This is a genomic window from Rugamonas brunnea, assembly GCF_014042345.1.
GTDB classification, from domain to species: Bacteria; Pseudomonadota; Gammaproteobacteria; order Burkholderiales; family Burkholderiaceae_D; genus Rugamonas; species Rugamonas brunnea.
This window is the reverse complement of sequence record NZ_JACEZT010000013.1, coordinates 55,435-113,105: the sequence shown is the minus strand read 5'-3', so window position 1 is coordinate 113,105 and position 57,671 is coordinate 55,435. Positions and strand designations below refer to the sequence as shown.

At 65.4% G+C, this 57,671-nt stretch carries 50 protein-coding genes (2 of these 50 only partly in view); 28 read left to right on the top strand and 22 right to left on the bottom strand.

From position 1 onward, the window contains the following. From can to H3H37_RS18755, 9 genes are all read left to right on the top strand, one after another. Positions 1-342, top strand: partial view of a carbonate dehydratase gene (gene can / locus H3H37_RS18795; protein ID WP_182165354.1) — the 3' portion only. Its footprint begins 336 nt before the window's first position; only the last 342 of its 678 coding nucleotides appear in the window; its start codon lies beyond the left edge, outside the window; the stop codon is at positions 340-342. A 135-nt stretch (positions 343-477) separates the two neighbouring features. Beyond that, a complete protein-coding gene (locus H3H37_RS18790; RefSeq protein ID WP_182165351.1) occupies positions 478-1,101 on the top strand; it encodes an ANTAR domain-containing response regulator in 624 nt (207 codons plus the stop codon). A 260-nt stretch (positions 1,102-1,361) separates the two neighbouring features. Next, entirely contained in the window at positions 1,362-2,537 is a 1,176-nt protein-coding gene (locus H3H37_RS18785; RefSeq protein ID WP_375540017.1) for a CmpA/NrtA family ABC transporter substrate-binding protein, read from the top strand. A gap of 10 nt (positions 2,538-2,547) precedes the next feature. Next, the gene (cobA, locus tag H3H37_RS18780) at positions 2,548-3,330 is read left to right on the top strand and encodes a uroporphyrinogen-III C-methyltransferase (RefSeq protein WP_182165345.1); all 783 of its coding nucleotides are present in this window, start codon (positions 2,548-2,550) and stop codon (positions 3,328-3,330) included. Positions 3,331-3,678: 348 nt separating this feature from the next. After that, positions 3,679-4,983: an MFS transporter gene (locus H3H37_RS18775; RefSeq protein ID WP_182165343.1), complete on the top strand. Its 1,305-nt coding sequence runs from the start codon at positions 3,679-3,681 to the stop codon at positions 4,981-4,983. A 27-nt stretch (positions 4,984-5,010) separates the two neighbouring features. Beyond that, complete coding sequence (nirB, locus tag H3H37_RS18770; protein WP_182165340.1) at positions 5,011-7,539, top strand: nitrite reductase large subunit NirB; 2,529 nt, start codon at positions 5,011-5,013, stop codon at positions 7,537-7,539. A 24-nt stretch (positions 7,540-7,563) separates the two neighbouring features. Then, on the top strand, positions 7,564-7,911 hold the full coding sequence (nirD, locus tag H3H37_RS18765; protein ID WP_182165337.1) for a nitrite reductase small subunit NirD: 348 nt from the start codon (positions 7,564-7,566) through the stop codon (positions 7,909-7,911). Continuing rightward, positions 7,908-9,119 carry an NAD(P)/FAD-dependent oxidoreductase gene (locus H3H37_RS18760; RefSeq protein WP_182165335.1) on the top strand — a complete coding sequence of 404 codons (1,212 nt, stop codon included), beginning with the start codon at positions 7,908-7,910 and terminating at the stop codon, positions 9,117-9,119. Before nirD ends, H3H37_RS18760 begins: the two co-directional genes overlap by 4 nt. Before the next feature lie 28 nt (positions 9,120-9,147). After that, positions 9,148-11,874: a nitrate reductase gene (locus H3H37_RS18755; protein WP_182165332.1), complete on the top strand. Its 2,727-nt coding sequence runs from the start codon at positions 9,148-9,150 to the stop codon at positions 11,872-11,874. 12 nt (positions 11,875-11,886) lie between these two features. Here the strand turns inward: H3H37_RS18755 and H3H37_RS18750 are convergent, their stop codons facing one another. The 3 genes from H3H37_RS18750 to H3H37_RS18740 are packed head-to-tail and all read right to left on the bottom strand — an operon-like array spanning position 11,887 to position 12,880. Further along, complete coding sequence (locus H3H37_RS18750; protein ID WP_182165330.1) at positions 11,887-12,189, bottom strand: type II toxin-antitoxin system RelE/ParE family toxin; 303 nt, start codon at positions 12,187-12,189, stop codon at positions 11,887-11,889. Between the two features lie 2 nt (positions 12,190-12,191). Continuing rightward, complete coding sequence (locus H3H37_RS18745) at positions 12,192-12,479, bottom strand: CopG family ribbon-helix-helix protein (RefSeq protein ID WP_182165327.1); 288 nt, start codon at positions 12,477-12,479, stop codon at positions 12,192-12,194. A gap of 44 nt (positions 12,480-12,523) precedes the next feature. Further along, positions 12,524-12,880, bottom strand: a complete 357-nt coding sequence (locus H3H37_RS18740; protein WP_182165325.1) for a hypothetical protein — start codon at positions 12,878-12,880, stop codon at positions 12,524-12,526. Between the two features lie 853 nt (positions 12,881-13,733). On the opposite strand from H3H37_RS18740, the gene H3H37_RS18735 reads away from it, so the two are divergent. The 4 genes from H3H37_RS18735 to H3H37_RS18720 all read left to right on the top strand — a co-directional run bounded on the left by H3H37_RS18735 (position 13,734) and on the right by H3H37_RS18720 (position 18,142). Further along, positions 13,734-15,104: a glutamine synthetase family protein gene (locus H3H37_RS18735; protein ID WP_182165323.1), complete on the top strand. Its 1,371-nt coding sequence runs from the start codon at positions 13,734-13,736 to the stop codon at positions 15,102-15,104. Positions 15,105-15,210: 106 nt separating this feature from the next. Beyond that, positions 15,211-16,359, top strand: coding sequence for an ABC transporter ATP-binding protein (locus tag H3H37_RS18730; protein ID WP_182165320.1), 1,149 nt, complete (start codon positions 15,211-15,213; stop codon positions 16,357-16,359). A 14-nt stretch (positions 16,360-16,373) separates the two neighbouring features. Continuing rightward, positions 16,374-17,300 (top strand): ABC transporter permease subunit, encoded by a 927-nt coding sequence (locus H3H37_RS18725; protein ID WP_182165317.1) that lies wholly within the window; start codon positions 16,374-16,376, stop codon positions 17,298-17,300. After that, positions 17,297-18,142, top strand: coding sequence for an ABC transporter permease (locus H3H37_RS18720; protein WP_182165314.1), 846 nt, complete (start codon positions 17,297-17,299; stop codon positions 18,140-18,142). Before H3H37_RS18725 ends, H3H37_RS18720 begins: the two co-directional genes overlap by 4 nt. 53 nt (positions 18,143-18,195) lie before the next feature. On the opposite strand, the gene gabD is transcribed toward H3H37_RS18720, so the two are convergent. The 3 genes from gabD to pdxR all read right to left on the bottom strand — a co-directional run bounded on the left by gabD (position 18,196) and on the right by pdxR (position 22,593). After that, on the bottom strand, positions 18,196-19,650 hold the full coding sequence (gene gabD / locus H3H37_RS18715) for an NADP-dependent succinate-semialdehyde dehydrogenase (RefSeq protein ID WP_182165312.1): 1,455 nt from the start codon (positions 19,648-19,650) through the stop codon (positions 18,196-18,198). Between the two features lie 23 nt (positions 19,651-19,673). Further along, positions 19,674-20,948, bottom strand: a complete 1,275-nt coding sequence (locus H3H37_RS18710; RefSeq protein WP_182165309.1) for a 4-aminobutyrate--2-oxoglutarate transaminase — start codon at positions 20,946-20,948, stop codon at positions 19,674-19,676. A gap of 139 nt (positions 20,949-21,087) precedes the next feature. Then, the gene (gene pdxR, locus H3H37_RS18705) at positions 21,088-22,593 is read right to left on the bottom strand and encodes a MocR-like pyridoxine biosynthesis transcription factor PdxR (protein ID WP_182165307.1); all 1,506 of its coding nucleotides are present in this window, start codon (positions 22,591-22,593) and stop codon (positions 21,088-21,090) included. 246 nt (positions 22,594-22,839) lie between these two features. On the opposite strand from pdxR, the gene H3H37_RS18700 reads away from it, so the two are divergent. The 12 genes from H3H37_RS18700 (at position 22,840) to H3H37_RS18645 (ending at position 38,000) form a co-directional block, all read left to right on the top strand. Further along, positions 22,840-23,604 (top strand): gamma-glutamyl-gamma-aminobutyrate hydrolase family protein, encoded by a 765-nt coding sequence (locus H3H37_RS18700; protein WP_182165305.1) that lies wholly within the window; start codon positions 22,840-22,842, stop codon positions 23,602-23,604. A 114-nt stretch (positions 23,605-23,718) separates the two neighbouring features. After that, positions 23,719-25,089, top strand: a complete 1,371-nt coding sequence (locus H3H37_RS18695) for a glutamine synthetase family protein (protein WP_182165303.1) — start codon at positions 23,719-23,721, stop codon at positions 25,087-25,089. 90 nt (positions 25,090-25,179) lie between these two features. Next, positions 25,180-26,634 carry an aspartate aminotransferase family protein gene (locus tag H3H37_RS18690; RefSeq protein ID WP_182165302.1) on the top strand — a complete coding sequence of 485 codons (1,455 nt, stop codon included), beginning with the start codon at positions 25,180-25,182 and terminating at the stop codon, positions 26,632-26,634. Positions 26,635-26,800: 166 nt separating this feature from the next. Further along, on the top strand, positions 26,801-27,889 hold the full coding sequence (locus tag H3H37_RS18685; RefSeq protein ID WP_182165451.1) for a polyamine ABC transporter substrate-binding protein: 1,089 nt from the start codon (positions 26,801-26,803) through the stop codon (positions 27,887-27,889). A gap of 84 nt (positions 27,890-27,973) precedes the next feature. Then, a complete protein-coding gene (locus H3H37_RS18680) occupies positions 27,974-29,122 on the top strand; it encodes an ABC transporter ATP-binding protein (protein WP_182165300.1) in 1,149 nt (382 codons plus the stop codon). A 9-nt stretch (positions 29,123-29,131) separates the two neighbouring features. Further along, a complete protein-coding gene (locus H3H37_RS18675) occupies positions 29,132-30,052 on the top strand; it encodes an ABC transporter permease subunit (protein WP_182165297.1) in 921 nt (306 codons plus the stop codon). After that, a complete protein-coding gene (locus tag H3H37_RS18670; RefSeq protein ID WP_182165295.1) occupies positions 30,049-30,900 on the top strand; it encodes an ABC transporter permease in 852 nt (283 codons plus the stop codon). Before H3H37_RS18675 ends, H3H37_RS18670 begins: the two co-directional genes overlap by 4 nt. A gap of 44 nt (positions 30,901-30,944) precedes the next feature. Further along, positions 30,945-32,417 carry a DUF3138 family protein gene (locus H3H37_RS18665; protein WP_182165293.1) on the top strand — a complete coding sequence of 491 codons (1,473 nt, stop codon included), beginning with the start codon at positions 30,945-30,947 and terminating at the stop codon, positions 32,415-32,417. A gap of 16 nt (positions 32,418-32,433) precedes the next feature. Beyond that, the gene (locus H3H37_RS18660; RefSeq protein ID WP_182165290.1) at positions 32,434-33,921 is read left to right on the top strand and encodes an aldehyde dehydrogenase; all 1,488 of its coding nucleotides are present in this window, start codon (positions 32,434-32,436) and stop codon (positions 33,919-33,921) included. Between the two features lie 4 nt (positions 33,922-33,925). Then, a complete protein-coding gene (locus H3H37_RS18655; RefSeq protein WP_182165287.1) occupies positions 33,926-35,260 on the top strand; it encodes an NAD(P)/FAD-dependent oxidoreductase in 1,335 nt (444 codons plus the stop codon). 24 nt (positions 35,261-35,284) lie between these two features. Beyond that, positions 35,285-36,622, top strand: a complete 1,338-nt coding sequence (locus H3H37_RS18650; protein ID WP_182165284.1) for a glutamine synthetase family protein — start codon at positions 35,285-35,287, stop codon at positions 36,620-36,622. 10 nt (positions 36,623-36,632) lie between these two features. Then, on the top strand, positions 36,633-38,000 hold the full coding sequence (locus H3H37_RS18645) for an aspartate aminotransferase family protein (RefSeq protein WP_182165281.1): 1,368 nt from the start codon (positions 36,633-36,635) through the stop codon (positions 37,998-38,000). Between the two features lie 27 nt (positions 38,001-38,027). On the opposite strand, the gene H3H37_RS18640 is transcribed toward H3H37_RS18645, so the two are convergent. From H3H37_RS18640 to H3H37_RS18610, 7 genes are all read right to left on the bottom strand, one after another. Further along, positions 38,028-38,186, bottom strand: a complete 159-nt coding sequence (locus H3H37_RS18640; protein WP_182165278.1) for a hypothetical protein — start codon at positions 38,184-38,186, stop codon at positions 38,028-38,030. 279 nt (positions 38,187-38,465) lie between these two features. Beyond that, the gene (panB, locus tag H3H37_RS18635; protein WP_375540016.1) at positions 38,466-39,338 is read right to left on the bottom strand and encodes a 3-methyl-2-oxobutanoate hydroxymethyltransferase; all 873 of its coding nucleotides are present in this window, start codon (positions 39,336-39,338) and stop codon (positions 38,466-38,468) included. A gap of 127 nt (positions 39,339-39,465) precedes the next feature. Continuing rightward, positions 39,466-39,945 carry a 2-amino-4-hydroxy-6-hydroxymethyldihydropteridine diphosphokinase gene (gene folK / locus H3H37_RS18630; RefSeq protein WP_182165274.1) on the bottom strand — a complete coding sequence of 160 codons (480 nt, stop codon included), beginning with the start codon at positions 39,943-39,945 and terminating at the stop codon, positions 39,466-39,468. A gap of 51 nt (positions 39,946-39,996) precedes the next feature. Then, on the bottom strand, positions 39,997-41,415 hold the full coding sequence (gene pcnB, locus H3H37_RS18625; protein WP_182165272.1) for a polynucleotide adenylyltransferase PcnB: 1,419 nt from the start codon (positions 41,413-41,415) through the stop codon (positions 39,997-39,999). Then, a complete protein-coding gene (locus H3H37_RS18620) occupies positions 41,408-42,079 on the bottom strand; it encodes a histidinol-phosphatase (protein ID WP_182165449.1) in 672 nt (223 codons plus the stop codon). Before H3H37_RS18620 ends, pcnB begins: the two co-directional genes overlap by 8 nt. Then, positions 42,079-42,747, bottom strand: a complete 669-nt coding sequence (hda, locus tag H3H37_RS18615; RefSeq protein WP_182165271.1) for a DnaA regulatory inactivator Hda — start codon at positions 42,745-42,747, stop codon at positions 42,079-42,081. Before hda ends, H3H37_RS18620 begins: the two co-directional genes overlap by 1 nt. A gap of 48 nt (positions 42,748-42,795) precedes the next feature. Next, on the bottom strand, positions 42,796-43,878 hold the full coding sequence (locus tag H3H37_RS18610; protein ID WP_182165269.1) for an AI-2E family transporter: 1,083 nt from the start codon (positions 43,876-43,878) through the stop codon (positions 42,796-42,798). Positions 43,879-44,049: 171 nt separating this feature from the next. Between H3H37_RS18610 and purM the strand changes: the two genes are divergently transcribed. Beyond that, the gene (gene purM / locus H3H37_RS18605) at positions 44,050-45,093 is read left to right on the top strand and encodes a phosphoribosylformylglycinamidine cyclo-ligase (protein WP_182165267.1); all 1,044 of its coding nucleotides are present in this window, start codon (positions 44,050-44,052) and stop codon (positions 45,091-45,093) included. 89 nt (positions 45,094-45,182) lie between these two features. Here the strand turns inward: purM and H3H37_RS18600 are convergent, their stop codons facing one another. The 9 genes from H3H37_RS18600 to H3H37_RS18560 form a co-directional block, all read right to left on the bottom strand. Continuing rightward, positions 45,183-45,458, bottom strand: a complete 276-nt coding sequence (locus H3H37_RS18600) for a type II toxin-antitoxin system RelE/ParE family toxin (RefSeq protein WP_182165265.1) — start codon at positions 45,456-45,458, stop codon at positions 45,183-45,185. A gap of 4 nt (positions 45,459-45,462) precedes the next feature. Beyond that, positions 45,463-45,741, bottom strand: coding sequence for a hypothetical protein (locus H3H37_RS18595; protein WP_182165262.1), 279 nt, complete (start codon positions 45,739-45,741; stop codon positions 45,463-45,465). A 137-nt stretch (positions 45,742-45,878) separates the two neighbouring features. Then, positions 45,879-47,093: a 6-phosphofructokinase gene (locus tag H3H37_RS18590; protein ID WP_182165259.1), complete on the bottom strand. Its 1,215-nt coding sequence runs from the start codon at positions 47,091-47,093 to the stop codon at positions 45,879-45,881. 81 nt (positions 47,094-47,174) lie between these two features. Beyond that, positions 47,175-49,208, bottom strand: coding sequence for a S9 family peptidase (locus tag H3H37_RS18585; protein ID WP_182165256.1), 2,034 nt, complete (start codon positions 49,206-49,208; stop codon positions 47,175-47,177). Between the two features lie 50 nt (positions 49,209-49,258). Beyond that, entirely contained in the window at positions 49,259-51,241 is a 1,983-nt protein-coding gene (locus H3H37_RS18580) for a S9 family peptidase (protein WP_182165254.1), read from the bottom strand. A gap of 75 nt (positions 51,242-51,316) precedes the next feature. Next, positions 51,317-53,359: a sodium:solute symporter family protein gene (locus H3H37_RS18575; RefSeq protein ID WP_182165251.1), complete on the bottom strand. Its 2,043-nt coding sequence runs from the start codon at positions 53,357-53,359 to the stop codon at positions 51,317-51,319. After that, positions 53,356-53,625: a DUF4212 domain-containing protein gene (locus tag H3H37_RS18570; protein ID WP_182165249.1), complete on the bottom strand. Its 270-nt coding sequence runs from the start codon at positions 53,623-53,625 to the stop codon at positions 53,356-53,358. The genes H3H37_RS18575 and H3H37_RS18570 overlap by 4 nt, the downstream gene beginning before the upstream one ends. Then, positions 53,618-55,144, bottom strand: a complete 1,527-nt coding sequence (locus H3H37_RS18565) for a sensor histidine kinase N-terminal domain-containing protein (protein ID WP_311197550.1) — start codon at positions 55,142-55,144, stop codon at positions 53,618-53,620. Before H3H37_RS18565 ends, H3H37_RS18570 begins: the two co-directional genes overlap by 8 nt. Further along, the gene (locus H3H37_RS18560; protein WP_182165246.1) at positions 55,141-55,848 is read right to left on the bottom strand and encodes a response regulator; all 708 of its coding nucleotides are present in this window, start codon (positions 55,846-55,848) and stop codon (positions 55,141-55,143) included. Before H3H37_RS18560 ends, H3H37_RS18565 begins: the two co-directional genes overlap by 4 nt. Positions 55,849-56,051: 203 nt before the next feature. On the opposite strand from H3H37_RS18560, the gene recA reads away from it, so the two are divergent. After that, the gene (recA, locus tag H3H37_RS18555; RefSeq protein ID WP_182165244.1) at positions 56,052-57,128 is read left to right on the top strand and encodes a recombinase RecA; all 1,077 of its coding nucleotides are present in this window, start codon (positions 56,052-56,054) and stop codon (positions 57,126-57,128) included. Positions 57,129-57,226: 98 nt separating this feature from the next. After that, positions 57,227-57,671 carry the 5' portion of a recombination regulator RecX gene (gene recX, locus H3H37_RS18550; protein ID WP_182165241.1) on the top strand. Its footprint extends 14 nt past the window's final position, so 445 of the gene's 459 nt are visible here — the first part of the coding sequence; it begins with the start codon at positions 57,227-57,229; its stop codon lies off the right edge, out of view.

Genomic DNA, 57,671 nt, shown 5'->3' with positions numbered 1-57,671 from the left:
GCGGCCATGACGGGCGCCCGTGTGGGCCTGGCCGACAACTGGCTGCGCCACGTGCAGGACGTGAACCAGAAGCATGAGCGTTACCTTGGTGACGTGCTCAACACCGCCGCCCGCTCCGAACGCCTGTGCGAACTGAACGTGGTGGAGCAGGTGGTCAACGTGTGCCAGACCACCATCGTCCAGGACGCGTGGGATCGCGGCCAGGAACTGACCGTGCACGGCTGGGTCTACGGCCTCAAGGATGGTCTGCTGCATGACCTGGAGATGACGGTCACCGGTGGCGAGGACCTGGCGCCGCGCCTGGCTGCCCGCCTGCAGAAGTACGACCAGCAACCGGCTTGACGCCGCCGCCGGGGCGGCCGGTTCCGCCGCCCGCCCCGGCCACCCTTCGCGCGTGGTGCGGTTCTTGCTAGCGTTAAGCTGCATGAAGTTTAACTTTTGCACGCCTTGACTACTCGGCTGCCACCAGAACCAGCCATGCGCAATCTACGTATCATCATCGTCAACACCGTCATCACGGCCGCCAACGCGGGCGACGTGGCCCAGCGCGCGCAGGCGGCGCGGGCCCAGGCCCTGCGCGAGGGCTTGCAGGAGGCCGGTTATGACATCCTCGCCTCGCTGCCGGCCGACATGTATCTGCCCGACCAGATCGCCCAGTTGCAGCCGGACATGATCATCATCGACGCCGAATCGGACGCCCGCGACGTGCTCGAACACATCGTCGTGGCCACCCGCGACGAGCGCCGCCCCATCGTGCTGTTCACGGAAAGCGAGGACGAACAGTCCATGGAGCAGGCCATGCGAGCCGGAGTGAGCGCTTACATCGTCGCCGGCTTGAAGGCCGACCGCATCAAGCCGGTGCTTAACGTGGCGCTGGCCCGCTTCAAGCAGGAGCAGAAGCTGCTCACCGAATTGTCGGACACCAAGCACAAGCTGGCCGAGCGCAAGGTGATCGAGCGCGCCAAGGGCTTGCTGATGGCGCGCCACCGGCTCACGGAAGACCAGGCCTACCAAAAGCTGCGCAACATGGCCATGAACAAGAACCTCAAGCTGGCCGAAATCGCGCAGCGCATCCTCGACGTCGAGGACTTGCTGGGCTGAATGCCGTCCAGAATGGTGCGCGGCACAAAAACAGTGCGTTTTTTCCGGCCCGGCGGCGGCCAAATCCCCGTAAATGCATGGCATGGTCCTTGCAAACCATAGCGTAGCGGGTCCGGCCAACGGCGGCCGGGCCGCAAAAGACAAGGGCGTCTGCACCGCATGCCAGCGAGCATGCCGGGAAGGGCGCCTTTTTATTTTCCGATGGAGAGCACTGCGATGACATGTACCCACATGCGAACCCAGCCAACCGGAGCGCGGCCATGAGCAGCGCCTTACGACCGGAAAAGCAAACCGTCAAGATCGGCTTCAATCCGCTGACCGACTGCGCCACCGTGGTGATGGCGTCCGTGCTGGGCATGGACGAGAAATACGGCATCAAGATCGTGCTGCGCAAGGAAGCGTCGTGGGCCGGCGTGCGCGACAAGCTCGTCAGCGGCGAGCTGGATGCGGCCCACCTGCTGTACGGCATGGTCTACGGCGCCCAATTGGGCGTGGGCTGGCAGCAGAAGGACATGGCGATCCTGATGAACCTGAACCGCAACGGCCAGGCCATCACGCTGTCGCGCCGGCTGGCCGAGCAGGGCGCCGTGGACGGCCCGTCGCTGGCGGCCCTGATGCAGGGCGCGCCGCGCACCTACACGTTCGCCCAGACCTTCCCCACCGGCACCCACGCCATGTGGCTGTATTACTGGCTGGCCGCCAACGGCGTGGACCCGATCCGCGACGCGCGCGTGATCACGGTGCCGCCCACGCAGATGGTGGCCAACCTGAGCGCCGGCCACATGGACGGCTTTTGCGCCGGCGAGCCGTGGGGCCACCGCGCCGTGGCCGACGGCGTGGGCGTGACGGCCGCCACCAGCCAGCAGATCTGGCCCGACCACCCGGAAAAGGTGCTGAGCACCACGGCCGCCTTCGTCAAGCATCATCCCAACACCTGCCGCGCGCTGGTGGCCGCCGTGCTGGACGCGGGCAAGTGGATCGAGGCGTCGCCGGCCAACAAGCTGGCCGCGCTGGAAATCCTGGCCGGCCATAGCTACGTCAACACCAGCCGCGACGTGATCGCCCCGCGCGCGCTCGGCCATTATGAAAATGGCCTGGGCAAGAACTGGCAAGACCCGTATTGCCTGCAATTCCACGCAAACGGCGCCGCCAATTTCCCCTATCTGTCGGACGGCATGTGGTTCATGACCCAATTGCGGCGCTGGGGCCTGATCACGCGCGACCCCGAATACCTGACCGTGGCCAGCCACGTGCACCAGATCGGCCTGTACCGCCAGGCCGCCGAGATGAGCGGCACCCCCGTGCCCGACAGCATGCTGCGCAGTTCCAAGCTGATGGACGGCATTGTCTGGGATGGCCGCGACCCGCGCGCCTACGCCGCCGCGTTTCCTATCCGGCACCGGGCCCAGGCCCCGGCCGAAACTGCAACTTTCTGAGGAGATCACCATGAACCAGCAAGGCAGTGTCACCCTGGTGGGCGCCGGTCCCGGCGACCCGGACCTGTTGACCATCAAGGCTGTGAAAGCCATCGCCCGCGCCGACGTGGTGCTGATCGACGACCTCGTGAACCCGGAGATCCTGGTGCATGCGCCCAGCGCGCGCGTGATCCAGGTGGGCAAGCGCGGCGGCTGCGAATCGACGCCGCAGGAATTCATCGAGCGGCTGATGGTGGCCGAGGCCCGCGCCGGCCACCACGTGGTGCGCCTGAAGGGCGGCGACCCCTATCTGTTCGGCCGCGGTGGCGAGGAGCGGGCCACGCTGAAGGCGCAAGGCATCGCCGTCGAGGTGGTGCCCGGCATCAGCAGCGGGCTGGCCGCGCCCGGCACGCTCGGTGTGCCGCTCACGCACCGCGCGTGGAGCCAGGGCGCCGTGTTCGTCACGGGCCATGGCAAGGATGCCGCGTCCGAGCCGAACTGGGCCGCACTGGCGCAGAGCCGGCTGACGCTGGTGGTATACATGGGCGTGGCCCGCTGCGAAGCGATCCAGTCCGGCCTGCTCGACGGCGGCGCGGACCCGTCCACGCCGGTGGCCGTGGTGCAGTCGGCCACCCGCAGCGCGCAGCGCCAGTTGCTGACCACGCTGGGCGAACTGCCGGCCGCGCTGCGCGCCAGCGGCCTGGGCAGCCCCAGCATCATCGTCATCGGCGACGTGGTGCGTTGCGCCGACGACTGGCCCGCCATGCTGGCCGAGCACGAGCTTGCCAGCGCGGGCGCCCGCGCCTGCGGCTGACCGGACCCCAGTGCAGCGCGCGCACCGTTAGCGTGCGTCGCTGCACCGCAACATCGCACTGAATCTGCACCGAATCTGGACCTAAGCCGCACCAAAGCCGTCCAAACTAGCTCTCCAGCAACGCTTTCCTCTCGCTTTCCCCGTTTTTCCCCGCTGTTTCCCCATACAGCACCGTCCCGATACAGCTGGCACACCTCTTGCAATAGGTAGGGTAAGGGATCAAAGGCGATCCCCACCAAATTTCGCCGGTCTAACGGAGGACCGGCAGGACAACGGCGTCCGCCCAACCTGGTCTTTTGACCGGAGTGGGGCGGGCGCCGTTTGCATTTTCTTAACAGGAAAATAAAAATGACCAGCAAAGCTAACAGCATCAAGCTTTTCTCGATCTCCACCCCGCCGATGCGGGCCTTCCACCTGACCTGGATGGCGTTCTTCGTCTGCTTCTTCGCGTGGTTCGCCTGCGCACCGCTGATGCCTGTGATTAAAGGCGAGTTCCACCTCAGCGTGGCGCAGATCGCCAATATCAACATCGCGGCCGTCGCCATCACCATCATCGTGCGCCTGATCGTCGGCCCGCTGTGCGACCACTTCGGCCCGCGCAAGACCTACACCGGCCTGCTGCTGCTGGGCGCCATCCCCGTGATCGGCGTGGCCTTCGCCCAGAGCTATGAAAGCTTCCTGCTGTTCCGCCTCGGCATCGGCGCCGTGGGCGCCAGCTTCGTAATCACCCAGTACCACACCTCGGTCATGTTCGCACCGAAAGTGGTGGGCACGGCCAACGCGGCTTCGGCCGGTTGGGGCAATGCCGGCGGTGGCGCGGCGCAAGCAGCCATGCCGCTGCTGATGGGCGCCATGGTGATGGCCGGCGTGAGCGAGACCATGGGCTGGCGCGCCGCCCTGATCGTGCCGGGCGTGCTGATGATCATCATGGCCGGCGTCTACTACCGTTACACCCAGGACTGCCCGGAAGGCAACTACAGCGACATGCGCGCCGCCGGCATTCCTATCGAAGGCGGCAAGAAAGGTGGCTGGGACAGCTTCAAGCTGGCCGCCGTCAACCACCGCGTGTGGATGCTGTTCATCACCTACGGCGCCTGCTTCGGCATCGAGATCTTCATCCACAACATCGCCGCCACCTACTACGTCGACCACTTCGGCTTCTCCATCAAGTCGGCCGGCCTGGCTGCCGGCACGTTCGGCCTGCTGGCCCTGTTCGCCCGCGCCCTGGGCGGCTGGATCTCCGACAAGGCCGCCCTGCGCGGTGACCTGAACAGCCGCGTCACGCTGCTGTTCGTGATGATGATCGGCGAAGGCGCCGGCCTGCTGTGGTTCGCCAACGCCGACGGCGCCACCTACGCCGTGATCGCCATGTTGACCTTCGGCCTGTTCACCCACATGGCTTGCGGCGCCACCTACGCGCTGGTGCCGTTCGTCGACAAGCGCGCCCTGGGCGGCGTGGCCGGCATCATCGGCGCCGGCGGCAACGTGGGCGCCGTCGCCGCGGGCTTCCTGATGAAGGGCCTGGGCAACACGCAGCAAACCCTGAGCGTCCTGGGCGTGGTGGTGGCGATCTCGGCGCTGTGCGCGCTGGCGGCCCGCTTCTCCAGCGAAGCCATGGAATCGGCGGCCATGCCATCCAAGATCGCAGCATAAATGACATCGAGCATAAGGAACCGCATCATGAAAATCATCGTCATCGGCCACGGTATGGTCGGCCAAAAATTCCTGGAAACGCTGGGTGACAGCAGCGATCTGCACGTGACCGTGCTGTCCGAAGAGCCACGTCCGGCCTACGACCGCGTTCACCTGTCCGAGTACTTCTCGGGAACCACGGCCGAACAGCTGTCGCTGGTGCCGGCCGGTTTCTTTGAACGCGGCAACCTGCTGCTCAAACTGAACACCCGCGCGGTCGCCATCGACCGCGCGGAGAAGACCGTCACCGTGCGCAGCGGTGAAGTGCTGGAGTACGATAAGCTGGTGATCGCCACCGGCTCCTATCCGTTCGTGCCGCAACTGCCGGGCAAGGACCGCAAGGACTGCTTCGTCTACCGCACCATCGAAGACCTGGAAGGCATGCTGGCCTGCGGCAAGCGCTCGAAGACTGGCGTGGTGATCGGCGGCGGCCTCCTGGGCCTGGAATGCGCGAAGGCCCTGCGCGACATGAACCTGGAAACCCACGTGGTCGAATTCGCGCCGCGCCTGATGGCGGTGCAGGTCGATGATGCCGGCGCGCGCGTGCTGCGCCAGAAGATCGAAGACCTGGGCGTGACCGTCCACACGGGCAAGAACACCACCGCCATCGTCGATGGCGAAGATGGCACCCACCGCATGGAGTTCGCCGACGGCACCCACCTGGACACGGACATGATCGTGTTCTCGGCTGGCATCCGCCCACGCGACCACCTGGCGCGCGAAAGCGGCCTGGCCATCGGCCCGCGCGGCGGCATCTCGATCAACAACCAGTGCCTGACCTCGGACCCGGACATCTACGCCATCGGCGAATGCGCGCTGTGGAACGGCCAGGTGTTTGGCCTGGTGGCGCCTGGCTACGACATGGCCCGCATCGCCGCCAAGCACCTGATGGGCGAGCACGAGGCGGAGTTCACGGGCGCCGACATGAGCACCAAGCTCAAACTGATGGGCGTGGACGTGGCCAGCATCGGCGACCCGCACGGCAAGGTGGAAGGCAGCCGCTCCTACCAGTTCACGGACGAGCGCAAACAGATCTACAAGAAGATCGTCGTGTCCGACTGCGGCAAATACCTGCTGGGCGGCGTGATGGTGGGCGACGCCAGCGAATACGGCACGCTGCTGCAAATGATGCTCAATAAGATAGAGCTGCCCGAGTCGCCCGAGTTCCTGATCCTGCCGCAGTCCGACGGCAAGGCCAAGCCCGGCCTGGGCGTGGACGCGCTGCCGGCCAGCGCCCAGATCTGCTCGTGCAACGCCGTCTCCAAGGGCGCGCTGTGCGACGCCGTGGGCGGCGGCGCCACCAGCATCGGTGAGCTGAAGTCCTGCACCGGCGCCGGCACGGCCTGCGGCGGCTGCGTGCCGCTGGTCACGCAGATCATGAAGTCGGAGATGAAGAAGCTGGGCATGGCCGTCAACAACCACGTGTGCGAGCACTTCCCGTACTCGCGCCAGGAGCTGTTCCACCTGATCCGCGTCGGCAAGATCACCACCTTCGCCGACCTGCTCAAGCAGCACGGCAAAGGCCTGGGCTGCGACGTGTGCAAACCGCTGGCGGCCAGCATCCTGGCTTCGTGCTGGAATGACTTCGTGCTGAAAAAAGAGCACGCCAGCCTGCAGGACACCAACGACTACTTCCTGGGCAACATCCAGAAGGACGGCACCTACTCCGTCGTGCCGCGCATGGCCGGCGGCGAAGTGACGGCCGATGGCCTGATCGCCGTGGGCACCGTGGCCAAGAAGTACGGCCTGTACACCAAGATCACGGGCGGCCAGCGGGTCGACCTGTTCGGCGCCCGCGTCGAGCAGCTGCCGCTGATCTGGGAAGAACTGATCGCAGCCGGTTTCGAATCGGGCCACGCTTACGGCAAGTCGCTGCGCACCGTCAAATCGTGCGTGGGCTCGACCTGGTGCCGTTATGGCGTCGATGATTCCGTCGGCCTGGCGATCGAACTGGAGAACCGCTACAAGGGCTTGCGCACGCCGCATAAGATCAAGTTCGGCGTGTCCGGCTGCACCCGCGAGTGCGCCGAGGCGCAGGGCAAGGACGTGGGCATCATCGCCACCGAGAAGGGCTGGAACCTGTACGTGTGCGGCAACGGCGGCATGAAGCCACGCCACGCCGAACTGATCGCCTCCGACCTGGACAAGGCCACGCTGGTGCGCTACATCGACCGCTTCCTGATGTTCTACACCCGAACCGCCGACCGCCTGCAGCGCACCAGCGTATGGCGCGACAACCTGGAAGGCGGCCTCGATTACCTGAAGGACGTCGTCATCGGCGACAAGCTGGCCATCGCCGCCGAACTGGAAGCGGACATGCAGCACGTGGTCAACACCTACGCCTGCGAATGGAAGGCCGCCGTCGAAGATCCGGAGACGCGCAAGCGCTTCCGCCACTTCGTCAACAGCGACCAGGCCGACCAGAACGTGTTGTTCATGGAAGAACGTGGCCAGATCCGTCCGGCCACGCCGGAAGAACGCCAGCGCGTGATTCCCATCGCAGTCAAAGCAGCCTAACCCGTCACAGCAAAGGAGAACACCATGCACCGCGACATTCAAACCGATAACTGGATTTCCGTTTGCGCGCTCGACGAGATCGTGCCCAACACCGGCGTGTGCGCCCTGCTGAATGACACGCAGATCGCCGTGTTCCATGTGGAGGACAACGGCCCGCGCGTGTTCGCCATCGAGAACTACGACCCGAACTCGCACGCCGCCGTGCTGTCGCGCGGCCTGGTGGGCAGCCTGGGCGAACGCATCGTGGTGGCCTCGCCCATCTACAAGCAGCACTTCGACCTGCAGACGGGCGAATGCCTGGAATCGCCCGAGCACTCGGTGATCACCTATCCCGCCCGCGTCGAAGGTGGAAAGGTCTGGGTAGGTTTATGAAACCGGCGCTGGTTGTCATCGGCAACGGCATGGCGGGCATGCGCACCGTGGAGGAGCTGCAGAAGCTGGCGCCCGACCTGTACGACATCACCGTGTTCGGCGCCGAGCCGCACGGTAACTACAACCGCATCCTGCTGTCGCCCGTGCTGGCCGGCGAAAAGAGCATCGACGACATCATGCTGCACACGCGCCAGTGGTATATCGACCACGGCGTCACGCTGCACGCGGGCGACCAGGTGGTGCACATCGACCGCCGCAAGCGCGTGGTGCGCGCCGCCTCCGGGCGCGAAGTGCGCTACGACCGGCTGCTGCTGGCCACCGGCTCCAAGCCCTTCATCATCCCGGTGCCGGGCCACGACCTGCCGGGCGTGATCGCGTTCCGCGACATCCAGGACGTGGAAACCATGCTGGAAGCGTCGCGCAACCATCGCCATGCGGTGGTGATCGGCGGCGGCCTGCTGGGCCTGGAGGCCGCCAACGGCCTGCTGCGCCAGGGCATGGAGGTGACCGTGGTGCACGTGACGGATGCGCTGATGAACCAGCAGCTCGACAAGCCGGCCGCCCAGCTGCTGCAAAAGGCGCTGGAAGTGAAGGGCTTGCGCTTCATGCTGAGCGCCCAGACGGACGCCATCGTCGGCCCGGACCGCGTGACGGCCGTGCGCTTCAAGGACGGCAGCGAAATTCCCGCCGACCTGGTGGTGATGACGGCCGGCGTGCGCCCCAACATCGAACTGGCCAAGGCCTCGGGCCTGCACTGCGAACGGGCCATCGTGGTGGACGACACGCTGCAGACCTACGACCCGCGCGTGTACGCCGTGGGCGAATGCGTGCAGCACCGCAGCGCCACCTTCGGCCTGGTGGCGCCGATCTGGGAACAGGCGCGCGTGTGCGGCGCCCACCTGGCCGGCGCCGGTCACCGCCGCTACGTGCAGCAAACCTCGCCCACCCGCCTCAAGGTGACGGGCGTGGACCTGTACTCGGTCGGTGATTTCATCGGCGGCGAAGGCAGCGAAGACCTGGTGCTGCGCGACGCCAAGCGCGGCGTCTACAAGCGCCTGGTATTGAAGGACAACCGCGTCGCCGGGGCCGTGCTGTACGGCGACGTGCAAGACGGGCCGTGGTACTTCGGCCTGATCCAGAAAGGCACCGATATCGGGCCTATCCGCCATCATCTGCTGTTCGGCGAAGCGCTGTGCGCCGCCGCTTGAACTGGCCTAGCCTGAACTGGAAACAATCGTGAACCTGTCACTCGAACCTCTCTCTGTCCGCACCACCTGCGCTTATTGCGGCGTGGGTTGCGGCGTCAAGGCCACGCCCAAGGGCGACGGCGGCATTGATATCGCCGGCGATAGCAACCATCCCGCCAACTTCGGCAAGCTGTGCGTCAAGGGCTCGGCCCTGGGCGAAACGCTGGGACTGGAAGGCCGCCTGCTGCACCCGCAGGTGCGCGAGGACGGTGCGCTGCGCCAGGTGTCGTGGGATGCGGCGCTGGACCGGGTGGCCGGGCAGTGGCAGGACATCATTGCCGAGCATGGGCCGGACGCGGTGGCGTTCTACGTGTCGGGCCAGTTGCTGACCGAGGACTACTACGTCGCCAACAAGCTGATGAAGGGCTACGTGGGCAGCGCCAACATCGACACCAACTCGCGCCTGTGCATGTCGTCGGCCGTGGCCGGCCACAAGCGCGCGTTCGGCGAAGACCTGGTACCGGTCAGCTATGAGGATCTGGAACTGGCCGACATGGTGGTGCTGGTGGGCTCCAACACGGCCTGGTGCCATCCCATCCTGTTCCAGCGCATCGCGCGCATCAAGGAGACCCGTCCGCACGTGAAGCTGGTGGTGATCGACCCGCGCCGCACGGCCACCTGCGAACTGGCCGACCTGCACCTGTCCGTCAAGCAGGGCACGGACGTGTGGCTGTTCAACGGCTTGCTCAGCTACCTGGCCCGCAACGGCGCGGTGGACGCCGATTTCGTCGCCCGCCACACCAACGGCATGGCTGAAGCGGTGGCAGCGGCCGATGTCGATTGCGCCGACCCTGCCGCCGTGGCCCGCAAGTGCCGCATCGAACTGCCGGTGCTGATGGAGTTCTACGAATCGTTCGCGGCCACTGCCAAGGTGGTGACGGCGTTCTCGATGGGCGTGAACCAGTCCTCGGCCGGCACGGACAAAGTCAACAGCATCATCAACTGCCACCTGCTCGGCGGCCGCATCGGCCAGCCCGGCATGGGGCCGTTTTCGATCACGGGCCAGCCCAACGCGATGGGCGGACGCGAAGTGGGCGGGCTGGCCAACATGCTGGCCGCCCACATGGATCTGGAGCGCGGCGAGCACCGCGAACTGGTGCAGACGTTCTGGGAATCGCCGCGCATGGCCGACAAGGCCGGCCTGAAGGCGGTGGACCTGTTCCGCGCCATCGAGGACGGCAAGGTCAAGGCCGTGTGGATCATCGCCACCAACCCGCTGGTCAGCCTGCCGGACGCGGACCAGGCCCGCCGCGCGCTGGAAAAGTGCGAACTGGTGGTGGCCACCGATATCATGCAAAACACCGACACCAACGCATGCGCCCACGTGCTGCTGCCGGCGCTGGGCTGGGGCGAGAAGGATGGCACGGTCACCAACTCCGAGCGCCGCATCTCGCGCCAGCGCGCCTTCCTGCCGGCGCCCGGCGAAGCGCTGCCCGACTGGCAGATTTTGTGCCGCTTCGCCCAGCGCATGGGTTACGCCGGTTTCGACTTCAACAGCGCGCATGAGATCTTCGACGAGCACGCACGCCTGAGCGGCTACCGCAACGCGGTGGACGATGTGCCACGCGCGTTCAACATCGGCGCACTGGCCGGAATGGACGGAAAGGCTTACGACGCGCTGGAGCCCGTGCAGTGGCCGGTGACGCGGCTCGATTCCGGCGACCTGCTGGGCCAGGCCCGCCTGTTCGGCGACGGCCGCTACGCCCATGCGGACGGCAAGGCGCGCTTCATCGCCGTCACGCCACGCCTGCCCGTCAATACGATATGTGAAGACTATCCGCTGGCGCTCAACACGGGCCGCGTGCGCGACCATTGGCACACCATGACGCGCACCGGCAAGGCACCCAAGCTGGCCGACCACATCGCCGAATCGTTCGTCGACATGCACCCGCAAGATGCGCTGCTGCACGGCGTGCGCGCCGGCGAGCTGGCGCGCATCAGCACTGCCTGGGGCTCGATGGTGGCGCGCGTGCAGCACGGCGGCGGCATCGCGCGCGGCAGCGTGTTCATCCCCATCCACTGGAACGGCCAGACGGCGTCCGACGCGCGCGTGGGCGCGCTGGTGAACCCGGTGGTCGATCCCGTGTCGGGCGAACCGGAATTCAAGCACACGCCGGTGCGGGTGGAGCAGTTCCGGCTGAACTGGCACGGCTTCATCCTGAGCCGCAGCGAATTGAACCTCGACAGCGTGGCCCACTGGACCCGCATCCAGGGTCGCGACTTCGCCCGCTACGAACTGGCCGGACGCCAGAACATCGCCGATTTCGCCAGCTGGGCGCGCGACCTGCTGGGCGTGCAGGGCGAGCAGGCCGACTGGCTGGAATACGAAGACCGCAGCGCCGGCGTGTACCGCGCCGTGCATTTGGTGGACGACCAGATTGACCAGTGCATCTTCCTGTCTCCGCGCCAGGACATGCCCTCGCGCGCGTGGCTGGCCGGCCTGTTCTCCAAAGAGCAGTTGAGCGAGATCGACCGCGTGGGCCTGCTGGTGGGCCAGCCGGTGGAGAAGGGCGCCGATACGGGACCGACCGTGTGCTCGTGCTTCGGCGTGGGCCGCAACACCATCTGCAACGCCATCGTGCAGCAGGATCTGCAGACGGTGGCCCAGGTGACGTCCTGTCTGAAGGCGGGCGGCAACTGCGGCTCCTGCGTCCCGGAGATCAAGAAGCTGCTGGTGGAAACGCGGGTGGCGGTGGCGGAGGAGCGGGCGGCCTGAGGACGAACATCGTCAGGGCGCGTGCCGCGCGTAGCCAGCTTCCCGTTGGCTGCGCACGGCCAGGACGAACACCGTGTCAATCGCGTCCACGTAGTGGTAGAGGGCAAGGTAGCCTTGTCCTTTTCGGCCTATCACCAATTCGCGCTTGCCGTTGGCAACTGCTCTGCCGATCAGCGGATTGTGAGCCAGTACGTCGATGGCATGCATGATTTCCACAATCCGCGCGGGGCCGTCGGCGATTTGGTGTCGCTCCAGATACGCAAGGATGCGGCTGAAGTCTTCGAAAATTTCAGGTGCAAGCTCGACTTGCGCCACGTTTAGCCAGGTTTCTTCTTTGCCGTGGGGGGCGTTGCCGGCCGGCCCGCTACGTGATCTTCAAGATAGCGTCGCATATCGGCCCACGGTATGGTTTCGCCTGTGGCGGCGATCCGTGCGAAGCGGGCGTCGGCCTCGGTGTCCATGTCGGCCCGTCGTTCTTCCAGCTCGGCTTTTTCCGTGATGGCTTCCAGTATCAAGCTGTGGGTGGTTTTGCCGGTGCGCTCGGCGGCGCTGGCGATCCGCGCCTTCAGCTCCTTCGGTAAGCGGATCGTGGTCGTAGTGGACATGGGAGTCTCCGTTAGTGGGACAAATGTAGCACACTCCCTGAGTGCTATACGGACCAGCAAGACTTCAGTCTCAAATTGGCGCCAGCCTTTGCCCCGAAGAATACGAGGATAGCAAAGGCAGCCAGGAACGGCAGCCCCATTAAAGCAAATCCGTAGGTCATGACAATGACTGGCGACCACAATATCAATAGGCCGAAAAATGCGCCTATAGCTATGGTTCTATGCCTGGCACGTTGTACAAAAAATCCCTGAATTAGTCCTATTGCCAATGCCGACAACACGATAGCTACCAACCTGACAATTCCAGGGAAATTCTCAAGGCCCGCGTGGTTAGCAAAGGCAACGACGAAGGTAATAGCGGCGCTGGATATTCCTATGAGTCCGGTCGTGACTTTGCTCATCAATACCTTCCCCAAAAAACATTCTAAGTTTCCCTACTGCGAGTTGCATAAATGACATCATAACAGTTTGCATTCATTAAACCCGCTCAGATTCTCACGCAGTTGAATTTTGCGATGTGTGGCTTTGGCAGCGGTACGCCACGTTAGGAAAACGGCTGAGAACCATCGTATCGTGCAACGGGATGTACTGTATGCCCCCATTCGGCAATACCCTGGCCGGATGAACCATGGTGACTTGCAGGGTCCAGTCCTTTAATGAGGTTTGCCATGAAGTTATTACTCACGATGTCAGTGGCACTGACAATAGCCACAACGGCCGTCGCAGGCGCTCCCAGCCCGCATGGCGGCGCCCCGTTGGCCGTGCCACGAACAACCATGCCGACGTTCACGGCAAGAACGCAAGCCGTTACCGCACCGGCACCGAGGACGGCGCCCCCGCAACCAGCCCCGCAAACGGGACAACCCAACGCCAGCTGCGGTAGTTTGAGCGCACCGAATACACCGGGCAATGCCGCAATGGCACCTGGCTCGGCGTTTAATCCTGACGGCCATGCCGGAACGGTGTATGCCGGGCAGCAGCCGCAAAACTCGAAAAATCCCGTCAGCGTTTCCCAGTACGATGCGGCATGCTTGCATCAGTCACACTGATCCAATGGCTTTGATGGGAAAAAAGGCGGAGGTCGCTGCGGCGACTTCCGCTTCTGGCCGTTGCAGACCGGCCTGCCGCTTCAACTGCTCGACTTTTTAAGTGTTCGCGTTGGTGGAGCAAATCTCGCACCATCCTGAAATAGGGTAATTTGAAATATGGTAAATTAGCTCATCGATCGCCAGATCATGCCTGTCGAGAGTACAAATGCCCATCCGCGACAATTTCACTGATGCCGACATGGATCAGTGGCTCAACGATAAACGCGTCACCGAAATTGAATGCCTGGTGCCCGACTTAACGGGCGTGGCGCGCGGGAAGATTCTGCCGCGCACCAAGTTCACGCAGGACCGTGGCATGCGCATCCCCGAGGCCGTGCTGGGCATGACGGTGACGGGCAATTACCCGACTGAGGATGCCGCCTACGACCGCGCCATCTCCAGCACCGACCGCGACATGATCCTGCGGGCCGACCCCACCACCATCACCACCGTTCCCTGGGCCACGGACCCCACGGCGCAGGTGATCCACGATTGCTATTTCTCCGATGGCACGCTGGTCGATTTTGCGCCCCGCTCCGTGCTGCGCCGCGTATTGCGTCTGTACGCTGACCGCGGCTGGAAGCCCGTGGTGGCGCCGGAACTGGAGTTCTACCTGACGGAGCAGAACATCGATCCCGACCTGCCGCTCAAGGCGCCCGTGGGCCGCAGCGGCCGCGCTGAGACGTCGCGCCAGGTCTACAGCATCGACGCCGTCAACGAATTCGATCCGCTGTTCGAGGACATCTACGACTACTGCGACATGATGAACCTGGACGTGGATACCCTGATCCACGAGACAGGCGCCGGCCAGATGGGCCTGAACTTCCAGCACGGCGACGCGCTGGCGCTGGCCGACAAGGTGTTCTACTTCAAACGCACGCTGCGCGAGGCGGCCCTCAAGCACAAGATGTACGCCACCTTCATGGCCAAACCGATGGGCGGCGAGCCCGGTTCGGCCATGCATGTGCACCAGAGCGTGGCCGATGCGGCCACCTGCCGCAACATCTTCAGCGACGCCGACGGCGCGCCCTCCACGCTGTTCCGCCATTACATCGGGGGCCTGCAGCGCTACACGCCGGCCTGCATGGCCATCATGGCGCCGTACGTGAATTCCTACCGCCGCATCGTGCGCCACACGGCCGCGCCCATCAACGTCCAGTGGGGCATGGACAACCGCACGGTGGGCTTTCGCGTGCCCATCTCCGGCGTGCAGGAGCGGCGCGTGGAGAACCGCATCATCGGCGCGGACGCCAATCCCTACCTGGCGATGGCCGTCACGCTGGCCTGCGGCTACCTGGGCATGATCGAGCAGATCGAGCCGACGCCGATGACGGTCGACAGTGCCTACAACCACCCGCAGGAGCTGCCCCAGGGCCTGCCGGAGGCGTTGCAACTGCTGCGTTCCGAGGAGCGCCTGCGCGACGTGCTGGGCGAGCGCTTCATCGATGTCTACGCGGCCATCAAGGAACTGGAGCACCGCGAGTTCATGACCGTCATCAGCCCGTGGGAGCGCGAGCATTTGTTGTTGCATGTCTGATTCCCCATCCTCCGCGCTCCATCTATAATCACGGGTTGTCCACAACGGCGGCCCGCGACCGGCCTGCCATACGCTGTCTCTCTTATAAATTTTATATTTTGACACTATGACCATAGACCGACCTGCCGCCGCCAAAGGCGAATCCGGCCAGCCTTTTCTGTTGATACGTAACCTGGTCAAGGAATTCGATGGCGTGAGGGCCGTCAACGATGTGTCGGTCGCGATCGACAAGGGTGAGATCTTCGCGCTGCTGGGCAGCTCCGGCTGCGGCAAATCGACGCTGCTGCGCATGCTGGCCGGCTTTGAGACGCCCACCTCGGGCCAGATCGAACTGGCCGGCAAGGACATCATCAACGTGCCGCCCTACGAGCGCCCGATCAACATGATGTTCCAGTCCTACGCCCTGTTCCCGCACCTGACCGTGTGGGACAACATCGCCTTCGGCCTGCGCCGCGACGGCCTGCCCAAGGACGAAGTGGCGCAGCGCGTGGACCAGATGCTGGACCTGGTGCAGTTGAAGGCCTACGGCAAGCGCAAACCGCACCAGCTGTCGGGCGGCCAGCAGCAGCGCGTGGCGCTGGCGCGCAGCCTGGCCAAGCGTCCGCAGTTGCTGCTGCTGGATGAACCGCTCGGCGCGCTGGACAAGAAACTGCGCGAGCGCACCCAGATGGAACTGGTCAACATCATCGAGCAGGTCGGCGTGACCTGCGTGATGGTGACCCACGACCAGGACGAAGCCATGAGCATGGCCACCCGCATCGCTGTCATGAGCGAGGGCCGCATCCTCCAGGTGGGCAAGCCGGGCGAGATCTACGAGACGCCCAACTGCCGCTTCGTGGCCGACTTCATCGGCAGCGTCAACCTGTTCGACGGCCGCGTGGCGGACGACCAGCCGGACCACGTGGTCATCGACTCGCCCGAGTGCCGGCACTACGTCACCCACGGCATCACGGGCACGGACAACATGCCCGTCTCGGTGGCCGTGCGACCCGAGAAGATCTGCCTGCAAGCGGAAGAACCCACGCCCGAACAGCGCGCCCACGCGGGCGAGCATGGCTACAACTGCGTGCAGGGTGTGGTCACGGCCATGGCCTACTTCGGCAACGAGACGCGCTACCACGTGAAGCTCGACAGCGGCATGGAACTGAAGGTCTCGCGCACCAACGCGGCCCGCCATGACGACACGGCGCTGCGCCGCGATCAGCGCGTGTATGCGTGGTGGGATGGCGCCGACGTCGTCGTGCTCACCAGCTGACGCGGAGCGAGGCCATGAAAACTTTGCTCGACAAGCTGCTGCACGTGTTCACGCTGCGCTGGATCACGGGCCGCCGGCTGGTGATCGCCGTGCCGTTCTTCTGGCTGGTGTGCGCCTTCCTGGTGCCGTTCCTGATCGTGATGCGCATCAGCTTCACGGAACCGGATGCGACCAACCCGTTCGGCACCCTGATGACGCTGGTGGACGGCGTGATCACGTTCAAGCTGAAAATCTCGAACTACCTGTTCATCGCGCAGGACGACTTGTACAGCCTGACGTATCTGAGCTCGATCAAGTTCGCCGCCATCACGACCATCCTGTGCCTGTTGATCGGCTACCCGTTCGCCTACTTCATGGCGCGCGCCAAACCGACCGTGCGGCCGGTGCTGATGATGATGGTGATGCTGCCGTTCTGGACCTCCTTCCTGCTGCGCATCTACGCGTGGAAGGGCATCCTGGCCAACAACGGCATCCTGAACCACTTCCTGATCAGCGTGGGCGCCATCACGGAACCGCTGCACCTGATGAACACCCAGTTCTCGCTCATCATCGGCATGGTGTACGCCTACCTGCCGTTCATGATCCTGCCGCTGTACGCCAACCTGGTGAAGATGGATGTGCGCTTCCTGGAGGCGGCGGCCGACCTGGGCGCCACGCCCATGCAAACCTTCTGGCGCATCACGGTGCCGCTGTCGAAGTCCGGCATCATCGCCGGCTCCATGCTGGTTTTCATTCCCGCCGTGGGCGAGTACGTGATTCCGGAACTGCTGGGCGGACCGGAAACGCTGATGATCGGCCACGTGCTGTGGGATGAATTCTTCACCAATAACGACTGGCCGATGGCCTCGTCGGTGACGGTGGTGGTGATCCTGCTGATCCTGGTGCCGATGGCGATCTTCAACAAGTACAAGGCGGAACAACAGATGGCGGGGCGCGCATGAACGGACAGAATTTTATCCAACGCTGGTTCGGGCGCGGCTGGCTGTCGCTGGGCTATGTGTTCCTGTACCTGCCCATCGTGGTGCTGGTGGTGTTCTCGTTTAACAGCTCGCGCCAGGACATGGTGTGGAGCGGTTTCTCCACCAAGTGGTACGGCGAATTGATGAACGACACCGAGATCATCTCCGGCTTCGGCCTGTCGCTGCGAATCGCCGTGCTGACGGCGTTCGCCTCCGTCATCCTCGGCACCTTTGCCGCGTTCGTGATGAACCGCTACCAGCGCTTCCACGGCCGCACGCTGTTCACGGGCATGGTCAGCGCGCCGCTGGTGATGCCGGAAGTGATCATCGGCCTGTCGCTGCTGCTGATGCTGGTGTCGGTACAGAAGATGTTCGGTTTCCCGGAGCGGGGGCTGATGACGATCTGGCTGGGGCACACCCTGCTGGGCATGGCCTATGCGGCGGTGGTGGTGCAGTCGCGCCTGCAGGAGATGAGCAAGTCGCTGGAGGAGGCGGCCATGGACCTGGGCTGCAAGCCGCACCAGGTGTTCTTCCTCGTCACGCTGCCCAACATCACGCAGGCGCTGGGTTCGGCGTGGCTGCTCACGTTCACGCTGTCGCTCGATGACGTGGTGCTGTCGGCCTTCCTGTCCGGCCCCGGCTCCTCGACCATGCCGATCGTGATCTTCTCGCGTGCCCGCCTGGGCCTCGATCCGCGTGTGAACGCCGTGGCGGCGCTGACCATCCTGGTGGTGTCGGTGGCCGTGGTCGCGTCCAGCCTCTGGATGGCGCGCGTGGAGCGGCAACGCCAGAAGCAGGTGGCGGCTGCCGCCAAGGCGGAATAAAGTGACCAACAAAATGGGCAGCCCCCAGAGGCTGCCCATTTAGCTAAACAGGCTCAGATGCCGCCCATGCAGATGTACTTGATGACCAGGTAGTCCTCGATACCGTATTTGGAGCCTTCGCGTCCCAGGCCCGATTGCTTGACCCCGCCGAACGGCGCGATCTCGTTCGAGATCAGTCCCGTGTTCACCCCGACCATGCCGCTCTCCAGCCCTTCTGCCACGCGCCAGATGCGGCCGATGTCGCGCGAATAGAAGTAGGCCGCCAGACCAAACTCCGTGTCGTTGGCCATGGCGATCACTTCCTCGTCCGTCTTGAAGCGGAACAGCGGCGCCAGCGGGCCGAAGGTTTCTTCCTTCGCCACCAGCATCTCCGGCGTCACGTCCGCGATCACGGTCGGCTGGAAGAAGCTGTGGCCGAGCGCGTGGCGCTTGCCGCCGGCCAGCAGGCGGCCACCTTTGGACAGCGCGTCGGCCACGTGTTCCTCGACCTTGACCACGGCCTTGTCCTCGATCATCGGGCCCTGCGTCACGCCCGGCTCCACGCCGTTGCCGACCTTGAGCTTGGCCACGGCCGCCACCAGTTTTTCGGCGAACGCGTCGTAGATCCCGTCTTGCACGTACAGGCGGTTGGCACACACGCAGGTCTGGCCCGCGTTACGGTACTTGGAGGCGATGGCGCCTTCCACGGCAGCATCCAAATCGGCGTCGTCGAACACGATGAACGGCGCGTTGCCACCCAGTTCCAGCGACAGCTTCTTGATGGTGGGCGCGCATTGCTGCATCAGCAGGCGGCCCACGGCCGTGGAGCCGGTGAAGCTCAGTTTGCGCACCACTGGATTGCTTGTCATCTCGCCGCCGATGGCGCGCGAGTCGCCCGTCAGGACGCTGAACACGCCGGCCGGCATGCCGGCCCGCTCGGCCAGCACGGCCAGCGCCAGCGCCGAAAACGGCGTCAGTTCGGCCGGTTTGACGATGATGGGGCAACCGGCCGCCAGCGCCGGGCCGACCTTGCGCGTGATCATGGCGGACGGGAAGTTCCACGGCGTGATGGCCGCGCACACGCCGATCGGCTCCTTGGTGACGACAATGCGCCGGTCCGGCCATGGCGACTGCATGGTGTCGCCGCTGACGCGCTTGCCTTCTTCCGCGAACCATTCGATGAACGAGGCGGCATAGCCGATCTCGCCCTTCGCCTCGGCCAGCGGCTTGCCCTGTTCGGTGGTCATGATCAGGGCCAGGTCGTCGGCGTGTTCCAGCATCAGGTCATGCCACTTGCGCAGCACGGCGGCCCGTTCCTTGGCCGACTTCTTGCGCCACGCGGGCCAGGCGCGGTTGGCCGCGTCGATGGCGCGCGCCGTCTCGGCCGCGCCCATGTGGGGGATGGTGCCCACCGTCTGTCCGGTGGCGGGGTTGATGACGTTGACGGTGGCGCCGTTGTCCGCGTCGCACCACTCGCCGTTGATGAAGCATTGCTGGCGCAGCAGCGCCGGATCTTTCAGAGTAAGCATGGTAGCCTTTCAGTGTTCGGTGTTCAGTGTTGCGCTGCGCGCATGGCCGACTCCAGGATGTCGAGAGCCTCATCAAACAACGCGTCACCAATGGTCAGCGGGAACAGGAAGCGCACCACGTTGCCATACACGCCGCAGGTCAGCAGGATCAGGCCCCGCTGCAGCGCCAGCGTCTGCACGCGCTTGGTGTAGTCCGTGTCGGGCGTGTCCGTGCCCGGCTGATTGAATTCTACCGCGACCATCGCACCGAGGCCGCGCACATCGGCGATCTGCGGCACGGCCGTGCGCAGGCCGCGCAGGCGGCCCTGCAGTTTCTCGCCCAGCGCGGCGGCGCGCTGGCACAGCTGTTCTTCCTCGATGATGCCCAGCACGGCGTGCGCGGCGGCGATGGCCAGTGGGTTGCCGGCGTAGGTGCCGCCCAGGCCGCCGGGCGCCGGCGCGTCCATGATCTCGGCCCGGCCCACCACGGCCGACAGTGGCATGCCGCCCGCCAGGCTCTTGGCGATGGTCATCAGGTCCGGCACCACGCCGCTGTGCTCCATGGCGAACAGCTTGCCGGTGCGGGCGAAGCCGGTTTGGATCTCGTCAGCGATCAGCAGGATGCCGTGCTGGTCGCAGATGGCGCGCAGCGCGCGCAGGAACTCGGGCGGCGCCACGTAGAAGCCGCCTTCGCCCTGCACCGGTTCCAGGATGATGGCCGCCACGCGGGCCGGATCGACGTCGGCCTTGAACAGCGTGGTCAGCGCCTTGAGCGCATCGTCCACGCTCACGCCATGCAGCGGCACGGGGTAGGGCGCGTGGAAGATCTCGGCCGGGAACGGGCCGAAACCGATCTTGTACGGCGCCACCTTGCCTGTCAGGGCCATGCCCATCATGGTGCGGCCGTGGAAGCCGCCGGCGAAGGCGATGACGGCACTGCGGCCGGTGGCGGCGCGGGCGATCTTGATGGCGTTTTCCACCGCTTCAGCGCCGCTGGAGAAGAAGGCCGTCTTCTTGGCGTGGGTGCCGGGGGTGATGGCGTTGATGCGTTCGGCCAGTTCCACATAGCCGGCATAAGGCACCACCTGGTAGCAGGTGTGGGTGAACTTGCCCATCTGTTGTTCGATTGCGGCCATGATCTTGGGATGGCGGTGGCCCGTGTTGAGCACGGCGATGCCGGCCGCGAAATCGATGTAGCGGCGGCCTTCCACGTCCCAGATTTCAGAGTTGAGGGCGCGTTCGGCGTAGAACTGGCACATCACGCCCACGCCGCGCGGGGTGGCTGCTTCTTTACGTTGCTGGAGTTCGGCATTGCTCATGGTCTGCTCACTGTCTCGTTATAGTGGTAGTGTTGGTCAAGCTGCAATGCCCGATACTACCTCCGGGATCGGAGCCTAGCCTAGTGCCACAATATTCAAAACGATAGAACCACTTGCGCTCAGTGTCCCTCAACGCCCCTCAGCGCCGCACGCCGGACAGGATCACGGATGCCAGCAGCCGGCCGTAATACGCGATTTTCTCGGGCGTGCAGTAGGCGTAGCCGACCAGCAGGCCGCGCCGCACGGGTGGCGCAAGGTAGTAGTTCGACAGCGCCTTGACCTGGATGCCCGATTCGGCCGCCAGCTTTTCCAGCGCCACGTCGTCCACGTGGGCCGGCAGCTCCACCACAAGATGCAGGCCCGATTCCTCGCTGGAGATGGTCACGCCGTGCGCGTGCGTGCCCAGTTGGTGCACCAGCGTGCGGCGCAGCATTTCCCGGCGCGCGCCGTAGATCTGGCGGATCTTGCGGATATGGGTGGTGAAGTGGCCCAGCGCGATGAAGTCGGCCAGCGCTGCCTGCACCATCAGCTGGCCGGGGCGCTGCAGGTCGTACAGCGCGCTCTTGAAGGCGTCCACCAGCTGTGGCGGCGCCACCACGTAGCCGATCTTGATGCCGGGGTAGAGCACCTTGGAGAAGGTGCCCATGTAGACCACGCGGTCGCCCGTGTCCAGTCCCTGCAGGGCCGCCAGCGGCCGGCCCGTGTAGCGGAATTCGCTGTCGTAGTCGTCCTCCAGTATCCAGGCGTTCTTGGTCAGCGCCACGTCCAGCAGTTCGCGCCGGCGCGCGAGGCTCATCACGGCGCCCGTTGGATACTGGTGCGACGGCGTCACGTAGATCAGGCGCGGATTGGTGGCCAGGTCGGCCGGCTCCAGCGCCATGCCGTCGCCGTCCACCGTGATCGGGTGCAGCAGCAGGTCGTTGGCCTGGAACACGCGGCGCGCGCCCCAGTAGCACGGGTCTTCGACCCAGGCCGTGTCGCCGGGATCGGCCAGCAGCTGGGCGCACAGGTCCAGCGAATGCTGGGTGCCGGCCGTGACCATCACCTGTTCCACCGACACCTTGACCGAGCGCGAGATGCGCAGGTATTCCGTGATGGCCTGGCGCAGCGGCAGGTAGCCGCCGGACTGGCCGTAGTCCAGCAGGTCGGCGCGCGCCTCGCGCCACACGCGGTTTTGCAGCCGCTGCCACAGTTTGAATGGGAACGAGGAAAAATCCGCGTCGCCCGGCGCGAACGGCTGGATCTCGTAGCGCGGCCCGGCCGCGAAGACGGTCAGCTCCTGGCCACGGCGCGACAGTGGTGCCACTTCCGCACCGTCCTCGCCAGCGCCATCCTGCTGCGGGTGAAAACCGCCGCGCATGCTGGCGCTGTGGGCCTGCAGGTCGGCCACATAGGTGCCGCTGCCCAGCGCACTGGTGACATAGCCTTCCACCCCCAGTTGTTCGAACGCGGCGATCACCGTGTTGCGGGAGATGCCGAGGTCGCGCGCCAGGTCGCGGCTGGACGGCAGCTTGTTGCCGGCGCCCAGCAGTTGCTGGTGGATGGCGGCCTTGGCCGCCTCATACAGGCGGCGCTGTTGCGGCAGGCGTGGATGGAAGTCGGGTTGGGCCAGGGTTTGCGCCAGCAGATCGGATGCGGGTGACATAGTTTTTGAAAGTGGTTCCAACTGAATTCAACAAGTGGCACTCACAATGAGTCCAACTTCCGCCTATGATTAATCAAAATTCATGCAAACGGAAGCGAAAGCGCGAAATTTTCGCCAAGCAGTCGTTAAGCGTGGCGCAACAAGTACTATATGAACAAGTTGTTGCGACAGGGTGGTCCCAGTTCATTCGGGCATTCGGCGGCGCAAGCGCCGCCAATGTGAAGACAACCAACGAGACAAAACACTATGCATCGCCCCATCGTGATCGTGCCGGCCTGTATCAACCAGATCGGCGTCCACCCCAACCACACGGCGCAACGCAAATACGTTGATGCCGTGGCCGCCGGTGCCGGCTGCCAGCCGCTGATCCTGCCCGCCCTGGGCGAGGCCACCGACCTGCAAGCCGTACTGGCCCTGGCCGACGGCATCATGCTGACCGGCTCCCCCTCCAACGTGCACGCCAGCCTGTATGGCCAGGAACTGCGCGACCCCAGCCTGCCGCTGGACCCGGCGCGCGACGCCACCACGCTGCCGCTGATCCGCGCGGCGCTGGCGCGCGGCCTGCCGCTGCTGGCCATCTGCCGCGGCTTCCAGGAAGTGAACGTGGCGCTGGGCGGCACGCTGCACCAGGCCGTGCATGAAGTGGAGGGCATGCGGGACCACCGCGAGCCCAAGCACCTGTCGCTGGAAGAACAATACGCACCGTCGCACCGCGTGCGCCTGGAACAGGGCGGCCGCCTGTCGCGCATCCTGGAAGGCGCCACCGAGATCGACGTCAACTCGCTGCACGGCCAGGGCATCGCGACGCTGGCGCCCGGCCTGCAAGTGGAAGCGCGCGCCGAGGACGGCCTGGTGGAGGCTTACAGCGTGGCCGACGCCCCCGGCTTCACGCTGGCGCTGCAATGGCACCCGGAGTGGCGCCTGGAGCACAACCCCGATTCTCAGAAAATGTTCCTGGCCTTTGGCCAGGCATGCCGGATCTATCAAAGCAAAGCAGGGAGAGGCGCATGAAGACCTACGAACTGTGGTCGCGACGGGTTCCTTAGGTTTCCTGTCCAAGCACGACTACAAGCGCGCGGCGCAGGAGACAGCGCCGCGCAAGATCAAGACTGACGAGAGAATCAAATGGCAATACGCGAGAACTTCACTTACACCGATATGGACCTGTGGCTCAACGAGAAACGGGTGACGGAAATTGAATGCCTGGTCCCCGACCTGACCGGCGTGGCACGCGGCAAAATCCTCCCACGCGGTAAGTTCACCCAGGAGCGCGGCATGCGCATCCCCGAGGCGGTGCTGGGCATGACCGTGACGGGCAATTATCCGACCGAGGACATGGCCTACGACCGCGCCATTTCCAGCACCGACCGCGACATGATCCTGAAGGCCGACCCCACCACCATCACCATGGTGCCATGGGCCGCCGACCCCACCGCGCAAGTGATCCACGACTGCTATTTCGCCGACGGCCGCCTGGTCGATTTCGCGCCCCGTTCCGTGCTGCGCCGCGTGCTCAAGCTGTACGCCGACCGTGGCTGGAAGCCCGTGGTGGCGCCGGAACTGGAGTTCTACCTGACGGCCAAGAACAGCGATCCCGACCTGCCGCTGAAACCGCCAATCGGCCGCAGCGGCCGCGCCGAAACCACGCGCCAGGTGTACAGCATCGACGCGGTGAATGAGTTCGATCCCCTGTTCGAGGACATCTACGATTACTGCGACATGATGAACCTGGACGTGGACACGCTGATTCATGAGATCGGCGCGGGCCAGATGGAGATCAACTTCCTGCACGGCGATCCACTGGGCCTGGCCGACAAGGTGTTCTTCTTCAAGCGCACGCTGCGCGAGGCGGCCCTCAAGCACGACATGTACGCCACCTTCATGGCCAAGCCGATGGCGGGCGAACCCGGTTCGGCCATGCACGTGCACCAGAGCGTGGTTGACATCAAGACGGGCCAGAACATCTTCAGCGCGCCCGATGGTTCGGCCGCGCCCATCTTCAAGCATTACATCGGCGGCCTGCAACGCTACATGCCGTCGGCCATGGCGATCGTGGCGCCGTACGTGAACTCGTACCGCCGCATCGTGCGCCACACGGCCGCCCCCATCAACATCCAGTGGGGCATGGACAACCGCACCGTGGGCTTCCGCATCCCCGAGTCGGGCGTGCAGGATCGCCGCGTGGAGAACCGCATCATCGGCGCCGACGCCAACCCCTACCTGGCGCTGGCCGTCACGCTGGCCTGCGGCTACCTGGGCATGGTGGACCAGCTGGAGCCGACCCCGATCACCGAGGGCAGCGCGTACGACCTCAAGTTCGAGCTGCCGCAAGGCTTGCCCGAAGCGCTGCACGCATTGCGCGCCGAGGACAAGCTGCGCACCGTGCTGGGCGACCGTTTCATCGACGTGTATGCGGCCATTAAGGACCTGGAGCACCAGGAATTCATGACCGTCATCAGCCCTTGGGAACGCGAGCACTTGCTGCTGCACGTCTAAGCGCTCTCCCACTACCAGCAGTACGCGGCCGTGCGGAACACGGCCGTACGACAAACACTCTCATTCAACCTCATTGAGATAGGGATCATCATGTCTTCAAATCCCCTGGCGCCCAGCGCCGCACTGGTGGCATCGGTGAAATCGGCCGCCACCCGCAACGAACTGTACGACACGGCGGCGATCCAGAAAATGGACTCGGCCCACTACCTGCACCCGTTCACCGACTTCAAGCAGCTCAACGAAAACGGCGCCCGCGTGATGGTGCGCGGCGAGGGCATCTACCTGTGGGACTCGCAGGGCAAGAAGGTGTTGGACGGCATGTCCGGCCTGTGGTGCGTCAACGTCGGCTATGGCCGCACCAGCATCTCGGAAGCCGTGTACCGCCAGATGGAGACGCTGCCGTTCTATAACAGCTTCTTCAACACCACCAACGTGCCGGCCGTGCAGCTGGCCACCAAGCTGGCCGAGATCGCGCCGCCCGGCTTCCAGCACGTGTTCTTCACGGGCTCCGGCTCGGAAGGCAACGACACCAACGTGCGCATGGTGCGCCGCTACTGGGACTTGATGGGCCAGCCCGAGCGCCACACCATCATCAGCCGCCACAACGCTTACCACGGCAGCACCATGGCCGGCGCCTCGCTGGGCGGCATGGACGGCATGCATGCACAAGGCGGCCTGCCGATTCCGGGCGTGGTCCACATCGGCCAGCCCAACTACCTGGAAGCGGGCCAGGGCATGACCGAGGACGAATTCGGCATCAAGGCCGCCTCCTGGCTGGAGGACAAGATCCTGGAAGTGGGCGCCGACAAGGTGGCTGCCTTCATCGGCGAGCCGGTGCAGGGCGCCGGCGGCGTGATCATCCCGCCGGCCACCTACTGGCCCGAAATCCAGCGCATTTGCGACAAGTACGGCATCCTGCTGATCGCCGATGAAGTGATCTGCGGCTTCGGCCGGCTGGGCAAATGGTTCGCCTCCGAGCTGTTCGGCATCCGTCCTGACCTGATCACCTTCGCCAAGGGCGTTACCTCCGGCTACGTGCCGCTGGGCGGCGTGTTGGTGGGCGACCGCGTGGCCAATGTGCTGATCGAGAAGGGCGGCGATTTCAACCACGGCTTCACCTACTCGGGCCACCCGGTGGCGTGCGCCGCCGCGCTGGAGAACATCCGCATCATCGAGGCCGAGCAGCTGGTGCAGCGCGTGGGCGAGGACACCGGACCTTACCTGAAAGAGCGCTTCGCCACGCTGGGCGACCATCCGCTGGTGGGCTACACCAGCAGCTGCGGCTTCGTTGCGGGCCTGAACCTGGTGCGCAGCAAGGGCGCGACCGTGCACGAGAACGTGGCGTTCGATGAGGCGCTCAGCGTCGGCATGGTGTGCCGCGGCTACATGTTCAACAACGGCATGATCATGCGCGCCGTGGGCGACCGCATGATCATCGCGCCGCCGCTGGTGATGACGCGTGCGCAGATCGACGAAATGGTGGCGCTGATCCGCCACTGCCTCGACCTGACGTATGAGGATATCAAGCAGCGCGGCTGGGTATAAGCACCTGGGTACGACAACCTATCACACAAGAGCAGTCACACGAGACGCAATCCAACTGTAAAAAGATCGGGAGAGAAGAATGATGATGCCAGCACCAGCCCAGCACCTGAAGCACCTCAAGCATATTAAGCGCCTGAAGCATAACCTCGCGCGCGGCCTGTCCTGTATGTTCGCCGCCACGGCCGTGGCGGCGGCCGTGGCCACGCCGGCCATGGCGGAGGAGGAGAAGGTCCTCAACATCTACAACTGGTCGGACTACATCGCCGACGACACCATCAAGAACTTCGAGAAGGAAACCGGCATCAAGGTCCGTTACGACCTGTTCGACAGTAACGAAGTCCTGCACGCCAAGCTCACGGCCGGCAAGACGGGCTACGACATCGTGGTCCCATCGTCGAACTGGGCGCGCCTGCAGATCGACGGCGGCCTGCTCAAGGAACTGGACAAGAGCAAGCTGCCCAACCTGGCCAACATGGACCCGCAACTGCAGTCGCTGATCGGCCGCAATCTCGATCCCGGCAACAAGCACCTGGTGATCTGGCTGTGGGGTTACACCACGCTGGGCATCAACGTGGACAAGGTCAAGGCCGCGCTGGGCAGCACCCCGATGCCGGAAAACGCATGGGACCTGATCTTCGATCCCAAGTATGTCTCCAAGCTCAAATCGTGCGGCGTGTCCGTGCTCGATTCGCCCTCTGAAATCCTGCCGCCGGCCTTGCAATACCTGGGCAAGCCGGCCTTCTCCAAGAACAGCTCCGACTACCAGGACGCGGGCCGCCTGCTCAACTCCATCCGTCCCTACGTAACCCTGTTCAGCTCCTCCGGCTACATCAACGACATGGCCAACGGCTCGCTGTGCCTGGCGCTGGGCTGGTCGGGCGACATCAACATCGCGCGCCAGCGCGCCATCGACGCCAAGAACGGCAACCATATCGAAGCCCTGATCCCTAAGACCACGGCCACCCTCCTGTTCGACACCATGGCCATCCCGGCCGACGCGCCGCACCCCAACAATGCGCTGATGTGGATGAACTACATCATGCGTCCTGAAGTCCACGCCAGCCTGACCAACAAAGTCTTCTACGCCAACCCGAACGCCGCCGCCGTCAAATACGTCAAGAAGGACATCGCCGAAAACAAGACGGTGTACCTGTCCGACGAAGACAAGAAGCGCATGACCGTCCCCGAGCCGTACAGCTCCGACATCCGACGCATCATGACCCGCGTCTACACCAAGTTCAAAACCGGACTGTAAGGAAAAAAACGTGTGTTTTCACGCCCGGCAGGCGCCGGGTGTGGCCGCCGCATGTCCGTTTCACTTTACTTTGACTGTGCAATCATGAATCCAGCACCATCCGCCAAGCCGGCGGTCGACGCCGGCCAGCCGTTCCTGTTCATCCGTAACCTCGTCAAATCGTTCGACGGGGTGCGCGCGGTGGACGATATTTCCGTCACCATCAACAAGGGCGAAATCTTCGCCCTGCTGGGCAGCTCTGGCTGCGGCAAGTCCACCTTGCTGCGCATGCTGGCCGGCTTCGAAACGCCGACCGAAGGCCAGATCACGCTGGCCGGGCAGGACATCGTCAGCGTGCCGCCGTACCAGCGTCCGATCAACATGATGTTCCAGTCGTACGCGCTGTTCCCGCACCTGTCCGTGTGGGACAACATCGCCTTCGGCCTGCGCCGCGACGGCCTGCCGGCCGAAGAAGTGGCGGCCCGCGTGGAGCAGATGCTGGCCCTGGTCCAGCTCAAGGCCTACGGCCGCCGCAAACCGCACCAGCTGTCGGGCGGCCAGCAGCAGCGCGTGGCGCTGGCGCGCAGCCTGGCCAAGCGTCCGCAGTTGCTGCTGCTGGATGAACCGCTCGGCGCGCTGGACAAGAAACTGCGCGAGCGCACCCAGATGGAACTGGTCAACATCATCGAGCAGGTCGGCGTGACCTGCGTGATGGTGACCCACGACCAGGACGAAGCCATGAGCATGGCCACCCGCATCGCCGTCATGAGCGAGGGCCGCATCCTCCAGGTGGGCAAGCCGGGCGAGATCTACGAGACCCCCAACTGCCGCTTCGTGGCCGACTTCATCGGCAGCGTCAATCTGTTCAACGGCAATGTGGTGGTCGACGAGCCGGACCACGTGGTGGTCGATTCGCCCGAGGGCCGGCACTACATCAACCACGGCATCACCGGCACCAAGGGGATGGACGTGTCGGTAGCCGTGCGGCCGGAGAAGATCTGCCTGCAATCGGAAGCGCCCACCGGAGAGCAGCGTGCGCACGCCAACGAGCATGGCTTCAACTGCGTGCAGGGCACCATCACGGCCATGGCCTACTTCGGCAACGACACCCACTACCACGTGAAGCTCGACAGCGGCATGCTGCTCAAGGTGTCGCGCACCAACGCGGCCCGCCACGACAGCAGCCATTTGCAACGCGACCAGCGCGTGCACGCGTGGTGGGATGGCGCCGACATCGTGGCGCTGACCAGCTAAGGAGCCGCCATGAGAACCTCCACACTCACCCACGCGCTCACGCTGCGCTGGATCACGGGCCGCCGGCTGGTGATCGCCGTGCCGTTCTTCTGGCTGGTGTGCGCCTTCCTGGTGCCGTTCCTGATCGTGATGCGCATCAGCTTCACGGAGCCCGATGCGGCCAACCCGTTCGGCACCCTGATGACGCTGGTGGACGGCATCGTCACCTTCAAGGTCAAGGTGTCGAACTACCTGTTCATCGCGCAGGACGACTTGTACAGCCTGACCTATCTGAGCTCGATCAAGTTCGCCGCCATCACTACGGCCCTGTGCCTGCTGATCGGCTACCCGTTCGCCTACTTCATGGCGCGCGCCAAGCCGACCGTGCGGCCGGTGCTGATGATGATGGTGATGCTGCCGTTCTGGACCTCCTTCCTGCTGCGCATCTACGCGTGGAAGGGCATCCTGGCCAACAACGGCATCCTCAACCACTTCCTGATCAGCGTGGGCGCCATCACGGAACCGCTGCACCTGATGAACACCCAGTTCTCGCTCATCATCGGCATGGTGTACGCCTATCTGCCGTTCATGATCCTGCCGCTGTACGCCAACCTGGTGAAGATGGATGTGCGCTTCCTGGAAGCGGCGGCCGACCTGGGCGCCACGCCCATGCAAACCTTCTGGCGCATCACGGTGCCGCTGTCGAAGTCCGGCATTATCGCCGGCTCCATGCTGGTGTTCATTCCGGCCGTGGGCGAGTACGTGATTCCGGAACTGCTGGGCGGTCCCGAGACGCTGATGATCGGCCACGTGCTGTGGGACGAATTCTTCACCAATAACGACTGGCCGATGGCCTCGTCGGTGACGGTGGTGGTGATCCTGCTGATCCTGGTGCCGATGGCGATCTTCAACAAGTACAAGGCGGAACAACAGATGGCGGGGCGCGCATGAACGGACAGAATTTTATCCAACGCTGGTTCGGGCGCGGCTGGCTGTCGCTGGGCTATGTGTTCCTGTACCTGCCCATCGTGGTGCTGGTGGTGTTCTCGTTTAACAGCTCGCGCCAGGACATGGTGTGGAGCGGTTTCTCCACCAAGTGGTACGGCGAATTGATGAACGACACGGAGATCATCTCGGGCTTCGGCCTGTCGCTGCGCATCGCCGTGCTGACGGCGTTCGCCTCCGTCATCCTCGGCACCTTTGCCGCGTTCGTGATGAATCGCTACCAGCGCTTCCACGGCCGCACGCTGTTCACGGGCATGGTCAGCGCGCCGCTGGTGATGCCGGAAGTGATCATCGGCCTGTCGCTGCTGTTGATGCTGGTGTCTGTACAGAAGATGTTTGGCTTCCCTGAGCGGGGGCTGATGACGATCTGGCTGGGCCACACCCTGCTGGGCATGGCCTACGCGGCCGTGGTGGTGCAGTCGCGCCTGCAGGAGATGAGCAAGTCGCTGGAGGAGGCGGCCATGGACCTGGGCTGCAAGCCGCACCAGGTGTTCTTCCTCGTCACGCTGCCCAACATCACGCAGGCGCTGGGATCGGCGTGGCTGCTCACGTTCACGCTGTCGCTCGATGACGTGGTGCTGTCGGCCTTCCTGTCCGGCCCCGGCTCCTCGACCATGCCAATCGTGATCTTCTCGCGCGCCCGCCTGGGCCTCGATCCGCGTGTGAACGCCGTGGCGGCGCTGACCATCCTGGTGGTGTCGGTGGCCGTGGTCGCGTCCAGCCTCTGGATGGCACGCGCCGAACGCCTGCGCCAGAAACAGATTTCCGCTGCCTTCAAGGCAGATAACGAGTAGTCGCCAACACAACCGATAACAACCGATAACAAGGGGGAGTAGTCATGCATTTGATGAAGAAAATCGTCGTCGCCATTGCCATCGCTTATCCGGCCGTCGCCATGGCCGAAAGCACCAAGGACTTGAAGGCGGAACTGGAGGCGCTCAAGGCCCATGTGAAGCAGCTGGAAGCGATGATCGAAAAGGTGAGCACGCAGACGGTCCAGGCCAACAACCAGGCCAAGGAAGCCAGCGCGCAGGCGGCCCAAGCCAGCAGCAAGGCCGACGAAGCTGCCGCCAGCGCTGGCAAGGCGGCCGAGAACACGGTCGACGTGGCCGAATTCAACCGCATCCGCATCAAGACGGAAGCCATGGAGGACGCACAGGAAGCGAACGGCTTCAAGTCCGTCAAGATCTCCGGCTACGTCGATCCGACCTACCTGTACAACCGCAACGCCAAGACGTCGAGCTTCATGTTCTTCAACAATAACAGCTCGGTCAACGGTTCCGGCGAGACCTTCGGCTACGACAACACCTTCTTCGGCAGTGGCATGCTGAACTTCGAGAAGGAACTGGAAGGCGGCACCAAGCTGAAGATGACGCTCATGCCGAGCAAGAGCGCGGGCGCCGGCTACAACTTCGGCAGCCTGGTGCACGAGGCCTCGTTCCTTGTGCCGTTGGGCGATTTGAACACGCGCTTCATCGGCGGCCAGCTTCCCGACTGGACCGGTTACGAAATGATCCCGTCCAACCTGAACAAGCTGATCACCCACAACCTGCTGTTTGACTTCTCGGCTGCGAACTTCTACACGGGCGCCGGTATGGAGGTCCTGGATGGCAAGTGGGACGCCAAGTTCATCGTCGGTAACCTCAACAGCGCCAAGATCGACGTCGCGCGCCGCAACGCGCCCGGCCTGTTCTACCGCGTCGATTACGCCAAGGGAGAGTTCAACGGTTTCGGCTTCTCCGGCATCCACGCCGGTTTCGACGACCACACCCAATTCGGCCGCCTGGATTTGATGGAGGTGGATGGCTACTTCACGCGCGGCGACTGGAACACGCAGGGCCAGATCGGCTATGGCCGCCAGAAGGCCACCGCCTACAACGGCTACACGGGCGACGCCATGCACTGGTGGGGCTTGTCCGGCTTGGTGTCGTACAAGATCACGCCGCGCCTGGAAGCGATCGCCCGCTACGACTACATCAACAACAAGCGTAACGGCGGCGGCGTGTTCGGTTCCACCTACGGCGGCACCTGCCTGGACGCCACCGGCGCCGATGCGAACTGCCCGGATGGCCGCAACGGCTTCGGCTCCAGCATGAGCTTCGACGGCAGCAACTGGGTGGTGGCCGACCCCACGCAAGGCACCAACCGCTCGGCGCTCTCGCTGGGGTTAAACTATGCCTTGATGCCGGGGGTGAACCTGAAAGGCGAATACCGTTATGACCGTTCCACCGGCAACGTGTTCAAGACCGCGGACGACCAGTACCGCCGCGACAACCATGTGATCGGCGTGTCGACGCTGATCAGCTTCTAAGCCAGGAGGAACACAGATGAGCAGCACCTTGTGGCATGAGCGCGCAGCCGCGCTCAAGATCGATGGCCGCGCCTTCATCGGCGGCCAGCGCGTGTGGTCCAAATCGGAACAACGCTTCGACAACCTGTCGCCCGTGGATGGGCGCAACCTGGGCCAGGTGGCGCGCTGCGACGGCGCCGACGTGGACCTGGCCGTGGCGGCCGCGCGCGTCGCGTTCGAGGACCGGCGCTGGGCCGGCAAGTCGCCCGCGCAGCGCAAGCGGGTGTTGATCAAGTTCGCCGACCTGGTGCAGCAGCACGGCCCCGAACTGGCCCTGCTCGAAACGCTGGACATGGGCAAACCGATCAAGTACAGCCAGAGCGTGGACGTGGGCGCCACCGCCAACTGCCTGCGCTGGTACGGCGAGGCGATCGACAAGGTCTACGACGAAATCGCGCCCACGGCCGATTCCAGCCTGGCGCTGATCACGCGCGAGGCGGTGGGCGTGGTGGCCGCCATCGTGCCGTGGAACTACCCGATGATCATGGCGGCCTGGAAGATCGCGCCGGCGCTGGCGGCAGGTAACAGCGTGGTGCTCAAGCCGTCCGAGAAATCGCCGCTGACGGCGCTGCGGCTGGCCGAACTGGCGCTGGAGGCGGGCATCCCGGCCGGCGTGTTCAACGTGCTGCCCGGTTACGGCCACGAGGCCGGCGCCGCGCTGGCGCTGCACATGGACGTGGATTGCATCGGCTTCACCGGCTCCACCAAGATCGGCAAGCAGATCATGCAGATGGCCGGCCAGTCCAACCTGAAGCGCGCCTGGACCGAGTTGGGCGGCAAGTCGGCCAACATCGTCTGCGCAGACTGCCCGGACCTCGATGCGGCCGTGGCCTCGGCCATCGGTTCCATCTACTTCAACCAGGGCGAGAGCTGCAACGCGCCGTCGCGCCTGTTCGTGGAAGCATCGATCCGCGACCGCTTCATCGAAAAAGCACTGGCCATGGTGCCCGACTTCCAGCCGGGTGATCCGCTGGACGAGGCCACCGTGATGGGCGCCATCGTCGACGCCACCCAGCTCAAGACGGTGCTCGGCTACATCGACGCCGGCAAGGCCGATGGCGCCAAACTGCTGGCGGGCGGCGCGCAGGCGCGCACGGCCAGTGGTGGCTTCTATGTGGAGCCCACGCTGTTCGACCAGGTGGACAGCAGCATGAAGATCGCCCGCGAGGAGATCTTCGGCCCCGTGCTGTCGGTGCTGAGCTTCACCGACATCCACGACGCCGTGCGCCAGGCCAACGCCACGCCGTATGGCCTGCAAGCGGCCGTGTGGACGGCCAACATGAGCAAGGCAATCCAGACGGCGCGCGCGCTGCGGGCCGGCACCGTGCACGTGAACCAGTACGACGGTGACGACATCACCGTGCCGTTCGGCGGCTACAAGCAGTCCGGCAATGGCCGCGACAAGTCGCTGCACGCGTTCGACAAGTACACGGAGCTCAAGACCACCTGGATCCAGATCGGTTGAGCGCATGGAGAACGTCGCTCTACAAGCCAAGAAGCCGACGGCGCTGCTGCGGCGTGAACAGGAACTGACGCAAGGTTCGTACTACGAGGCCAGCGTGCGGCGTCCCGTGCCGGACGCGCCGCTGGTAGGCCGCACCACGGCCGACGTGTGCGTGATCGGCGCCGGCCTGGCCGGCCTGTCGGCGGCGCTGGAGCTGCGCGCGCGCGGCCTGTCGGTGGTGGTGCTGGAAGCGCAGACGGTAGGCTGGGGCGCCTCCGGCCGCAATGGCGGCCAGGCGTTGGTCGGCTATGCCAGCGACGACGCGGTGGAGCAGCAACTGCCGCCCGAGCAGGCGCGCCAGGCCTGGCAGGTGACGGTGGACGCGCTGGCGCTGCTGCGCCGGCGCATCGCCGCGCACGACATCGATTGCGATTTCGTGGACGGCTACCTGAGCATGGCCGTCAACGCCCGCAAGGGAGAAGCGCTGCGCGCATACACGGAGCAGCTGGAACGCGACTACGGCTACGTTATGCAGCCTATCGCCCCCGACGACGTGGGCGCGTGGATAGACAGTGAACGCTTCCACTCCGGCGTGTATGACCCGCAATCGGGCCACCTGCATCCGCTCAAGTACTGCCTGGGCCTGGCCAGGGCCGTGCGCGCGGCCGGCGCCCGCATCTACGAGCATGCGCCCGTGGTGCAGGTGCAGCGCGGCGCCCGGCCGGTGGTGCGCACGGCCAGCGGCGAAGTGGCATGCGACTTCGTGGTCATGGCCGGCAACGTCTACCTGAATGAATACGGCAAGGCCGTGGCGCCGGACGTGGGCGCGCGCATCATGCCGGTGGGGACCTACATCATTGCCACCGCGCAGATGGAGGCGGAGCGCGCCAATGCACTGATCCGCCAGCGCGCCGCCGTGTGCGACACCAATTTCGTGCTCGACTACTTCCGCCTCACGGCCGACAACCGCCTGCTGTTCGGCGGCGGCGTGAGCTACACCGGCGCCACCCCGGCCAATTTGCGCGAGTCCATGCGGCGCCGCATGCTGGCCGTGTTCCCGCAACTGGCCGACCTGAAGGTGCCGCACGCGTGGGGCGGCTTCGTCGACATCACCATGAACCGGGGCCCGGACTTCGGCCGGGTGGACGGCAACCTGTACTACCTGCAGGGTTTTTCCGGCCACGGCCTGGCGCTGACGGGCATGGCCGGCCTGCTGGCGGCCGAGGCGATCGCGGGCCAGGCGGGCCGCTTCGACCTGCTGTCCCAATTGCGCCACCGCGACTTCCCCGGCGGGCCGGCCATGCGCACGCCGGCGCTGGTGCTGGGCACCTTGTACCACCGCTTGCGCGATTTGCTGTAACCCTTCCAACGACAGGAGAATGACATGACCCAAGCCATGCGCGACTTTCTGCGTGACCGCAATATCCACGAGGTGGAATGCGTGATCGCTGACATGACCGGCATCGCCCGAGGAAAAATCCTGCCCAAGGATCTGTTCCTGAGCGAAGGCGAGATGCGGCTGCCGAAAAGCGTGCTGCTCAACACCGTCAACGGTGAGCAGCCAAACAACACGCCGTACACGGGCGTGACCGATCCGGACATGATCTGCGTGCCGGACCTGGCCACGCTGCGCCAGGTGCCGTGGGCCGCCGAGAACGTGGCGCTGGTGATCCATGATTGCCAGAACTTCGACGGCACGCCGGTCGGCCTGTCGCCGCGCGCCGTGCTGCGCAAGGTGCTGCAGTTGTACGCGGCGCGCGGCTGGCAGCCGGTGGTGGCGCCGGAGATGGAGTTCTACCTCGTCGCGCGTAGCAGCAATCCGCACGAGCCGCTGGTGCCGCCGCTGGGGCGCAGCGGCAAGACGGAATCGGGCCGCCAGTCCTATTCGATCGACGCCGTGAACGACTTCGATCCATTTTTCCTTGAGTTATCAAGTTTCTGCAAGCTGCACGGCCTGGGCGTGGAAACGCTGATCCACGAGGCGGGCGCGGGGCAGATGGAGATCAACTTCACCCATGGCGATGCGCTGGAACTGGCCGACCGCGTATTCCTGTTCAAGCGCGCCGTGCGCGAAACGGCGCTGCGGCACGGCATCTTCGCCACCTTCATGGCCAAGCCGATGGAGACAGAGCCGGGTAGCGCCATGCACATCCACCAGAGTGTGCTCGATAAGGAAACGGGCAAGAACATCTTCAGCAACGACGACGGCAGCGCCAGCGCGCTGTTCTTCCACTATATCGCCGGGCTGGAAAAATACACGGCGCCGGCCACGCTGCTGCTGGCGCCGCACGTCAATTCCTACCGCCGCCTGTCGCGCTTCATGTCGGCGCCGACCAATGTGCGCTGGGGTTACGACAACCGCACCTGCGGCATCCGGGTGCCCAACTCCACGCCCGTCAACCGGCGGCTGGAGAACCGCGTGCCGGGCGTGGACGTCAACCCCTACCTGGCCATGGCCGCCACGCTGGCCTGCGGCTACCTCGGCATGGTGGAGCAGCTCACGCCATCGGCGCCCACGGACGACAGCGCCGAACACGTGCACAACGAACTGCCGCGCAACCTGGAAGACGCGATCCAGCGCCTGCGCGAGTGCAAGGCGCTGGGCGAGGTGCTGGGCGAACTGTTCGTGCAGGCGTTCTGCGAAGTGAAGGAACTGGAATTTGCCACTTACAGCCGCGTGATCAGCTCGTGGGAGCGCGAACACCTGATGCTGCTGGTGTGAGGAGAGTGCAATGACAGACAACACCACACGCCACGGCGTCAACTGGACCAGGGCGCAAGCGCTGGCGGCGGCCGAACGGGCCGACTACATCGCCCGCAATCCCCGCTCGCAGGCGCTGGCCGCGCGCGCGGGCGAGCACATGCTGTTCGGGGTGCCCATGCACTGGATGAACGACTGGTCCACGCCGTTCGCGCTGACCGTGAGCGAAGCGCGCGGCGCCAGCTTCAAGGATGCCGACGGCCACGCCTACACCGATTTCTGCCTGGGCGACACGGGCGCCATGTTCGGCCACGCGCCGCCGGCCGTGGCGCAGGCCATCGCGCACCAGGCCGCGCGCGGCTACACGGCCATGTTGCCGTCCGAGGATGCGGCCCCCGTGGCCGAGGAACTGGCGCGTCGCTTCGGCTTGCCGTACTGGCAGTTCGCGCTGTCCGCCTCGGACGCCAACCGCTTCGTGCTGCGCTGGCTGCGGGCGGCCACGGGCCGCAGCAAGATCCTCGTGTTCAACGGCTGCTACCACGGCACGGTGGACGACGTGTTCGTGGACCTGGTGGACGGTGTGCCCGTGCAGCGCGACAGCCTGCTGGGCCAGGTCTATCCGCTGACGCAGCAGACGGTGGTGGTGGAGTTCAACGATCTGGCCGCGCTGGAAGCGGCGCTGTCAGGGGACGACGTGGCCTGCGTGCTGGCCGAGCCGGTGATGACCAACATCGGCATGGTGCTGCCGCAGCCGGGCTATTGGGAAGCCGCGCAGCGCATCCTGCGCCGCCATGGCACGCTGCTGGTGATCGATGAGACCCACACCATCAGCAGTGGCCCCGGCGGCTACGCGCGCGCTCACGGCATGGCGCCCGACGCGCTGGTGGTGGGCAAGCCGATCGGCGGCGGCGTGCCGTGCGCCGTGTACGGTTTCACGGCCGACGTGGCGCGGCGGGTGGAGCAGGCCAAGCGCGCCGCGCCAGCCGGCCATTCCGGCGTGGGCACGACGCTGAGCGCCAATATGTTCGCCATGGCCGCCATGCGTGCCAATCTGGAACAGGTGATGACGGAGCAGGCTTACGAGGTGATGTTCGCGCTGGCGGACCAGCTGGCGGCTGGCCTGCGTAGCGCCATTGCCCGCCATGGATTGCCCTGGTGCGTGACCCAGGTGGGCGCGCGCACGGAATTTCAGTTTGCCCCGCAGCCGCCGCGCAATGGCAGCGAAGCGGGCGCCATCCTGGACGGCGAGCTGGAACAGATCATCCACCTGTACCTGCTCAACCGGGGATTGCTGATCACGCCCTTCCACAACATGTTGCTGGTCTGCCCGCAAACGACGGCGCAGGACGTGGCGCGCTTGCTCGACGGGTTCGACCGCTGCCTGTCCGCGCTGGTGTGACGGCGCGCGGACGGGAACGGGGGCGTTTCATGCCGCCTTCCAGTCCGGCAGCGGCGGCAGCACCACCAGTTGCCAGCCCAGCTGGCGGCGGATCTCGTCCATCGACGGCGGCGGATCGTTGGCCGCGCGGCGCTGTTCCATGTATTGCCGAACCTGTTCCTTGCTCGGTTGTTTGACCTTGTCCATGATGCTCTCCCGGCTTGCGCCATCCTGCCAACAGTTACGATAGAGAGATACCAGGCTGGGCGGCAGAGTGAACCCACGCCCTGGTGTATTTGATTACCATCAAAGGGAGCAAGGTTCATGCCTGTGCTTGCATGACTGGGGATGCAAGGGTGGGCGGGGGGAGGTAAAAGCAGGCTTCCCGGGGGAGAGCGCCTGGCACGATTTATTCCGGCTGTTGCAGGACGCAACAGCCGGAACAATGATGGGAACAGCCTGTCGTGGACAGTGGAAAAATCGGGGTCAGAAGCAGTGTTCCAGGGCGGGGAAACTGCCGTCTTTCACGGCTCGCACGTAGGCGCTGACGGCCGCGTCGATGCTGGTCTGGCCTTCCATGAAGTTCTTCACGAAACGCGCCTTGCGGCCAGGAAACACGCCCAGCAGGTCGTGCATCACCAGCACCTGGCCCGCGCAATCGGGGCCGGCGCCGATGCCGATGGTCGGGATGGCCAGCAGGTCCGTCACTTCCTTGCCCAGCTGGGTGGGGATGGCTTCCAGCACCAGCATGGCCGCACCGGCCGCCTGCAGCTTGAGCGCGTCGGCCTTGAGCAGGTCGGCGGACTCGGTGGTCTTGCCCTGTACCTTGTAGCCGCCCAGCTGGTGCACCGATTGCGGCGTCAGGCCCAGGTGGGCGCATACGGGCACGGCGCGGTCGGTCAGGAAGCGCACGGTGTCGGCCAGCCAGGCGCCGCCCTCGATCTTGACCATGTGGGCGCCGGCCTGCATCAGCTTGACGGCGTTGTTGAACGCCGCTTCCGGCGTGGCATAGCTGCCGAACGGCATGTCGGCCAGCACCATGGCCGACTTGCTGCCGCGCGCCACGGCCGCCGTGTGGTAGACGATTTCTTCCACCGTCACTGGCAGGGTGGAGGTGTGGCCGTTGCAGACCATGCCCAGCGAGTCGCCGATCAGCAGCACTTCCACGCCGCAGCGGTCCATCAGGGCGGCGAAGCTGGCGTCGTAGCAGGTCAGCATGGTGATCTTCTCGCCGGCCGCGCGCAGCGCGTTGAGCGAGGGGATGGTGACGGCCTTGGTGGCGACCGGCTTGGACGGTGCGGGCGTGGCGGCGGGCTTTTGGCTCGCCGTCATTTCGGTTCCTTGCAAATATCCAGACATGGGATTCCTCGAATGTGTGAGAGTGACATCGGCGCTAGTGTAGACCTTTGCCGGTGGGCGCGCTGGGCGCGCGCATTTTTTTGAGCTAGTCCTCTAGCTGCGGATGACGATGCCGGCCATGCGCCCCTCAGCTTAGAAGGCTGATGCCCTGGTCCGCCACGGCTGCCGCGTAATCGCGCGCCGGGCCACGGCCGGGGATGACCACCTCCGGCGCCAGCGCCAGCAGCGGCACCAGCACGAAGGCCCGTTCCGTCATGCGCGGATGAGGCACGGTCAGCGTGGGGCTGGCGATCTGCTGGTCGCCGTACAGCAGCAGGTCCAGGTCCAGCGTGCGCGGCGCGTTGCGGTAGGGACGCTCGCGCCCGTGCGCCTGCTCGATGCCGTGCAGCGCTTGCAGCAGGCTTTCCGCGTCCAGCGTGGTGCTGATGCTGGCGACGGCGTTGACGTAGTCGTCGCCGCTGGAATCGATGGGCGCGGTGCGGTACTGGCCCGACGCGCCCAGCAGCGTGCAGTCGGGCAGGCGGCGCAGGCGTTCGATGGCGTCGGCCACGTTGGCGCGCGCGTCGCCCAGGTTGGCGCCGATGCCGACGTAGGCGATGGTGTTCATGCGGTGGTGTTCATACGGTCATGCGGGGTTGCTGGTCCGGTGCGCGGCGCCTTATTCGCCGCCGCTTTCCACGGCACGCGGCGCGCCTTCCTCGCGGCCGCCCTCCTGGCCGCCGCTGTCCTGGCCGCCCCGATTGCGCGGGCCGCGGCGTGGCGGACGTTTGCGCTTGGCGCCGCCGGTGCCGGCGGACGGGCTGCGGCCGGCGCTGGCCACCAGTTCCTCGCGCTCGGTCTCGTCGCCTTCGTAGAACGCGGTCCACCACTGGCCCAGATCGCCCTCGATCTCGCCCGAGGCGCAGCGCAGCAGCAGGAAGTCGTAGCCGGCGCGGAAGCGCGGGTGTTCCAGCAGCTTGTACGGATTCTTGCCGGTGCGGCGCTCGAAGCGCGGCTGCATGGCCCAGATGTCGCGCATGTCGGAACCGATCTTGCGTTGCAGGGCCAGTTTTTCCGTCTGCGATTCAAGCACGTCGTCGGCTGCCAGGTGCAGCGCGGGGATGGCCATTTCACCGGCCGTGCGGTAGGCGGTCCATTTCTCCAGCACCTGGTGCCATAGCAGCGAGGCAAACAGGAAGCCGGGCGAGACGGTCTTGCCGGCGTGGATGCGGGCGTCGGTCGAATCGAGCGCCAGGGTCACGAACTTCACGCCCAGCGGCTGTTCCAGCACCACGTCCAGCAGCGGCAGCAGGCCATGGTGCAGGCCTTCCTTGCGCAGTTGCTGCAGGCAGGCCAGGGCCTGGCCGCTCATGAGCAGCTTGAGCATCTCGTCGAACACGCGGGCGGCCGGCACGTTGTCGATCAGCGGCGCCATGGCGCGGATCGGCGCGCCCGTCGCCGGTTCGATGTGGAAGCGCAGCTTGGCGGCGAAGCGCACCACGCGCAGCATGCGCACCGGGTCTTCGCGGTAGCGCGCCTCGGGCTGGCCGATGATGCGCAGCGTCTTGCCACGGATATCCTCGATGCCGCCGTGGTAGTCCAGCACCTGTTCGGTGGCCGGGTTGTAGTACATGGCGTTGATGGTGAAGTCGCGCCGCACGGCATCTTCGGCCTGCGAGCCGAAGGTGTTATCGCGCAGCACCCGGCCATGTTCGTCCTTGGGCGCGGAGGCCGAGGCGGTGCCGCGGAAGGTGGTCACCTCCAGCAGGTCCTGGCCGAACATCACGTGCACGATCTGGAAGCGCTTGCCGATGATGAAGGCGCGCCGGAACAGCTTGCGCACCTGCTCGGGGGTGGCGTTGGTGGCGATGTCGAAGTCTTTCGGCTTCACGCCCAGCAGCAGGTCGCGCACGGCACCGCCCACCACGAAGGCTTCGTAGCCCGCTTCCTGCAGCGTGCTGGTGACGCGGATGGCGTTGGACGACAGCAGGCGCGGATCGATGCCGTGCTCCTGCGGCCCCAGTACGACGGGCGTACCCTCGTCGCGCTTTCCCTTAGTCTTGGTACCCAAAATTTTGCGGATGAATTTCTTAATCATTGAATAGTTCGATTGATGGCCAGCCGTGGGCGGCGGCGTGCGTTTTCAGCGTCGCGTTGGGGTTGGTCGCGACAGGGTGGGTGACGACCGACAGCAGCGGAATGTCGTTGTGCGAATCGCTGTAGAAGTGGCTGCGCTCGAAGCCTTCCAGCGTGTGGCCCAGTTTTTCCAGCCACGCCCGCGTGTGCGCGACCTTGCCCGCGCCCTGGGTCGGGGTGCCCAGCAGCTTGCCCGTCAGGTTGCCGGCGGCATCCGTCTCGGGCTTGGCCGCGATCAGGTGCTCCACGCCCAGCGCGCGCGCGATGGGCGAGGTCACGTACTCGTTGGTGGCCGTGACGATGGCCGTCAGGTCGCCCGCGTCCTGGTGGCGACGCAGCAGGGCCAGCGCCGACGGGCGGATGGCCGGCTGGATCACTTCGTCCATGAACTGGCGGTGCATGGCGTCCAGCTGCGGGCGCGGGAAGCGCGCCAGCGTGCCGAGCGCGAACTCCAGGTACTGCACCGGGTCCAGCGTGCCGGCCTGGTACTGGGCGAAGAATTCCTTGTTGCGGCGGTCGAATTCGGCCGCGTCCACGGCGCCGGTGCGCACCAGGAACTGGCCCCACTCGTAGTCGGAGTCCAGCGGCAGCAGGGTATGGTCTAAGTCAAACAGGGCGAGATTCATCATTCTTTCGCTTCCGCCTGTAACCACTCGCGCAGTAGCGGCAAGGTGATCGGGCGTTGGGTTTCAAGGGAATACTGGTCGAGCGAATCGAGCATGGTGGACAGCGACCGCATGTCGCGCTGGAAGTGCGACAGCAGGTAGGGTAACACGCCCGGCGAGAGCGTCAAGCCGCGGGCGGCGGCGGCGGCGCTCAGGGCGGCCACCTTCTCGTCGTCCGTCAGGCCGTGGATCTGGTAGATCAGGCCCCAGCCCATGCGCGTGCGCAGGTCCTCGCGCACCGGCAGCACGGCCGGCGCCACGGCGCCGCTGCACACCATGAAGGCGTGGTTGGCGCGGATCTCGTTGAACAGGGCGAAGGCGTCGATCTGCGCCACCGGCGACAGCTTCTCGCAGTCGTCGAGCAGGTACAGGTCCACCTCCGGCGAATACACGAACTCGGACTCGATCGAGAACGGCGAGATGTAGCGCGCCTTGTCGGTGCTGGCCAGGGCCTTGAGCAAATGGGTCTTGCCCACGCCGCACTCGCCCCACAGGTAGGCGAAGTGCTCGCGCGAGGTGCGGGCGGCGAACTGCGTCATCAGCTGCGCCGCCTCGGCGTTCTGTCCCACCTCGAACGATTCAAGGCTGTGCGCCTGTTCCGCGCCTAAATCGAGCACCAGTTGCTTCATGGCTTACGCCCAGTTCCTGTCATTTGCGTCCACGTTGTCTGCATCACGTCACGCATTATAAAAGCTGCTGTCCAGGTAGTGGCGGCGCAGGTGCTTGAAGGCCACCATCAGCACGGCCGACGCGGGCAGCGCCAGCAGCACGCCGACGAAGCCGAACAGCTGGCCGAACGCCAGCAGGGCGAAGATCACGGCCAGCGGATTGAGGCCGATGCGCTCGCCCACCAGGCGCGGCGTGAGGAAGAAGCCTTCCAGCACCTGGCCGCAGCCGTAGATGATGGCCACGGCCACCAGCCCGTTCCAGCCGGGGAACTGCAGCACGGAGGCGATCAGGGCCAGCACCAGGCCCAGGCCGAAGCCCAGGTAGGGGATGAACACCAGCAGGCCGGTGATGATGCCGACCGGCAGCGCCACGTCGAAACCGGCGATGATCAGGCCGCTCGAATAGTACACGGCCAGCACCAGCATCACCAGCAACTGGCCGCGCAGGTACTGGGCCAGCAGCTCGTCCACCTCGCCGGCCATGGCCAGCGTGCGGTCGATGTAGCGGCGCGGCACGGCGCCGGCCACGCGCGCCAGCAGGGCGTGCCAGTCCAGCAGCAGGTAGAACAGCAGCACGGGGATCAGCACCACGGTGGCGATCCAGCCCAGCACGGCCGTGCCGCCGACCTTGGCCGAGGCCAGCACGGCGGCCAGGATCTCGTCGCCGCCGCCGGCCAGTTGTTTGGAAAGCAATTTGCGGATGCCTTCGCCGTCCAGTTGCGCCGTGATGCCCATCTCGTGCAGGCGTGGCGCCAGCAGCGCGTTCAATTTTTCCAGGAAGGCGGGGATCTGGGCCTGTAGCAGGGGCAGTTCCTTTTGCAGCACGGGCACCACGATCAGGATCAGGGCGCCGATGGCGGCGAAGAACAGCAGCAGCACCAGCACCACGGCCAGCGCGCGCGGCACGCCGAAGCGGCCCATGTGCAACCGGTCCAGGTAATCGACGCCGGGATTGAGGGCGTAGGCGAGGATGGCGGCGGCGATGAACGGGGTCAGCACGGGGCCCAGCGCCACCAGTAACAGCACGAATGCGAGCCAGACCGCGATCCAGAAAGCCGTTTGCTTTTGCTCTACCGAGAGGGGAAATGGCATGGATTCAGATGGGTTGCGCGAAAAAAGGGCTGTTGGACGGGGCATTTTGATAAAATAGCGGATTGACCGGATTTGCACGGGGTCTGACGACCGTTTTGCCGCAAATGTGGCAAAAAACATGCAAAATTAGTCTCCGCCTTCTATTTTACCGCCTCCGCTGCGAAATACACCATGAGCCAAACTTCTAATGTTTCCCTGTCCTACCGTGACGCCGGCGTCGATATCGACGCGGGCGACGCCTTAGTCGAAGCGATCAAGCCCTTTGCCAAGCGCACCATGCGCGAAGGCGTGATGGGCGGCATTGGTGGCTTCGGCGCCCTGTTCGAGATCAGCAAGAAGTACAAGGAGCCGGTGCTGGTGTCGGGCACGGACGGCGTGGGCACCAAGCTCAAGCTGGCTTTCGAGCTGAACCGCCACGACACGGTGGGCATCGACCTGGTGGCCATGAGCGTCAACGACATCCTGGTGCAGGGCGCCGAGCCGCTGTTCTTCCTCGACTACTTCGCCTGCGGCAAGCTGGACGTGCCCACGGCCACCGACGTCATCAAGGGCGTGGCCAAGGGCTGCGAGATCTCCGGTTGCGCGCTGATCGGCGGCGAAACGGCGGAAATGCCGAGCATGTACCCGGCCGGTGAATACGACCTGGCCGGTTTCGCCGTGGGCGCCGTGGAAAAGTCGAAGATCATCGACGGCACCAAGATCTGCCCTGGCGACGTGGTGCTGGGCCTGGCCTCGTCGGGCGCCCACTCGAATGGTTACTCGCTGGTGCGCAAGATTATCGAAGTGGCAAAACCTGACCTGGAAGCGGACTTCCACGGCCGCAAGCTGGCCGACGTGCTGATGGAGCCGACCCGCATCTACGTCAAGCCGCTGCTGGCGCTGATGGACGCGATGGAAGTGAAGGGCATGGTGCACATCACCGGTGGCGGCCTGGTGGAAAACATCCCGCGCGTGCTGCAGGACGGCCTGGTGGCCGAGCTGGATTCGAAGGCATGGACCATGCCGCCGCTGTTCCAGTGGCTGCAGCAGCACGGTGGCGTGGCCGACGCCGAGATGCACCGCGTGTTCAATTGCGGCATCGGCATGGCCGTGATCGTGTCGAAAGAGAACGCCGACGCCGCCTTCGCCCAGTTGCAGGCAGCCGGCGAGACCGTCTCGCGCATCGGCGTGATCCGCACCCGCGTGGGTGACGAGCACCAGACCATCGTCAAGTAAATCGCACGGGCGCCGCGCGCGGCGCCTGCAACGCTGAAAAGCGGACCTTGCCCCGGCATGGTCCGTTTTTTTTTGCGCTAGTGCGTGAGCTACCGTTTGCGTAGCTTTGCCTGTCGCATCCAGCGGATAACGATGATGCCCGTTTCATCAGACCTGTATTCGATCAGATGCCCGGTTTTCGGTATGGCAAACCGGCGGATGCCAGGTCGCGTGGTTGGCGTGCCTATCGCCGGACGCAAAGCGATCAAGTCCAGAGCGGATTGAACGCGCTGTGCGACAAGGTGGCCAGTGTTCGGATCTTGCGTGTTGATGTGCTCAAGCGTTTGAGCCAGTGATTTCGCCGCTGCCGATGACCAGCGGATCATGTGTCTAGCCGGTTTTCTTCTTCTGTAGACCCGAATTCACCATCCGCCACATGTCCGCCATTACTTGCTCATTGGGGATGGTGCGGCCCGCCGCGATATCGGCGTCGGCCTCGATATTGGCTTGAACGCTTTCTTCCGTGTCATCAAATCCGTATTGCCAGACATCGGACCAAATTTCCTCGGCACGCATTCCCGCCCGCTCGGCCAGGCGGTCCAGCCTGTTCCGTTCGTCGGCCGACAAGGCCGCGAGAGCATCGGCCATCTGCTGCGCACGCGAGTTCATAGCGGTCCTGCCTTTGGGGAATATAACTTCATGATAGCGCAAGCCGGACGGCAGAGCGCTTGAGGAGGCTCAATCTCGGGAGTGCGGCAGCGCGCAACGGGGCCAGTGGCGCTGCCCCGTTGTTGTCCCCCCGACGCCTATTTCTTCAGGATTTTCTCCACCGACGCCGGCCGCAGCCGGAACGCGTCCGGCATGCCGGAGCCGAGCAGCGGGCGCAGGTAGAGCCGGAACGCGTCCGTCACGTCGGTGCCGCTGGCGCTGATGAACTCGTCCTCCATCACGCGCGTCTTGCCGGCCACGGCGTCCAGCGGCAGCAATTCGTAGTCGACCGAATAGAAGCCGGTGCGCTTGATGGCGACCGAGCCGTCGCGGTCGCCCCACATCGCGAACTGCACGGCCTTCTCGCCCACTTCGCGCGCCTCGCGCTGGTCCACGTCCGACACGCAGCCGATGAAGGAGCGCTGCAGGTAACCGAACGTGTCGCCGCGCACGCGCTTGATGCCGAGCTTGGATTTGATCTCTTCGCACAGCAGGTCGGCCAGCGCGCCCGTGCCCGACAACTGTACGTTGCCGTGCGCGTCGCGCTCGATATCCTTGGCCAGCAGGGTGGCGATCGGTTCGCCCGAGGCGTCGTGGATGCCTTCGGACACGGCGATCACGCAGCGCCCGTAGCGCGTGTAGGCGGCCTTGACGTCGGCCAGGAACCGTTCCAGGTCGAACACGCGCTCGGGCAGGTAGATCAGGTGCGGCCCGTCGTCGGGGAATTTCTTGCCCAGTGCCGAGGCGGCCGTCAGGAAGCCGGCGTGGCGCCCCATCACCACGCCCACGTAGACGCCGGGCAGCGAGGCGTTGTCGAGGTTGGCGCCGGCAAAGGCCTGGGCCACGAAGCGGGCCGCCGACGGGAAACCGGGCGTGTGGTCGTTGCCGACCAGGTCGTTGTCGATGGTCTTGGGGATGTGCACGGCGCGCAGCGGGTAGCCGGCCAGCCGCGCCTGCTCGCTGACGATGCGCACCGTGTCGGACGAATCGTTGCCGCCGATGTAGAAGAAGTGTTCGATCTCGTGCGCGCGCAGCACCTGGAAGATCTCCTGGCAATAGGCCAGGTCCGGCTTGTCGCGGGTGGAGCCGAGCGCCGACGAGGGCGTGGCCGCCACCAGTTCCAGGTTGTGGCTGGTTTCGCGGGTCAGGTCGACGAAGTCCTCGTTGACGATGCCGCGCACCCCGTGCAGCGCGCCATACACGCGCGTGACGTTGTGGAAGCGGCGCGCCTCCAGCGCCACCCCCGCCAGCGACTGGTTGATGACGGCGGTGGGACCGCCTCCCTGTGCGACCAGAATTTTTCCCGACGACATGCGTACCCCCGATGAGTGGATGAACGGCCAGCCGCTAGCCTACACCAGTTTGCGCCGCCGTGGCCGCCCGCTGTCCGCGCCTCAGTGCTGGCCGCCGGCCGCCTCGCCATGCTGGCCGATATTGCGGTCCAGGAATTTCTCGACCCGGCCCCAGAAATCGATGCGGTTCTCCGGCAGCACCCAGCCATGGCCTTCCTTGGGATAGACCACCCATTCCACATCCTTGTTGGTGGCGCTGACGGCGTCGCGGAACTTGTTGCCGTGCACCAGCGGCACGCGGTAATCGACGCCGCCGTAGGCCAGCAGCAAGGGTTGCTTGATACGGGCCGCCTGCTGCAGCGGCGAGGTGGTGCGCAGTTGCGCGGCATCCTTGTCGGGGTCGCCCACAAGGCGCCGCATGCCGTAACGCCGCCATTCCGAACTCATGGCGCTGTCGTCGTACCAGCTGTTGTCGGTGTATAGCAGATTGATGTCGGTCACGCCCACCCAGTCGACGCCGCAGCGGTACAGATCGGGGTCGTTGACCAGCCCCATCAGCGTGGCGTAACCCCCGTAGCTGGCGCCGGCGATGCACACGCGCTTGCCGTCCGCGATACCCTGGGCGATGGCCCAGCGCGTGCCATCGGCGACGTCATCCTGCATCTTCAACCCCCATTGTTTCCAGCCGGCGTGGAAGTGGTGGGTGCCAAAGCCGGTGCTGCCCCGGTATTCGGGTTCCAGCACGGCGTAACCGCGCGAGGCGAGGAATTGCGCTTCCGGATTCCAACCCCACTGGCCGCCGCGTACATAGGGGCCGCCGTGCACCAGCACCACCATGGGCAGGTTCTTGCTCTTGCCAGCCGGCAGCGTCAGCCAGGCGGGGATGGTGAGGCCGTCTCGGGCCTGGTAGCGCACCAGGTTCTGCTCGCCCATCTGGGACGGTTCGATGCCGGGGCGGCTCAGGCCCAGCCGCGCGAGCGCCTTGGCCTGGCCGTCGTAGAGGTAGAACGTGCCGGGCTTGGTGTCCGAAAAGGCGCGCACCAGCACCCGTGGCGCGCTGCCCCGGGTGGCCGGGGTCAGCAGGTTGATGGTGTCCGGCAGCAGCGCATCGACGGCCGCCTGCATGGCTTTCATGCCGGGATCGAACCACAGGGTGTTCTCGGCGTCATTGGTGTAGCGCACGCCCAGCAGCTTGTGCTGATCCATGATGAGGCTGCCCGTGAAATCGAAGTCCGGCAGGCTCAGCAGCGGCTCGCTGGCCATGCGGCCGGCCGCCAGATCGTAGGTGTACAGGGCTTCCTTGTCCTTGCCGTTGGCGCTGACCACGTACAGTGTGCCGTCCGGGCCGAAGGCCAGCGGCCAGAACCGGGCCGCCTCCGGGTCGTAGCGCTTGAAGGTGGCCAGCGTGCGCCATGCGCCGCTGGCCGGGTCGCGGTAGGACAGGGTTTGCGTCTCGCTGTCGCTCATGCTGGCCACGCGTGCCTGGCCATGCTGGTCGAGCCAGATGTCGCGCCATTTGCTTGGTTGCTCCACAAAGCTGGACTGGCCCGTGACCGTGTTCACGCGCATCAGGCTCAGGTTGTTGAAGCGGTATTGCTCGTCGTACTTACTGTTGACGGCGTAATAGTAATCGCTGTCCTGCGGCCCGGTTTCGTCGAGCATGAAGGTGTTCCAGGGCAGCATTTTGCGCATGTCGGTGGTTTCCGTCACGTCGCCGCTGCGGTCGGCCAGCTGGCGGAATTTGCCGCCGTCGCGATCGACCGCATACAGGCCGGGGCCGTAGAACTGTTCGCCCTGGGCGCTGCGGCTGTCGTAGGCGTTGAACACCAGGCGCTTGTCATTGACCCACTGGAACTGGCCGATGTCGGCGTCGCGCAGTTGCGCCACCACCTTCAATTGCTTGGTGTTCAGGTCCAGCACGGACAGCCAGGCCCGCTCGCCCTTGGTGCACAGGCGGGCGGCCAGGAAATTGCCGTCCGGCGACAGCTTGGCGTCGCTGAAGGTTTCGTTGTCGAAGAAGGCGGACAGCGGCGGCAGCGCCGTCGCGGCGGCGGCGGCCGGCAGCGCGGCGCCGCCCACGACTAACGCGCAGGCCAATGCGCAAGCGCGCAGCATAGGATGGGAAAGGGAGGGCATGATGGTCCTTGATGGTGGTCGTGTTGGTGATGTGGGCATGTGGCGCCGGCTCAGTGGCCGATATTGCGGTCCAGGAATTTCTCGACCCGGCCCCAGAAATCGATGCGGTTCTTGGGCAGTTTCCAGCCGTGGCCTTCTTCCGGATATTCGACCCATTCCACCTGCTGGTTGCCGGCCTTGACGGCGTCGTAGAACTTGTTGCCGTGGTAGAGCGGCACGCGCAGGTCGGCGCCGCCGTAGGCCAGCAGCAGCGGCTGCTTGATGCGGGCCGCCTGCATCAACGGCGAGGTGGCCGTCAGCTGGGCTGCGTCCTTGACCTGGTCGCCCACCAGTTGCGGCATGCCGTATTGTTTGTAGCTGTCGGACATGTCGGACGCGTAGCGCCAGTTGCCGTCATACATCAGGTTGATGTCGGTCACGCCGACCCAGTCCACGCCGCACTTGTACAGGTCGGGGTCGTTCACCAGGCCCATCAGCGTGGCGTAGCCGCCGTAGCTGGCGCCGGCGATGCAGATGCGGCCGGCGTCGGCGTAGCCCTGGGCGATGGCCCAGCGCGTGCCGTCGGCGATGTCGTCCTGCATCTTCAAGCCCCATTGCTTCCAGCCGGCCTTGAAATGACGGTAGCCGTAGCCGGTGCTGCCGCGGTAATCCGGCTCCAGCACGGCATAGCCGCGCGAGGCGAGGAACTGCGCTTCCGGGTTGAAGCCCCAGTGGTTGCCGCGCACCCAGGGGCCGCCGTGGACCAGCACCACCATGGGCAACTTGCCCTGCTTGTCCTTGGGCAGGGTGAGCAGGGCGGGAATGGCTAGCCCGTCGCGGGCCTGGTAGTGCACCAGTTTCTGGCTCCCCATGTCGGCGGGCGTGATGTGGGCGAAAGTCTCGCCCACCATGTGCAGGGTGTGGCTGTCGCGGTTGTAGAGCAGGTAGGTGTGCGGCTGGCGGTCCGAATACGCTTCCACCAGCACCCAGGGCGCGTCCGGCCGCGCCGGCAGGCTCAGCAGGTTGACCGTGGCCGGCAGCTTGGCGTCCACCGCGTCCTGCAAGGCTTGCGTCTCGGGCGTCAGCCACTTGGTGTCGCGGGCTTCGCCGTCGTAGCGCACGCCCAGCAGCGTGTGCGCGTCCGTGATGACGTGGCCGCTGAAATCGTAGCCGGTCACCCGCAGCAGCGGCTGTGCGCCCAGCTTGCCCGTGGCCGGGTCGAACAAATACAGTTGCGCCTGGTCGTCGCGGGGGCCGTTGGCGCGCACGTACAGTTTGCCGTCCGGTGCGAACGCCAGCGGAGCGAAGCGCAAGCCTTCCCCCGTGTAGGGATTGAAGGAATGGATGGCGCGCCATTGGCCGCTGGCCGGGTCGAGGTAGTGGACGGTGGACTTGCCTTGTTCCGTCGTGATGGTCAGGCGCGGTTCGCCATGCTGGTCCAGCAGCCACGCGTCGTTGTGCTCGGGCGCGGCGACGGGCTTGACCCTGCCCGTGATCGTGTTGAGACGCTGCAGCTCGTAGTTGCCCAGTTGCGCCGTGCCTTCGACGCTGGGGTGGAGCACGTAGATGAACTCGGAATCCTGGGCGCCGTCCTGGCCCAGCAGATAGGTGTTCCACGGAAGAATCTGGTGGCTGTCGCCGTTCTTGAAGAAGCTGTTGCCCCGCTCGGCCAGTTGCCGGAAGTGGCGGCCGTCGCGGTCCACCGCGTACAGGCCCGGCGCGTAGCGCTGGTCGCCTGGTCCCAGGTCGCGGTCGGTGGCCGTGAAGGCCAGGCGCTCGTCATTGACCCAGACGAACTGGCCGATGTCGGCGTCGGTGAAGTTGGCGGCGATGCGCGCATCCAGCGTGGCCAGGTCGACCACGGCCAGCCGGTCGTGCTGGCCCGGCAGCGCCACCCTGGCCGCCAGGTACTTGCCGCTCGGCGACAGCCTGGCGCCCGTGAAGGCGGGATTTTCGAAGAAGCTCTCCAGCGGCGGCGGTGCCGCGACCGCCGCGCGCGCCAGCAGGGTGCAGCCCAGCGCGAGCGCGCTCAGCTTGAGGGTATGGTGTCGCATGGTGTGGAAATTGTCCGGCAAACCAATTTGCCAAAATAATAATTTCCACAGGATAACATCAGCTTATCAAAAAAGCTATTGTTCCGGCGCTCTAATATAGTCCACCATGGACGCGATGCGGTGCGCCGGCGCCGGCGTGGCCAGGCTGACGATGGCCATGGCCAGCATGCCGGCCGGAACGCCGAAGATGCCGGCCGAAATCGGCGCGATGTGCAGCCACTGGCCGGCCGCGCTGCCGCCCAGCACCGGGTTGGTGTGCACCATGTAATAGACGCACAGGCAGAAGCCGGTCGTCATGCCGGCCAGGGCGCCATAGTGGTTGGCGCGTTTCCAGAACACGCCCAGCACCAGCGCCGGCACCAGCGTGGAGCCGGCCAGCGAGAACGCCGCGCCCACCAGCGACAGGATGTCGGCCGGCTTCTGCGAGGCCGTGTAGGCGGCGATGAAGGCCACGGCCAGCAACAGCAGCTTGGAGATGGTGACCCGCTTCTGGGTCGAGGCGGTGGGGTCGACCAGCTTGTAGTAGACGTCGTGCGACAGGGCGTTGGAGATGGCCAGCAGCAGGCCGTCGGCCGTCGACAGCGCGGCGGCCAGCCCGCCGGCCGCCACCAGCCCGGAGATCACGTAGGGCAGGCCGGCGATCTCGGGCGTGGCCAGCACCAGCACGTCGCCGTCGATGCCGATCTCGGCCAGTTGCACCACGCCGTCGTGGTTGATGTCGGCGATGCTGAGCAGCGGATTGACCTTGTCCACATTGGCCCAGTACGACACCCAGTTGGGCAGGTGCGCATAGTCGCTGCCCACCAGCGCGTGGTAGATGTCGTACTTGACCAGCACGGCCAGCGCCGGAATGGTCAGATAGATCAGCAGGATGAAGAACAGGGTCCAGAACACCGACACCCGGGTGTCCTCGACCGAGGGCGTGGTGTAGGAGCGCATCAGGATATGGGGCAGGCCGGCCGTGCCCAGCATCAGGCAGAACACCAGCGCCAGGAAGTTGTTGCGCTTGATGTCGGACTGCTCGGGCGTGCCCGGATACGGCTGCGCGTGCGGCGTGAGCGGCTCGGCCCGTGCCAGGTACTGGTCGCGCGCCTCGGTCCATTCGCGGCTGGCCTCGTCCACGTTCTTCGGGTAGGCGATCAGGGCCCGCTCGGCGGCGCGGATCTCCAGCAGCGAGGCGTTGCGCTGCTTGATGCGGTCCAGGTGGCGCTGCGCCTCGATGCGGCCCACCTCCCACGACACCGGCAGTTGCCGCAGCCGTTCGTCGTACTCGGTGGCCTTCTGGCGGAACGCGTCGCGCACCTGGGCTTCCCTCGGGTCTTGCTGCAATACGGCCTCGCGCGCGCTCAGGCGCGACAGCAGCTTGCCGTAGGCCAGTTGCGGCACCGGATTGTCGCTGTGCTTGACGGCCAGCCACATGGCGGGGATCAGGAACGCCACCACGATGATGATGTATTGCGCCACCTGGGTCCAGGTGATGGCGCGCATGCCGCCCAGGAACGAGCACACCAGGATGCTGGCTAATCCGAGGAAGATGCCGACCGAGAAGTCGACGCCCGTGAAGCGCGAGGCGATCAGCCCCACCGCGTAGATCTGCGCCACCACGTAGATGAACGACACGGCGATGGTGGCCGCCACGGCCAGCAGGCGCACGGCCCGGCCGCCGTCGCCGCCGTCGTAGCGGGCGGCCAGGAAATCGGGGATGGTGTACTGGGCGAACTTGCGCAGGTAGGGCGCGATCAGCAGCGCCACCAGCACGTAGCCGCCGGTCCAGCCCATGATGTAGGCCAGGCCGTCGAAGCCGCGCAAGTACAGCCCGCCGGCCAGGCTGATGAAGCTGGCCGCCGAGATCCAGTCGGCGGCCGTGGCCATGCCGTTGAACAGGGCCGGCACGCGCCGCCCGGCCACGTAGTATTCGAGCACATTGGAGGTGCGGCTGAGCACACCGATGGTGGCGTACAGCACGATGGTGCCGAGCATGAACAGATAGCCTATCCACTGGCGCGGCATGCCCTCCTGCTCCAGCACGGCCAGCGCCACCAGGAAGCAGCCGAAGCCGGCCGTGAACCACAGGTAGGTGCTGCGCAGGCGGCGGTACAGCGAACGCGTCGTCGTCATGGGCGCTCCTGGTCGTGCTGGCGGCGCCACTGGCGGTCCAGCCGCCGCATGCGCCACGCATAGATGCCGAGGATGGCCAGGTAGACCAGGCAGCCGCCCTGGGCCGCCAGGTAGAACGACAGCGGCCAGCCGAACAGGTTCAGGCCCGCCAGTTCGCGGGCGAAGAAGGTGGCGCAGAACGTGGTCAGCAGCCACAGCAGCAACAGCCAGCCGCTCAGGCGGCGCGTGCGTTGCCAGTGGGCCGAAGGTGGGGCGTGTTCATCCATAATAAATCGTCTCGTCCATGGCGGCGGGCGGGGTGGGCGGCAGCAGCGGGAAGGTGAGCCGGAACAGGCTGCCGGGCAGCTTGGCCGACTGGCTGCGCGGATTGGCGTAGATGTCGACCTCGGCCCCGTGCTGCTGGGCCACTTCGCGCACGATGGCCAGCCCCAGGCCGCTGCCTTCCACATTGCTGCCGAGGATGCGGTAGAAGCGCTCGAACACGCGCTCGCGCTCTGCCGGCGCGATGCCCGGCCCCGTGTCCTCCACCTCCAGGAAGGCGTGTTCGGCTGTGGCATGCACGCGCACGGTCACGCTGCCGCCGGCCGGCGTGTAGCGCAGCGCGTTGTCGACCAGGTTGGACAGCATCTCGCGCAACATGGTGGCGTCGCCGGCGATCAGCACCGGCTCGGGCGGCGGCTCCAGGCCCAGGTCGATCTGGTGCGCGAACGAGGCCGGCACCCAGTCCTTGACCACGTTCAGGGCCAGTTCGCCCAGGTCCAGCGGCGCGAACGCCACGCCGGCCTGCGGCTGGTTTTCGGTGCGGGCCAGGGCCAGCAGCTGGTTGACGAGGCGGGTGGCGGCCTGCGAACTCTTGGCCAGCTGCTCCAGCGAGCGGTGCACCTCCTCGTGGTCGGTCTGGCGCAGCGCCAGCTCGGACTGGGTGCGCATGCCTGCCAGCGGGGTCTTCATCTGGTGCGCGGCGTCGGCGATGAAGCGCTTCTGCATGTCGATCGACTGCGACAGCCGGCCCAGCATGTCGTTCAGGGAATTGACCAGTGGCGAGATTTCCTCGGGCACCTGGCGCGCCTCGATGGGACTCAGGTCGTCAGGGTTGCGGGCCCGTATCCGTTCCTGCAACTGGGCCAGCGGCGACAGCCCGCGCGCCAGCGCGAACCACACCAGGGCCAGCACGATGGGCAGGATGATAAATTGCGGCAGGATCACGCCCTTGATGATCTCGTTGGCCAGCTTGGCGCGCTTCTCCAGCGTCTCGGCCACCTGCACCAGCGCCTGGTGGGTGTCGTCCGGGTCCTCGTGGTCGAGCTTGACGTAGGAATAGGCGACCCGCACCTGGGTGCCGTGCATGGCATCGTTGCGGAAATGGACGGTGCCGGCGCGGAAGTAATCCTCCTCCTGGGGCGGCGGCAGGTCACGGTCGCCATCGACGTAGACCCCGCCCGGGCCCAGCACCTGGAAGTAGACGTTGTCGACGTCGTCGGCCCGCAGCATGTCGCGCGCTGAGGCGGGCAGGCGCTTGATGGTGGTGCCGTTGACGGCGTGCACCTGCTGGGCCAGCATGGTCACGCTGTCTTCAAGCGCATGGTCGAACGGCTGGTTGGCGATGGACTTGGCCACCAGGTAGGTGATGGCGATGCTCATGGGCCACAGCAGCAGCAGCGGCGCCAGCATCCAGTCCAGGATCTCGCCGAACAGCGAATGCTGGATTTCCTCGTCGCGCTCGGCGGCCGGCGGCTGGTAGTCGTCGGTGGCCGCAGCGGCCCCGGGCGCCTCGGCCGGACTCACTTGGCCTCGGGTTTGCCGGCCTCGGGGGCGGCCGGTTCAGTGTATTTTTCCAGGCAATAGCCTAGGCCGCGCACGGTGGCGATGCGGATGCCGCCCACCTCGATCTTCTTGCGCAGGCGGTGCACATAGACCTCGATGGCGTTGTTGCTGACCTCCTCGCCCCACTCGCACAGGTGGTCGACCAGCTGTTCCTTGGAGACGAGGCGGCCGGTGCGGGCCAGCAGGATTTCCAGCAAGCCCAGTTCGCGCGCCGACAGTTCCAGCATCTGGTCGTTGATGTAGGCGCTGCGGCCGACCTGGTCGTAGCTGAGCGGGCCGTGGCGCACCACGGTGGCGCCGCCGCCGGCGCCGCGGCGGGTCAGGGCGCGCACGCGCGCCTCCAGTTCCGACAGGGCGAACGGCTTGGCCATGTAGTCATCGGCGCCCAGGTCCAGGCCGTTGACGCGCTGTTCGATCGAATCGGCCGCCGTCAGGATCAGCACCGGCAGCAGCGAGGCGCGCGCGCGCAGGCGGCGCAGCACTTCCAGCCCGGACAGCTTGGGCAAGCCCAGGTCCAGGATCAGCAGATCGAATTCCTGGGTCGACAGGGCCGTATCGGCATCCTGCCCGTTTTTCACACAATCGATGGCATAACCGGACTGGCGCAGCGAGCGGGTCAATCCATCGGCCAGCACGCTATCGTCTTCGGCAAGTAAAATACGCATGAGTTACTCCGGCTGCAGAAGCCTGTATTGTGTGACATTTCCCCCCGCGAAGCGAGTTTTTGTGTCGGTCACTGTCAAGATTTGATCAGTTTCAAAGCTCCTGTAAAATCGCGCTTGCAATAAGCACTGTTTTTTTATACAGTATCGCTTGTACCGACACACCAACCCGCGCGGCTCCTCGCGCATCAGGCTGAAAGAACATTATGGACGACAAAAAAGGCGCAGTACCCGCATCTGAAAAAGCCAAGGCCCTGGCGGCCGCGCTGGCGCAGATCGAAAAGCAGTTCGGCAAGGGTTCCGTGATGCGCATGGACTCCAGCGCCCCGATCGAGGAAGTGCAGGTGGTGTCGACCGGTTCGCTGGGCCTGGACATCGCGCTGGGCGTGGGCGGCCTGCCGCGCGGCCGCGTGGTCGAGATCTACGGTCCGGAATCGTCGGGTAAGACGACGCTGACCCTGCAGACCATCGCCGAGATGCAAAAGCTGGGCGGCACCTGCGCCTTCATCGACGCCGAACACGCGCTGGACGTGGGCTACGCGCAAAAGCTGGGCGTGAACCTGCACGAACTGCTGATCTCGCAGCCGGACACGGGCGAACAGGCGCTGGAAATCTGCGACGCCCTGGTCCGTTCGGGCAGCGTGGACATGGTGGTGGTGGATTCGGTGGCGGCCCTGACCCCGCGCGCCGAGATTGAAGGCGACATGGGCGACGCGCTGCCCGGCCTGCAGGCGCGTCTGATGTCGCAAGCGCTGCGCAAGCTGACCGGCTCCATCAACCGCACCAACACGCTGGTGATCTTCATCAACCAGATCCGTATGAAGATCGGCGTCATGTTCGGTAGCCCCGAGACGACCACGGGCGGCAATGCCCTGAAATTCTATGCCTCCGTGCGCCTGGACATCCGCCGTACCGGCTCCATCAAGTCCGGCGACGAGGTGATCGGCAACGAAACCAAGGTCAAGGTGGTCAAGAACAAGATCGCGCCACCATTCAAGGAAGCCCACTTCGACATCCTGTACGGCGCCGGCACTTCGCGCGAAGGCGAGATCCTGGACCTGGGCGCGGAAGCGAAGATCGTCGAGAAGTCCGGTTCCTGGTACAGCTACAACGGCGAACGCATCGGCCAGGGCAAGGACAATGCGCGCGCCTTCCTGCAGGAGCGTCCGCAACTGGCGTGGGAAATCGAGAACAAGGTGCGCGAATCGCTGGGCGTGCGTGCGCTGCCGCCGCTGGCCGAGGAACACGACGCGCCGGTGGCCAAGCTCAAGGCCGTCGAGTAAGCTGCGGCATCGCGCCGGCTTGATGCCGGCGCGGACCACAACCAGAACCACCGTCCCGCGCGAGCGGCCGGTGGTTTGTTCATCATGCGGGGGAGTTTATGGCAGCACAGCAACCGAGCCTGAAGGCGCGCGCCCTGCGCTACCTGTCCATGCGCGAGCATAGCCGTCTGGAACTGGGCCGCAAACTGGCCCGCCACGCGGAGGAGGGCGAGGACGTGGACGCCCTGCTGGACTGGCTGGAACAGAACAAATGGCTGTCGCAGGAGCGCTTTTCCGAAGCGCTGATCCACCGCCGCGCCGCCCGCTACGGCAACAGCCGCATCGTGGCCGAGCTGCAAAGCCACGGCGTGGCCGGCGAAGCCCTGCAGGAGCTCAAGAGCACGCTCGCCCAGGACGAGACGGCCCGCGCCTGCGACGTGTGGCGCCGCAAATTCGGCACCGTGGCCACCGACCGCAACGAGCGCAACAAGCAGATGCGCTTCCTGCTGCAGCGCGGCTTTTCCCAGCGCGCCGTGCTGGCCGCCCTGGGCGGCAGCGATCCCG

Bases quoted from the DNA above. Each gene is read 5' to 3' on its own strand.
- H3H37_RS18645 (WP_182165281.1), top strand. From the start codon at position 36,633: ATGACAGACAACACCACACGCCACGGCGTCAACTGGACCAGGGCGCAA.
- purM (WP_182165267.1), top strand. From the start codon at position 44,050: ATGAGCCAAACTTCTAATGTTTCCCTGTCCTACCGTGACGCCGGCGTC.
- hda (WP_182165271.1), bottom strand. From the start codon at position 42,747: ATGAAGCAACTGGTGCTCGATTTAGGCGCGGAACAGGCGCACAGCCTT.
- H3H37_RS18695 (WP_182165303.1), top strand. From the start codon at position 23,719: ATGGCAATACGCGAGAACTTCACTTACACCGATATGGACCTGTGGCTC.
- pcnB (WP_182165272.1), bottom strand. From the start codon at position 41,415: ATGATTAAGAAATTCATCCGCAAAATTTTGGGTACCAAGACTAAGGGA.
- nirB (WP_182165340.1), top strand. From the start codon at position 5,011: ATGAAAATCATCGTCATCGGCCACGGTATGGTCGGCCAAAAATTCCTG.
- H3H37_RS18720 (WP_182165314.1), top strand. From the start codon at position 17,297: ATGAACGGACAGAATTTTATCCAACGCTGGTTCGGGCGCGGCTGGCTG.
- H3H37_RS18590 (WP_182165259.1), bottom strand. From the start codon at position 47,093: ATGTCGTCGGGAAAAATTCTGGTCGCACAGGGAGGCGGTCCCACCGCC.
- H3H37_RS18595 (WP_182165262.1), bottom strand. From the start codon at position 45,741: ATGAACTCGCGTGCGCAGCAGATGGCCGATGCTCTCGCGGCCTTGTCG.
- H3H37_RS18675 (WP_182165297.1), top strand. From the start codon at position 29,132: ATGAGAACCTCCACACTCACCCACGCGCTCACGCTGCGCTGGATCACG.
- H3H37_RS18560 (WP_182165246.1), bottom strand. From the start codon at position 55,848: ATGCGTATTTTACTTGCCGAAGACGATAGCGTGCTGGCCGATGGATTG.
- H3H37_RS18745 (WP_182165327.1), bottom strand. From the start codon at position 12,479: ATGTCCACTACGACCACGATCCGCTTACCGAAGGAGCTGAAGGCGCGG.
- H3H37_RS18640 (WP_182165278.1), bottom strand. From the start codon at position 38,186: ATGGACAAGGTCAAACAACCGAGCAAGGAACAGGTTCGGCAATACATG.
- cobA (WP_182165345.1), top strand. From the start codon at position 2,548: ATGAACCAGCAAGGCAGTGTCACCCTGGTGGGCGCCGGTCCCGGCGAC.
- H3H37_RS18700 (WP_182165305.1), top strand. From the start codon at position 22,840: ATGCATCGCCCCATCGTGATCGTGCCGGCCTGTATCAACCAGATCGGC.
- H3H37_RS18680 (WP_182165300.1), top strand. From the start codon at position 27,974: ATGAATCCAGCACCATCCGCCAAGCCGGCGGTCGACGCCGGCCAGCCG.
- H3H37_RS18600 (WP_182165265.1), bottom strand. From the start codon at position 45,458: ATGATCCGCTGGTCATCGGCAGCGGCGAAATCACTGGCTCAAACGCTT.
- H3H37_RS18710 (WP_182165309.1), bottom strand. From the start codon at position 20,948: ATGAGCAATGCCGAACTCCAGCAACGTAAAGAAGCAGCCACCCCGCGC.
- gabD (WP_182165312.1), bottom strand. From the start codon at position 19,650: ATGCTTACTCTGAAAGATCCGGCGCTGCTGCGCCAGCAATGCTTCATC.
- H3H37_RS18735 (WP_182165323.1), top strand. From the start codon at position 13,734: ATGCCCATCCGCGACAATTTCACTGATGCCGACATGGATCAGTGGCTC.
- H3H37_RS18665 (WP_182165293.1), top strand. From the start codon at position 30,945: ATGCATTTGATGAAGAAAATCGTCGTCGCCATTGCCATCGCTTATCCG.
- H3H37_RS18785 (WP_375540017.1), top strand. From the start codon at position 1,362: ATGAGCAGCGCCTTACGACCGGAAAAGCAAACCGTCAAGATCGGCTTC.
- H3H37_RS18790 (WP_182165351.1), top strand. From the start codon at position 478: ATGCGCAATCTACGTATCATCATCGTCAACACCGTCATCACGGCCGCC.
- H3H37_RS18725 (WP_182165317.1), top strand. From the start codon at position 16,374: ATGAAAACTTTGCTCGACAAGCTGCTGCACGTGTTCACGCTGCGCTGG.
- H3H37_RS18610 (WP_182165269.1), bottom strand. From the start codon at position 43,878: ATGCCATTTCCCCTCTCGGTAGAGCAAAAGCAAACGGCTTTCTGGATC.
- H3H37_RS18775 (WP_182165343.1), top strand. From the start codon at position 3,679: ATGACCAGCAAAGCTAACAGCATCAAGCTTTTCTCGATCTCCACCCCG.
- H3H37_RS18685 (WP_182165451.1), top strand. From the start codon at position 26,801: ATGTTCGCCGCCACGGCCGTGGCGGCGGCCGTGGCCACGCCGGCCATG.
- H3H37_RS18740 (WP_182165325.1), bottom strand. From the start codon at position 12,880: ATGAGCAAAGTCACGACCGGACTCATAGGAATATCCAGCGCCGCTATT.
- H3H37_RS18730 (WP_182165320.1), top strand. From the start codon at position 15,211: ATGACCATAGACCGACCTGCCGCCGCCAAAGGCGAATCCGGCCAGCCT.
- H3H37_RS18690 (WP_182165302.1), top strand. From the start codon at position 25,180: ATGTCTTCAAATCCCCTGGCGCCCAGCGCCGCACTGGTGGCATCGGTG.
- nirD (WP_182165337.1), top strand. From the start codon at position 7,564: ATGCACCGCGACATTCAAACCGATAACTGGATTTCCGTTTGCGCGCTC.
- H3H37_RS18575 (WP_182165251.1), bottom strand. From the start codon at position 53,359: ATGACGACGACGCGTTCGCTGTACCGCCGCCTGCGCAGCACCTACCTG.
- pdxR (WP_182165307.1), bottom strand. From the start codon at position 22,593: ATGTCACCCGCATCCGATCTGCTGGCGCAAACCCTGGCCCAACCCGAC.
- folK (WP_182165274.1), bottom strand. From the start codon at position 39,945: ATGAACACCATCGCCTACGTCGGCATCGGCGCCAACCTGGGCGACGCG.
- H3H37_RS18580 (WP_182165254.1), bottom strand. From the start codon at position 51,241: ATGCGACACCATACCCTCAAGCTGAGCGCGCTCGCGCTGGGCTGCACC.
- H3H37_RS18670 (WP_182165295.1), top strand. From the start codon at position 30,049: ATGAACGGACAGAATTTTATCCAACGCTGGTTCGGGCGCGGCTGGCTG.
- recA (WP_182165244.1), top strand. From the start codon at position 56,052: ATGGACGACAAAAAAGGCGCAGTACCCGCATCTGAAAAAGCCAAGGCC.
- H3H37_RS18570 (WP_182165249.1), bottom strand. From the start codon at position 53,625: ATGGATGAACACGCCCCACCTTCGGCCCACTGGCAACGCACGCGCCGC.
- panB (WP_375540016.1), bottom strand. From the start codon at position 39,338: ATGTCTGGATATTTGCAAGGAACCGAAATGACGGCGAGCCAAAAGCCC.
- H3H37_RS18620 (WP_182165449.1), bottom strand. From the start codon at position 42,079: ATGAATCTCGCCCTGTTTGACTTAGACCATACCCTGCTGCCGCTGGAC.
- H3H37_RS18760 (WP_182165335.1), top strand. From the start codon at position 7,908: ATGAAACCGGCGCTGGTTGTCATCGGCAACGGCATGGCGGGCATGCGC.
- H3H37_RS18650 (WP_182165284.1), top strand. From the start codon at position 35,285: ATGACCCAAGCCATGCGCGACTTTCTGCGTGACCGCAATATCCACGAG.
- H3H37_RS18660 (WP_182165290.1), top strand. From the start codon at position 32,434: ATGAGCAGCACCTTGTGGCATGAGCGCGCAGCCGCGCTCAAGATCGAT.
- H3H37_RS18655 (WP_182165287.1), top strand. From the start codon at position 33,926: ATGGAGAACGTCGCTCTACAAGCCAAGAAGCCGACGGCGCTGCTGCGG.
- H3H37_RS18585 (WP_182165256.1), bottom strand. From the start codon at position 49,208: ATGCCCTCCCTTTCCCATCCTATGCTGCGCGCTTGCGCATTGGCCTGC.